Source organism: Alteromonas abrolhosensis (assembly GCF_001953635.1).
GTDB classification, from domain to species: Bacteria; Pseudomonadota; Gammaproteobacteria; order Enterobacterales; family Alteromonadaceae; genus Alteromonas; species Alteromonas abrolhosensis.
Genome location: NZ_MEJH01000007.1, coordinates 173015 through 230685 on the forward strand (window position 1 = coordinate 173015; position 57671 = coordinate 230685).

Sequence of the window (57671 nt, forward strand, 5' to 3'; positions counted from 1 at the left end):
CAAAACGATGTGCTGTATCACGCGTGGGCGGATGAGGCCAGCGGAGAACGAGTAGACAATAATTATCTGAAACTTTTTATTGAACTTGAGTCGCTAATCGAAAATGCGCTAAAAGCAGATTTACACGACAAGCATTCGAAAATGCGTGGCTGGACGCCACCACCGAAAGGCTATGCTGAAAACCTCGCGCCCGATGAGAAACCTGATTAGGGTGAATTGCGAACTAGCCGGCGGTATTTCGAGAGGGTAATTGTCTGATAGTGACCGGACACCCACGAATATTTATGGGCGGTAGCATACTATCGCCTTGTAAAAATAAACAAAAAGCTGATCGAAAAGGGAAAAAAACGCTATAACCTGTATGTATATCAAACTTGTCGTATATTGGCTTTTTATCTTTCACGTTCAGAAGTTGACACGCGCCTTGTACAAGATAACCCATTGCCTTAGTGGGAATAAAAAGTGGTCTATTTAAATGGAGAGTTACCATGTTGTCTGAAAAAAGTCGCTTTCACAGCCTAACAATGCGCACTGTGCTTATATTTACTGTGCTCGCTGTATTAAATGCCTGTGATGATGCCCCTACTCCACCAAAAGCCGTATCATCTTCACCTGTAACACTTTATAAAGTGCAGCATTCAGACGAAACCATAGCTAAATTCCCGGGGCAAGTAGAAGCGGCTGAATATTCAAACCTCTCGTTTCGCATTGGCGGCAAATTACAAGAGCTCAAGGTAAAAGCAGGCGAAGAAGTTAAAGAAAACCAGCTTATTGCTCGACTTGACGACAGAGACGCAAAAGCACAGCTAGCCACAGCCCAGTCGCAGTTCGATGTAGCGTCGGCCATGTTTGAACGCATGGAAGCATCGGTGGAAAAAGGGGCAGTAAGTCGCTCTACCTTTGACGAAGCGAAAGCTAATTTTTTAGCGGCAAAAGCGAGCCTTACCAACGCACAGGATCAGTTAAGCTATACCGAGCTCCGCGCCCCCTTCGCTGGACTAATTGCTTCGGTACCCGTTGAGAATTACCAAGTTGTGGTTCCGCAGCAAACCATTGCCGAGCTTCATATGCCAGGGGCAATAGATGTGACATTTCAACTGCCCGAGCAAAAGATGCGTATGATTGACCGTTCTAGGGCCCGTAAAAACCGAACGTCTGAAATGGCGTGGGTGACGTTTTCCGGAATGCCAGAAAAACGCTACGCGGCCATGTATAAGGATCACGAAAGCACCACGCGACAAGGCGAGCTTAGCTATGAGGTAACAATTACTCTGCCAGAACCAGACGACATCAATGTTCTAGCGGGCATGAGCGCCACCGTATTACTTGATATGTCGAAACTCATTGAGTCTAACGCGAAGCTTTGGCTGGTGCCTTTTGGTGCGGTGGTTACCGACAATGCAGATCCAGACAAAGCGATTGTATGGCGTTTTAAGCCTAGTGATAGCGACGCAACGAAGGGCACCGTAGAAGCAGTAGAAGTAATGATTACGCGCGGTATTTCCAACGGTCTGTTAGTTGAAGGCCCGCTAAACGACGATGATAAAATCGTTGCTGCTGGAGCTCATCTTGTAAAAGAAGGCCAAGCTGTTACGGAGTGGACGAAAGAAGGGGGCCTATAAGCCATGGTCGAGTATTTTTTTCGTCAAAAAGTAATTAGCTGGATGGTCGCCATCATCTTGGGTGTTGGCGGCATTGTGACTTTTCTTGGCTTAGGTCAGCTAGAGTTTCCCGAATTCACCATTAGAAATGCTCTGGTTATTACTCAATACCCAGGGGCAACGCCTGAGCAAGTTGAGGAAGAAGTAACGCTGCAGCTTGAAAAGGCGATTCAGCGTATACCCAATGTTAAACGAATCAGCTCAGTAAACATGGTTGGGCTATCGCAGATTACCGTTGAACTTAAAAGTAGCGTTCAGGCCAAGGAGCTAGAGCAATACTGGGACAACTTGCGCCGTAAAGTGGGTGATGCACAGGCTTCACTGCCCCCGGGAACCAGCACATCTATTGTGAATGATGACTTTGGTGACGTATTTGGGTTACTGCTTACCCTTACAAGTAAAGACTACTCCCTTAAGCAAATGGAAGACTTTGCAGATCTAATGCAGCGAGAAATTCAGCTTGTTGACGGGGTAAAAAAGGTGTCGATTGCCGGCACGGTTAACGAGCAAATTATCGTGTCATTAGATCACGATAAAATGAAAGCTTTAAACGTTTCTGCCGACTCAATTGCAGGCCTTCTAACCGCACAAAACGTGGTTGGCAACGCAGGGTCAATTAAGGTTCAGGGGAAACGCCTCTCTATTCAGCCCACCGGTGAGTTTGACAACTTAGAGGCGTTAGGCCAAGTGGTAATTGGTTCTCCCGCAAGCGGCCTTATTCGTTTAACAGATATTGCAACCATTGAACGCAAGCTTAACGACACACCGTCTATTTTGTATCACAGCGCCGGTACACCAGCTCTTTCGATAGGCGTGTCTTTCGCCTCAGGAGTTAATGTTGTTGAAGTGGGCAAACGGCTCGAAAATAGCATTGCGGAGTTAGAACAGCGCATGCCTCTAGGCATGTCCCTTAACACTGTTTACAACCAGCCCACGGTGGTGGACGACTCTGTGACAGGCTTCCTCATTAACCTGGTTGAAGCGGTCGCCATCGTAATCTTTGTACTTCTGCTTTTTATGGGCTGGCGCAGTGGCGTGCTGATGGGGCTTATTCTTGTGCTAACCATTCTTGGCACTTTTATTTTGATGTCTATAAAAGGCATTGAATTGCAAAAAATCTCCTTAGGTGCGCTTATCATTGCCCTTGGTATGTTGGTCGATAACGCTATCGTGGTAACCGAAGGCATGTTAATTGGCGTGAGAAAAGGGCAAACCAAACTGCAGGCAGCCAAAGACGTAGTGTCTCAAAACGGTTTGCCGCTGCTTGGCGCCACAGTTATTGCAATTACCGCTTTTGCGCCCATTGGTCTGTCGCCAGACGCTACCGGTGAATTTGTTGGCTCCCTCTTCTGGGTACTGTGCTTCTCGCTGTTCTTAAGTTGGCTCACCGCGTTAACCATCACCCCCTTCTTTTTCGACTTACTGTTTAAAACTGAAAAAGAGCGAGGCGCTAATGATGAAGATGATGACCCATACAAAGGCATTATTTTCACGGTGTACAAACGTGTACTCACTGCTGCTATCAATCATCGTTACGTCACGATACTACTGGTGCTCGTTGCACTGGTAGGCAGTGTAGCGTCAGGCAAATTTGTAAAAAACGCGTTTTTTCCAGATTCGTCGACACCGCTGTTTTTCGTCGATTTGTGGCTGCCTGAGGGTAGCGACATCTTAACTACCGAGCAGTCTATACGCCGCCTAGAAGATAAAGTGCTAAGCATGGAAAACATTGCGAACGTAACCAGTGTAATTGGTGGTGGTGCACAGCGCTTAACGCTGACCTACGCACCAGAAGACAGATACGCCAGCTATGGCCAGCTTATTGTTGAAACCGATACCGTCGAGGCTCGTGACGCTCGTATGCGAGAAATTATCGAGTTGGTCAGACAAGACTTTCCTAATGTGCAATACAAAGTAAAAGCACTTCAGGTCGGGCCGTCCGCAAAAGCGGCAATTGAAGCAAGGATTTACGGGCCAGAACCAGAAGTTTTGCGGGAGATTAGCAGCGATGTTGAAGCAATATTCCAAGCAGAGAAAACCATGGACAGCGTGCGCTTATCATGGAGCAACAAAGTCCCATTCGTTGAGCCTGTATTTCTTGAAGAGCAAGCCAGGCGTATCGGCGTAACCCGCGATGCTGTGCATACTTCATTTCTACTGAATAACGAAGGTAAAACTGTTGGACTATACCGCGAAGGTAGCGATTTAATTCCCATTGTCATGCGCAACGATCTAAATCAACGCTACGACATTGATAATCTTGCCTCACTCAATGTATGGAGCCAAGAGCAAGGTAAATACATCAGCATGGCAGACGTTATTAGTAATGTGGATGTATCACTCGATAACCCTATTATTAAGCGCCGTAATCGGGTGCGGATGCTGGCGGTTTATGCCGAGCCAATGCCGTTATCTGGTGAAACAGCAGCTAGTGTGCAAGCTAAAGTACGCCCACTTGTCGAGGAACTTGAGCTTCCTGATGGCTATCGTATCGAATGGGGCGGCGAATATGAAACCTCAACCGACGCACAAAGTGCCCTATTCGCAAGCATGCCCATAGGCATTTTAGGTATGTTCATCATTACCGTATTGCTGTTTGGTAAGCTTCGCCAGGCGTTAGCGATATGGGGCGTAATACCGCTTACCACTATCGGCATTATTGGCGGCCTAGTGCTGGTCGGCGCACCGTTTACCTTCATGGCGCTATTGGGCAGTTTAAGCCTTATCGGTATGGTGCTTAAAAACGGTATCGTACTAATGGAAGAAATAAATGTACAAGCAGAAGGCGATAGTGGTGCATTCGATGCTGTAGTAGCTGCGTCAGTTTCCCGTGTGCGCCCAGTCTCAATGGCAGCTATAACTACGATACTCGGCATGATCCCGCTATTTTCAGACGCGTTCTTTGCGTCTATGGCGGTAGTCATTGTATTTGGCCTCACGGTCGCTACCGTTCTTACACTGCTTATTTTACCAGTGCTGCATTGTACGTTTCACGGCATCAAAGCTGAGCGAGATTTACATTAGGCACACTACAGCGATGGATTGTAGACGAAAGATGAGTAGCGCAGAGATAATGCTTGCTTCATTATTCCACACTTTATTAATTCTCGCTTAACACTATGTTTTGCAGTACATTTATTACTCGCTGCAAGGAAACTGCTGGCGGGTATACCAAAAGCCTCAATCAGGGTTAACGCACACAGCCTGTTTGAGGCGAATAATAAATTTCTCAGTTAAAGGAGCTAACTGCTAGTAATGAAGCTGTCTAGTCAAATCAATATGGGCGTGTTTGCCCTTATGCTTTTTGCATTTACCGTTTTGTCCAGTATTGAGTTAAGCGAGATTAAATCTCGTACCTCAGCGTCAATCAAGCAAGAGGCTCAAAAAGCACTGCTAAGCTATGAATCGACAGTAGTAAAAACCTCCTCACTTTCTACTCAATCGAAGCAGTCAATAATTGATGCACTACTTAGTCAAATGGTGTTACAGCCGTTTTTGTCTGCAGCAAAAGCTATTGATGTTGAGGGAAATGTGTTCGCTAAGTACGAACGTGCGCCGAACATTACTATACCAAGTTGGTACCTGCAGTTAGACTCTACACCTGCGTTTGATAGAAAAATTCCCTTAGCGAATAATGAGGGTTATTTACTGGTAACGTCTGACAAATCTTATATTTACTCTGAAATCACCGCGATACTTATCAAAAACGCTGTCATCTTTTGTGGGCTATTCTTCATTCTGTCACTGTATGTATTAGCGGTAACCAAATTCGCTAAGCGCCCTATCGTTAATACCATAAAAAAGCTTAATGAAATTAACAGTCACAATTTTTCGCCTTCACAGGTAAATGCGTTTACTACAGATTACCGCCAACTTACTAACACGGTGAACGATCTCACTACATCATTAGCATCAAAATTTAACGACATTGCTCAGCAATCTGAGCGGTTCAAAGCAGAAGCCAACAAAGACACATTGACAAAATTGCCAAACCGAAGTGCATTCGAGCGCCATTCACGCGCACTATTGTCTGACACATCTACCGGGCATGAAAAAGAACTCATTCTTGTCAGGCTCGCTCAGCTTTCTGCCATTAATACAAAGTTGGGGATGCTTGCCGGTGACAACTATGTGAAATCTATCGCTGACGTTCTCTTGCATGAAGCAAAGCGTAGCTGCAAAAGTGGCTTTGTATTTCGGCTTTCAGGCGGCGATTTCGCCTTGATAAGTGAGGTCATGGGGCGGGATGAACGCGATTTGATGTTAGAAAACATGTCGAAACAGTTTGCCAACGCTACGCCCTTGCGCGACGGGAGCAAAGTAATTTGGATGGGCATCACCCGTTTTACAAGTCAGATGACATTACAGCAGATTATGGAAAGCGCAGACAGTGCGTTAATAGCTGCGATGAAAACGCAAAAGGGCTGGCAGTTTGCTTCTGAGGTGTCACAGGTTCACAGCAACTCAAAATGGCGCGAACGCCTTAATTACATTGTGTCACAACAATATGCTGACATTCTGATTCAGCCCGTGATGAACGTAGAAAGAAATGCACCAGCCTATTACGAAACCTTCGCAAGATTTAAAGACAAAGATACCAATGACATCATCCCCATGGCGCAACTGATCCCTGCGTCAGAGCGTTTAGACCTTATTCCTCAGGTCGACAAGTTGGTAGTGAGTATCGTATTTAAAAAGTTAAAGGTTACGTCACATCAAGTTGCTGTAAACATCAGCAACGCATCAATTGCCAATAGCGAATTCAGAACATGGTTAGTTGAAGAACTAAGGCTAAGAGAAACACTGTGTTCTAGACTCATATTTGAAGTTGAAGACGCCGCACTTATTCATCATAGAGAAGTAGCAGAAGCGTTTTGTCGTCAACTCATACAGTTAGGCTGTCGAGTTACCATCGAACACTTTGGCGATAACTTCGCTTCTCTTTCTGGTTTAAGGGCAATTCAGCCTCAATTTGTGAAGCTCTCGGGAAGGCTAACACAAGGGATCCATACCAATAAAGATAATCAGCTATTTGTTTCTAGCCTTATCAACATTGCCAAAGGCCTTAACATCAATGTAATCGCGGAGATGGTAGAGAATGAGGCAGAGTCTGTGGCGCTAAGCAAATTAGACGTTGAACACCAGCAGGGCTATTACTTTGCGAAGCCTTCGCTATGGACCATGTATTAGCATTGAATAAAGCGATATTCAGGTTTGAGTTTGAGTTTGGGAAGGTGTACTTCACTCTTATACACCTTCTTTGCAATTACTTTTTACTGTTCTTTAATCAGGCGTTCAACGGCATCAGAGGTGATGGGTTTTGAATACAGAAAGCCCTGAACATATTCAACATTGAGCGCTTTGCAGTAATTAGATTGGTTTTGTGTTTCCACCCCTTCAACAACAATATTCAAATCGAGTTTGTGGCCCACATTTACTATCGCTTCCATTAATGCGCTGTCATACGCATTTTCCGGTGCGCCTCTTAAAAACGAGCGATCTATTTTTAAGTGGCTAACGGGAAACTGTTTTAAATAGCTTAGCGACGAATAGCCCGTACCAAAATCATCAATAGATATTTCAACGCCTTGATCGCGCTGTGTTCTTAAATTCTCTAAAATGGTGTTGTCAGACCTAATAAGTACGTTCTCAGTAAGCTCTAACCCAATATCTTTAGGCAGCAAGCCGTATCGCTCTCGACATTCCTTTAATCGTTCAAAGTAATCATTCTGCTCAAGTTCCTTGCCTGACACGTTTATATCAATGCGTATGTCGATACCCTGCGATTTCCACATTTGCGCCTGCTGGCACGCGTTTTCCAACACCCAGTTACCAATATGAACAATCAACTCACTGCGTTCTGCGATGGGAATGAAAATATGTGGCGGAACGGCTCTTCCCTCATCCTTGGGACGCCACCTTAATAGCGCTTCACAGGATGCTGCCTTTCCAGTGATTAAATCAAATTGAGGTTGGTATAAGAGTTCAAACTCATCATTCACCAAAGACTCGTGCAAGTAAGCGGCAATGTTGCGCTGCCGACGTACTTGCTCGCTTAAAGCTTGAGTGAAAAAGTGAAAGCGATTGCGACCCTCAGCCTTAGCTTGATACACAGCGACGTCGGCATTTTTTAGAAGATCGTCTATTTCCCGCCCATCTTTTGGGTAGAGAGAAATGCCAATACTAGAGGTGATATGCACGTTTTCACTACTGAGCGCGAAACTCTCTTTAAAGCAATCAGTAAGCTTTTTAGCAATACCCGCACTTTCTTTTTCAGACATGGCCTGGGTGGCAACAAAAACGAACTCATCTCCACCAAATCGTGCCAGTAGACCTTGTTCGCCAATACAATTCGATAAACGCTTAGAGACTGAACGCAGTAATTCGTCGCCCCAGGTATGCCCTAAGGTGTCATTAACTTCTTTGAACATGTCTAAGTCAATAAAGAACAGAGCAAAGCTAGTTTGTTCTACAGACGCCCGTTCGATAGCGTCGGTTAAAAACTGCGTTAGCAAGCGGCGATTTGGCAATTCAGTGAGCAAATCGGTAGAGGCCATTCGTTCAAGTTCTTGCCGAATAGCATGCTGCTCACTTAAGTCGATATCGACGCAATACATTTCCGGAGAATCAGTGTCTTCTTTCAACATGACGTGTGATGAGAACACGTGAATAGGGTCGCCATTTTTCTTCTTTAACACCAGCTCGTTGGAAGGAATTGACTCACCCTGTTCAATCCATTGCTGGTGCAGTCGAATAACTTCACTTTTCATGTATGAAGGGATGATTAAATCCTCAAGTTTCTGACCTATCGCTTCATATTCATTAAAGCCATACATCTCTTCGCTTGATTGATTCCAATAAATGACATTGCGGTGTTTGTCATATCCTTGCACCGATACTTTCGGTAAGGCACTAATAAGCTGTAGGAAGCGCCTTTCGGCCGAACCATGTTGTTCAAATAACGGGGGCCTTTGATATTTCTGTAAGCTCATCTTACTCCCGCAAGTACCAAGTTGTTGGTTAGCTTAGATATAGAATTGCGACCTTCTTTTTAGTGTAGTCGAAAACACGAATACCACAGACATTAATAAACTAATGGTATGTATATGGCGTTGAATGAAAAAGCTGATGTTAGATAAAGCTAACGAAACTTCGCAAAAAAGCGCTAGTTGGAATCAAAAAGAAGAAATTACGTAGGAAATTGGTGCGTCTACCCTGATTCGAACAGGGGACCTCTACCATGTCAAGGTAGCGCTCTAACCAACTGAGCTATAGACGCATATAGATTTTTGTTGCACCTGAGAGGTGGGCGAATGCCAGACAACGGCGCGTATAATACTTAGCACGAGCGTTGCCTGCAAGAAAAACTTAACAAAAGCCAATTCAAGTGCTTAATTTGACAGCAATTCGCCACTTTCTCGGTCAACAGTACTCCATTAAATCATTTTAAATGGAAGTGGCTTAATAGCGTCTACTAACGTTCCATCATTGACCGCACGCATAAAGTATTCCCCTAACCTATCAGTTTCCTGAAGCACAGTTTGCCAATACTTTATGCGCGTATCAGCATCCAGTACTTCGAAGTCTTTTCGATCGGGAATTTTACTATACGGAAGATTAGCCACAAACGACGCTGATGGAACCAGCATCACAACATTATCGTAGCTTGAGCGATGTGGAACTCTTCCCTTCAAACCTTTATCAAACCAGCCCGGAATGGGCTTGTCATAAAAATGCGGGTATAACACTAATCCGTCATCTGGCCCGAAAGATAGGTCGAAATGATAGTCGATAATACCGCCGTCACGATACATTCCACTTGGTGCACCTTCTATTTGCTGTACACCTTCAATAACCACAGGAATCGAACCAGACGCTAGCAAAGCCGTGTGAATGTTACCCTGGGTTAAGGAATGATACTGGGTAGGCAGTTGATATGGGTCTTTTATTAGAAATTCCGTGTTGGGCGTAGAAAACACATATCGTGTGTATAATCGAGAAAGATGCTTCCTGCTGACTGTATTTGCAGCTGCACTCATGGCCAAGCCAGAAAGCTGCCTAAACTTACTTTCAAAACGGGTGGCGCCTAAGCATTTAGCTACAATCAGGTGGGCTTTAAAACGAGGGTTAGACAACACTTCCTGTTTACCAGCGTCATCCACCATTTCTTTGAGCAAGTCTTCGGCTTTCTCAGTAATTTCTCTAGGCGTAGGTTTGTCGCTGCTATAAGTGGTTGTTGAATAAGAAGAGGCTAAACGGTTTATCGCTGCAAGCGGGTCATTTTGGACTGCACAAATTGTTCGAAACGCACCAGCAGACGAGCCAATTACGTGTATTTGGTGATCTACATTGGCAAACCATTCAGGGAATAACACACGATCCAAGCCTGCCAGTGAAAACCATTTTGGACCGCCAGAAGCGCCCAAAAAATAACTGAACAACTCAGGTGAGAAACCATTTTTCATAATAGTTTCCCGTGCCGTTTTACCTGCATATATATCTAAGGGTGCCACTCAATTTCCTTGCTTAAGTATAGATTTAAGCGCTTGTTCGAAGCGATGGTTCAAAACTTAGGGCTAACAAACGGTGAATAACAAATACGTAAATTGCCCTAATTGACTAACTCGGAGGAATTTAACAGTTAAAGGCGTGAAAGTAACCTTTATGGCACGAACCTCAGCTCTCCTCAGACCAGATTAAACAACGATTTCACCCGAATTTTAAGGCTTCAGCGTGTCTATCACTTTTAGAAATATTTGATACTCATCGTCAGTGATATTTTCTAACCGTTTATTCTGCCAACGGACTATTTTAGGTAAGAGGGTTCTATATATCCGCTCCCCTTCTGAAGACAAGGAAATGAGAGTAGCGCGTTTATCACTATCGCTCACACGCCTATGAACAATATCTTTGTTGACTAAACGCTCAAGTGCTCGTGAAACTTGTACTTTATCAAGACGTGTCGCAACAGCGATGTCTTTTGCGGTTAAAGCTGAATGTGGCGAATTTTCATGTAACGCGCCTAATGTGGCTAATATGCGCCACTGTGGCATGGAGAGTTGATAAGACGCATATTCCTTGGATAGCGACTCGCTTAAATCGCTTGCAAGCATGGCCACTTTGTAGGCAAGCATGTCTTCTAGCTGCACGTTATTTTCCTTTCCTACTTATAACTTCTACTCTTTGTTGCCGTGTGGCAGTCAAAGGCGCGTCGAGCATAAAGAATTGACTTTCGCGATAAAGATAATCCCGCCGCGAGTCACCACTGCTTTAGTGAAAGTTATTAAGCATTGAGATACGAGGTGTAAAGTTAGCGCACCAAAATGCATGTTGCGATAACTTTATCTGCTTAGCCCGAACATTGATTTACATTTCATTTACCTCTAGCCTAAACCACATAGTTTCATTTGTAACTAATTTAATGTCGTTTGGGATTTAAGCCATAACTTCTGGCTGCCTTTCGGAGGGTAAATGGACAACTTATCGTATTTAACAGGCTTTAATAACGAGCACGAAACAGAAGCTTTGCCAGGTGCGCTTCCTAAAGGCCAATTCAGCCCGCAGAAAGTCAATTATAAGCTGTATGCTGAACAATTTAGCAGTACCGCATTTACCGCGCCACGAGCAGAGAACCGCCGTAGCTGGACTTATCGTTTGCGCCCCTCTATCGCCATGGGCGACTTTGAAAAGATTGATAACGGGTGGGTAAGAACTGCTCCAGAAACCGACGTTCACTGCCCACCCAATGTACTAAGATGGGACCCCGTCCCACTACCCGAAAAAGAGATAGATTTTGTAGACTCGCTTGTAACCATTGCCACTAATGGTGACGCTAAAGCGCAAGTGGGCATGGGCATCCACTGCTACAGTGCCAATGCCAATATGCAAAACCGTGTTTTCTACTCATCAGACGGAGAAATGCTTTTTGTTCCCCAGCTTGGCGACATGCTGATTACTACCGAGTTTGGAAAGCTCCATCTATCGGTGGGTGAAATAGCTGTAATTCCTCGCGGAGTGCGCTTCGCTGTAAATCCAATTAATGGTCCAATTCGCGGATATATTTGTGAAAATTACGGCCATCCTTTCGTGCTTCCAGAACGTGGACCTGTTGGCGCAAACGGTTATGCTAATCAGCGTGACTTCTGCTACCCCACAGCTTGGTTTGAAGACAACGACACACCACACACTATGGTGAACAAATTTTGCGGCAATCTTTTTGAAGCGAAACTTGGGCATTCGCCTTTTGATGTAGTGGCTTGGGTAGGTAACTCTGCTCCCTATAAATACGATTTATCACGCTTCAATGTAATGAATACTGTCAGCTTCGACCACCCTGATCCGTCGATATTTACGGTGCTTACCTCTCCGTCTGAATTGGAGGGTACAGCAAACGTCGATTTCGTAATTTTTCCTCCTAGATGGATGGTAGCGGAAAATACATTCCGTCCGCCGTATTACCACAGAAATATTATGAGCGAGTTTATGGGGCTGATTGAGGGGATGTATGACGCTAAGGAACACGGATTCGTGCCGGGAGGTATGAGCCTTCACAACTGTATGACACCTCACGGGCCTGAAGCTGAAGTGTTTGAAAAAGCGTCTAATGCAGAACTTGCGCCGCAGCGTTATGAAAACACGCTGGCATTCATGTTCGAGTCTCGTTATGCCATTGCTCCAACGGAATTTGCTTTGAACAGTGACATTCGTCAACGAGATTATTTGGCTTGCTGGAAAGGTCTTAAAAAGTATTACGATGGTGAAAAGTAAGAGCTCTGATACTTGGGATAACACGGTCACTCATATTGATTTTGACACCTGTACTGATTTGTGAACACTTCAGAGCACCAAGGACTTTGCTTAATAACATTTAATTTCAATTGGTTAGGGTAAATTCCTTACCCTAACTCATCCTTAAAATCTCAAGTGAAAAGTAAACGTTACAGTTTCTCTTTCCATGCTTAAAATCCTTCAGCGGATCACCTATTGCTTGATTTTTCACTGCGCCCTTACAATCAACTAACAATTATAAAATGTGATTTACGTTGAGGATGTATCGCTATGGCTGATTTATTTGAAAACCCTATTGGTTTGGACGGGTTTGAATTTCTAGAGTTCACTGCGCCGAAGAAAGGCATTTTGGAACCCATTTTTGAAGCTATGGGCTTTACTCTTGTTGCTCGCCACAAATCAAAAGACGTAGAGTTATGGCGCCAGGGCGACATCAATCTATTGAGTAACTATGAAAAGAAATGCCACGCGGCGTACTATGCCGAAGAGCATGGTCCTTCAGCGTGTGGTATGGCGTTTCGCGTTAAAGACTCGCAGCATGCCTATAAGGAAGTACTTGCTCGCGGTGCACAGCCTATGGACACGCACACCGGTCCAATGGAACTAAAACTTCCTGCCATTAAAGGTATTGGTGGTGCAATGCTTTATCTTATCGACCGTTATGAAGGCGAAAACACCATATACGACATCGACTTCAACTGGATTGAAGGCGTTGATCGTCACCCTGAAGGATGTGGTTTCCATACGCTCGACCACCTTACTCATAATGTATATCGTGGACGCATGAATTTCTGGGCAGGATTCTACGAAAAATTATTTAACTTCAGAGAAATCCGTTACTTCGATATCAAAGGTGAATATACCGGCCTTCTATCGAAAGCCATGACGGCGCCAGACGGTAAAATTCGTATCCCGTTAAACGAAGAAGCGGTTGGCGGTGGTGGCCAAATCGAAGAATTCTTAATGAAGTATAACGGTGAAGGTATTCAGCACATCGCATTTGCTTGTGACGACTTAGTAGCGTGTTTAGATAAGCTTAAGGCGAAGGGTATGAAGTTTATGACGCCCCCACCAAATACGTATTACGATATGCTTGAAGAGCGTCTTCCGGGACACGGTGAAAATGTAGATGAACTGCAAAAGCGCGGTATTCTATTGGATGGCACTACAGAGAATGGTGAACCTCGTCTATTGCTTCAGATTTTTTCAGAGACAGTTTTCGGCCCTGTATTCTTTGAATTTATTCAACGCAAACAAGATGAAGGATTCGGTGAGGGTAACTTCAAGGCACTATTTGAGTCGATTGAACGCGACCAGGTAAATCGTGGCGTGTTAAACAAGTAATTCGATAGCGAATACGAAACTAAGGCAGCAAGTATTTAATACATGCTGCCTTTTTTTATGGCTAAAACACTTGCTTCTCGGCTTAGCTCTTGCCTTTTTCGTATAGCGCACACGCTGCACCACTGGGATCAATAATTACACAGAAGCTGTCGTTTCCGTGATGGCGTATTTCTCCCGCCTGCTTACCACCTTTCTCTACAACTGCTTTTAACGCAGCCTCTAGGCTATCTACAGTAAAATAGTTTATCCACCCACCCGGATACTGAGCATTGACACCGCGCTTATGACAAATGCCACCTATAGGCGTACCATCGCTTTTCATCACTACGTAATCGTTATAACCGCCCATGTCTATTGCTTCCTTTTTCCAGCCCATTACTGACTGATAAAAGTTGACGAGTTCCTCTGCATTTTCCGTTGTAATGTCGCACCATGAAGAATCTGACATAGTCTTTCCTTTTTTCTTGTAGTATTTAAGGGCTGTTGATCTTCGCCATCAGAGGCTAAGGTTTGTTGATACACGATTGCATTACCGACTGTGCCACCTTAATAAAGCTTTGTTAACTAGTAATTTACTTGTGAAGCAAAAACTCAAAGTTTTCATAGGCAGGATCTTGCGCAATTTAGCTTTTTGTCGATGGCGAATTTCTTTAAAAGGCATCTATTGTCAAGCTAAGAAATTGCAAAATTAGTAAACATTTTTTATTTTAGTTGTAGACATGGCCTGTGGAAAATGCTTGCAAAATAGAGAATGTTATCCACTGAGCATTGTTTGTACAGTTTATTTATTCATTTAATATCAATAAGTTACAACAAAGCCCCAAACTACTCAACAAACTTATCCACAGATTAAGTGGATAACACGTAGCACTTAATCACAGTTAGTGGTTTAATGTGAATATCTTCGACGTTATCTTTTTTTCGGTTTCTCATGCCCAAACAAACACTTTTAGTCAGAGAATCTTTATTTACAATTCACAGCTTGGATCCTGAGAGCGACATCCCTGCACCTGTACTCAATAGCCCCCTCTTTTTCCTAGGTAAAACAGAAGATGAATTATCTATTGTTGTGCCAGATTCGGTAGATGTACCGTCACTGGATAGTGATGAAGGTTGGCGAGCACTTGAGCTGTTAGGTCCATTACATTTGTCCATGGTTGGGATCATGGCGCAAATAGGCCAAGTATTGGCATCAGCAAAAGTTGCAATTTTCGTTGTCTCAACTTTCGATACCGACTTCTTCTTAGTGAAAAATAACAAGTTAAAAGATGCGGTTAATGCACTGAAGAAAGCTGGCTACTCGGTAAGCGAGGACGTTTAAACTGTGAACGCTAAACAACTGCAATACGCACCAGACTCTTTTACTAAGCAATTTGCGACATTAAGTCCATTTTCAGGGCAAGTAATTTCACTCTCAACCATTGATGAGCCCTTTTTTAAAAACGGGCTCATGGGTCCGGGAGCGGCAATTAGCTCTACGTCAAATAGTGTGGTTTCGCCATTTGCTGGTAAGGTATTAAGCGTTTCACCGCTAGACTATTCTATAGACATACAGTCTAGCGCAGGTCTTAAGTGCAAAATTAAATATGGCGGTGATACAAGCCACCTTCATGGCGCCCAATTTATGTGTTCACTTAAACGTGGCGACGCCATAAAAGCTAAACAGGTACTTTTTACCGTAAATGCTGCATGGCTGAAACAGCGCGGGGTTAGCAATACCTGCACACTAACATTGCTTAATGCACAAGCACTTATAGGCGTATTACCCACACACCAAAAGTTCGTAGAAGCTGGCGAAGATACACTGTTAACGCTTTATCTTTAATGCTCTCTTTTTCGGGCTTTGTATGGCGCTTTTCAAAAGGCGTTGCTTTCAAAAATCATCGTAAGTAAGTTTATCAACGTATCAACAGCTTGTATGATGTAACCACATTGAAAAGCGGAAAGTACAGGCGCACTGTTTTTGGGCTATAGCGTTTTTTCTATTTTCGATAGCTCGCCATAATAGCGCCATATAAAGACGTTGGTTTAAACAGCGTCGTTCATTCACAAACAACAAAGTAGTACGGAAGAAATCACCATGAGCACAATCCTTTATGGGATCCCCAACTGTGACACGATAAAAAAAGCAAAGAAGTGGCTAAGCGATAACAATGTCACCTTCACCTTCCACGATTATCGCAAAGACGGGATCGATAACGATTTTCTTGTGCGTGCCGAAGCAGAACTTGGCTGGGAAGCGATGCTAAACAAACGCGGAACAACCTTTCGTCAGCTAGAAGAACAAGAGAAAGCGAATCTAGATAAAGATAAAGCACTGGCCCTACTAGAGCTTCATCCTGCCATGGTTAAACGCCCTATCCTTGTTCATGACAACGCGTTTTATATTGGCTTCAAACCCGCGCAGTATGAGGAAATATTTTGTTAAACGACTCTGTTATTGAAATTGCGAAAGAATTGATAAACCGCCGTTCTGTAACGCCAGAAGACGCAGGTTGCCAAGAAGCCATGGGCGAGTTTTTGGGTGCGCTGGGGTTTGCTAATGAAACCATGGTGTTTGAAGACACGACCAACCTTTGGTCTCGTCGGGGTAAAGAAGGGCCGGTATTTTGTTTTGCAGGCCATACTGATGTAGTACCCAGCGGACCAGAGTCTGCGTGGAAAACACCGCCATTTACCGCCACAGAAGTTGACGGCTATCTGCATGGGCGCGGCGCGGCTGACATGAAAGGCAGTTTAGCCGCTATGCTAGTGGCCACCCGCGAATTTGTGAACAAATACCCTGACCACAAAGGAAGCATTGCCTACCTTATTACCAGCGACGAAGAAGGTCCGTTTATAAACGGTACCACCCGCGTTATTGATACCCTTGAAGCCCGCAATGAAAAAATTGATTGGTGTATTGTTGGCGAGCCCTCTTCAACTGACGAAGTGGGAGATATTGTAAAAAATGGCCGCAGAGGTTCACTAACGGGTGATTTAATCGTAAAAGGTATTCAAGGCCATGTTGCCTACCCTCACTTAGCCAGAAACCCAGTGCATAGCGCGATGGCCGCCCTTGATGAGTTGGCTAAATCTCACTGGGATAACGGTAATGACTTCTTCCCACCCACTAGTTTCCAGATATCGAATATTCACGCGGGTACAGGTGCGGGCAACGTGATCCCGGGTGAATTACACGTTTGCTTTAACTTCCGCTTTTCAACCGAAGTAACCGACCAGATTCTTATTGAACGAGTCACGGCAATTTTAGATGCCCATGAGCTAAAGTATGAGGTTAAATGGACATTTAACGGTCAGCCGTTTTTGACCGATACCGGAGCGTTACTAGAAGCCACGCAAGGCGCCATAGAGGCAGTTAAAGGTACGCCTACGGTTCTCTCTACTGCTGGCGGTACATCAGACGGCCGCTTTATTGCACCTACTGGTGCTCAGGTTATAGAGCTAGGCCCAGTAAACGCCACCATTCACAAAATTGATGAGTGCGTAAAGATGTCTGACCTTGAACAGCTCGCGGAAATGTACTTCGGTATATTAGAACGCTTGCTGGCCAAATAGACTCAACCAAAGGTTATGAATCAAGTGCCAGAACAAGCGTGGCTAGGCCAGCAAAACGACTATCTCGTTGATGCTGGCAACGGCCATAGACTGCATCGCGACGTGATATCGCCGTTTCTTGCTATGCAAGATGCTGCACAAAAAGATGGTGTAGACTTGCAATTAGTCAGTAGCTTTCGAGATTTCGACAGACAAACTGCTATTTTTAACCGCAAATGGGCAGGTCAAGCACAGCTTCTTGATACTAACGGTGATGAACTGCCATTTGAGGCACTAAGCGATAATGAAAAGCTTCATGCTATTTTGACATGGTCAGCACTTCCCGGCGGCAGTCGCCACCACTGGGGCACTGACATCGACGTGTACGACAGAGCTGCCGTGCATAACTGGGGGGGCAAGTTTAATCTTGTCGAACGCGAATATCTGTCTGGCGGACCGTGCCACGCTCTTTCCTGTTGGCTAGCTGACAATATGGAGCAGTTTGGCTTTTATCGCCCGTTTTCATTGAATACTGGTGGTGTGGCAGTTGAGCCTTGGCATTTAAGCTTTAGAAGTACAGCCAGTATCTTTGAAAACGCTAGAAACCTGAATGGTTTTACAACCGCCATTGAACAAAGCCGCATAGAAGGCAAAACTTGTATTTTGCCTCAGCTGCCAAGCTTGTATAATCGGTACGTTTTGAATAAAGGGCGTTAGCCTACGGAAATTACATGAGTACTACCTGGGTCATTATCATTATTGTTTTAGTATTGGGGGTTGTGATTGGAAATATCACCCTTCTTAAATACAGTGCTAGGTTTAAATTTCCGACTCCATCTAAGCCCTATGATGACGGCGAAGAAAACAATGCTGATCAGCCAAGTAGAGGAAAAGACAGCGATAACAGTGATAAACCCGTAAAGTAGCCCTTCTCCCATATAGTGGTGAAGGCTTTGGAATAGTGCGTTTGAGCCAGGCTCTATAATCAAACGCGCACATCCAATATTTATATTCACGTAAGTGCTTTATATCAGGCCTATTAAGTAAACTATCTTCATCCACTTCTCACAGCTATACACACTCTAAGAGGTTCTAGACGTGTCTAAAAAACAATCCTTATTAGGTAATATCGGCGTACAAGTCGTTATTGCAATGATCATTGGTACTACCGTTGGCGCCTTTATGGGCGAAAGTGCTGATATGTTCGCGCCTCTAGGCGCCATTTTTATCAATCTAATAAAAATGCTGGTTATTCCTTTGGTAGCCGTGGCGCTTATTTCTGGCGCAGCAGGGCTTGGCAACAGCACCAATGCGGGTAAGGTGGGGCTATCTACCCTAGCCTATTTTGCTTTCACGTCGGCACTTGCTGTCGCGCTTGCACTCATTATGGGGGAAGTGTTTAAGCCAGGTATTGGTATCGACGTATCATCGGTAGAAGGAATGTTCTCCGGTGAGTACGCATCGAAAGGGGAGCTCCCCTCGTTTTGGGCCACCGTTACGGGCATGATCCCAACCAATGTGTTTGCGTCGTTAACTAACGCTAATATTCTTCAAATTTTGGTGTTTTGTTTGTTCTTCGGCCTCGCCCTTTCTAAACAGCCTAAAAAGAGCCGCGAGCCTATTTTAAATGGTGTGAACACTATCGTTGATGCCATGGTTTGGATGATCAACTGTGTGATGAAAATCGCGCCTATCGGCGTATTTGGTTTAATGGCAGAAGCCGTTGGCACTTTCGGTTTTTCGGCGCTTATGGTGGTATTCAAGCTTTTCTTAGTGTTCACTGCGGCAATATTGGTGTTTGGTTTCGTGGTCTACCCTTTACTAGTCCAGCTATTCACAAAAACTTCGGCGAAATCTTTTTTGGTTGCGATGAAAAAGCCGCAAGCGGTAGCACTGTCAACCGCGTCCTCAATGGCTACGCTACCAGTTACTATGAATACAGTAGAGAACGAGTTAGGTGTTAGAAATGCAACGGCATCGTTTGTACTGCCGTTAGGTGCCACTATTAATATGAGTGGAAATGCCATTTATTATGGCTTGGTGGCGGTGTTTTTTGCGCAGCTTTTCAATATAGATTTATCAATGGGTGCGTATATCGCCATTATCCTAACTTCGACTCTTGGCGCTGTAGGCCAAGCAGGGGTTCCCGGCCCGTCATTCTTAGTCGTTGCGGTGTTGCTTGCTGCCGGCATTCCCATTGAAGGTTTACCCCTGCTATTTGCCTTGGACAGAATTTTCGACATGATCCGCACCGCGCTAAATATTACCGGTGATGCCGCATGCGCAGTAATCGTAGATACGATTGCCATTGATGCTGATGCCGTTGAAGAGCGGCCAATAGAAAATACGGCCAAATAAAGCTGCGCTTTACAGCAAAAGAAAAAGGTGGCCTTTGCCACCTTTTTAGTCTTGTTAGCAACTCGAACAACACGCTACTGTGATTGTGTAGCGCCTTTGTTTTTCACATACTTTTCAAGCCACTGATCTTGTTCCCAAAGCGTGTGCAAAACACTTTCCTTGGCACGATATCCATGACTCTCTTTAGGCAACATAACTAAACGTGTCACCGCGCCTAAGCCTTTAAGCGCGTTAAAATAACGCTCACTTTGCATTGGGTATGTACCGGAATTATTGTCAGCCTCACCATGAATAAGTAAAAGCGGGGTTTTCATTTTTTCAGCATGCATAAATGGCGACATGGTGTAATACACCTCTGGTGCATCCCAGTAATGGCGCTCCTCCGACTGAAAACCAAATGGTGTGAGTGTGCGGTTGTAAGCACCAGAACGTGCAATCCCTGCGGCAAATAAGTCAGAGTGCGACAACAGGTTTGCCACCATAAACGCACCGTAACTATGCCCGCCCACTGCAACACGCGCTGGATCAATAATTCCTTTTTGGTCAAGTGCATCTATCGCCGCTTTTGCGTTGGCAACGAGCTGCGGCCTAAAGGTATCGTTTGGTTCTTCATCACCCTCCCCTACGATAGGGAATGAAGCATCGTCCAATACAACGTAGCCCTTGGTAACCCAATAAATAGGTGAACCGTACCACGGGTAAATAAATCGATTGGGGTTTTGCGTGTTTTGACCTGCGCTTGACTTGTCCTTAAATTCTTCTGGATAAGCCCATAAGATCATAGGATAGCGCTTGCCTTGCTCATAATCTGTTGGCAAATACAAAGTGCCCGTTAAGTCCAATCCATCGTTACGCTTGTACGTAATCACTTCTTTTTTAACGTTTTGAATGCTTTCAAACGGGTTTTCAAAGTGTGTTAATTGCGTCAACGTATTGTTTTTTAAATTGCGGAAATAGTAATTAGGGTAGTCACGCTTAGACTCAATTCTTACCAACAAGCGATCGTTTTTCATATTGAAATCACGCAAGTCCTCAAATTTGTCTGTGTACGCGCTTTTATATACGCGCGATGTTTCAAGGGTTTCTAAATCTAACTTATCCAGGAATGGGAACTGTCCTTCAGGTGTAAACCCATCTCCTAACAAAAACGCATTATTTCCTTCTACTGCTAGCACATCTTTAAAATAGCCATTTTTACGGGTAACAAAGTTGCCAGGGTCGCTGTATTTATCTTGATAGCTTCGATTTGAAATAATTTGCTCAGACTGACTTTGGTCTGGGCTAAACAAGTACGTTTTAATATTGCGTGTATTCCACCAATAATCCATGGCGATGGCAACGCTATCGTTATTCCAAATGAAGCGGTAGAACCTGTCTTCTGTTTTAAGAATTTGCTCTGCTTCACCGTTAAACGGTGCTTCCAGCTGCATAAGTTTATCGCGGTGCGTCACCTCAACTTCTGGGTCGCCCCCATCAAGCGCTTCGGCATACACAATCGTGTTGGGTTTGTCGTTGCGCCATTGAACATCGCGAGGACCCGTTCGAACAGCCATAAAACCTTGTGGTAGGTCTTCAATAAGCGGAACGTCTGCGAGCGTTTTTACTAGCTTGCCTTTTTTATCGTATAAGTTAATGCTGTGCCCAAAGCGCTGATAGGTCACCAAGTAAGAAAAAGGTGCTTTGTATTCCTCGACCATCACATAGTCGCCGGCAGGAGAAACGCTAACATCGCCATACATACCTGATGCAAGCCAAGGCGAAGCCTTGCCTTTCAGTGGAACCTTATAAATTTCAGACCGCGCTAGTTGCTCAAAATTAAACTCGTCGTTTTTGTTTTTAAGTAAGTCTTGGTAGGTGCGGTTTTGTGCTTTTTTGCCGTCACTCACTGAAATCGTTGGGCCGCTTGGCACGGCAACACTGGTATCAATTAACGCTTTTCTGTCTTTCGGTACCACTTTAACCAAAAGAGAGCGACTGTCCGCATTCCAATTCAACGTATCGCTCATATTTGCGTTGATAGGTTTGTCAAAGACCTTTCCGGCAGTTGCTGCTTCAATATCAAGCACCCAAAGTTCAACGCCTTTCTTTGCTGTATGAGTGAATGCCATGTAGCGCTGGTTAGGAGACCAAGTAAAATTGGTTAAACGAGGCGTTTCTGGCATACCTTTAATAGTAAGGCTATCTTTACTACCTACCCGTTGAACCTGAAGATTGTTGTAATACGTTACGCGGCTTCCAATATTGGTAGTGGGGTCAATTCTTAGTCCAGCTAAGCGAAGCTCTTCTTTAGATAAATCCTCTATCGACTTATAGTTGTCGCGAAACAACAGCACCATATTCTGTTGTGCATCATCTACCAGTGTCGCTGGAGCTAGCGTAACGTCAACCAAATCGAGAATTTCTTTAGACGGCTTTTGATATTTCAGTGCGTCCTGCGCAAATAGCTGACAGGAGCATGCGGCGAGTAGGACAAACATCCATTTTCTTAGCATTACATTTCCTTAGTTTGAACTTTTGAGGGTAGATAGAAACGAAAAAGCGAGGTGCTGCCGTAGTTATGAACAACTGGCGAACACCTCGCTTCGATCAAGTAGGTAATTGCATACCTTAAGGTGTGCGAGCTTTTTGATTTTATAAAGGGGTTGTTTTCACTGCTGTACCGCTGATGCTCACCATAAGCATACTGCCCTTATCGCCAATCACCTGGTAATCTAGGTCAATGCCAACCACGGCATTTGCACCCATGCTTCTCGCCTCGTGCTCTAACTCAGTAAACGCTAACTTTCGTGCAGTGGTTAGTTCTTCTTCATACGACCCAGAACGACCACCCACGATGTCGCGAATAGAAGCGAAAAGATCTTTAAATACGTTTGCGCCCATCACGGCCTCGCCTACGACAATGCCGTAGTAAGCTTCTATTTTGTGCCCTTCTAATGTCGGCGTAGTTGAAACAATCATGCGTAACTCCTTTTAAGTGAACTGTCTATTTACCGTTTTTTTTAGGGCATACACCCTTTAAGTGTTGTCGTTAAACCACTGTTTCAGCATCTCGACAAGTGCCTTCGCTTTGTCAGGGTCATACGCAACAGTGGGCTGATTGCCCCACACTGGCTTCGGCCATGCACAGTCGTTGTCAAAACGTGCAACATGATGAACGTGAAGCTGTCTTACCACATTGCCAAGTGCTGCTACATTAAGTTTTAGCGGTGAAAACAAAGCCTGTAACGCTTTTGAAGCCAGCGCAGACTCCTGAAGCAAAGTAACTTGTTCTTGTTCTGACAAGTCGATAATTTCCGCAATGTCGTTTTTCATTGGCACTAAAATGAGCCAAGGAAATTGACTATCGTTCATTAACAGTACACGACACAGCGAGAGATCACAGACAAAAAATGTATCATTGTGTAAACGGCTATCAAGTTTAAACATCTAGTTTTTCCAGCGTGGTAGGGACAACGGTTAACAGAGCGCGCTGCCCAATTGCAACCTTAGCATTTGGGAAAACTATGGCTTCACCGTCTTGCTCAGCTACGTACTCTTTACCCTGTTCTGATGCCAGCACAGTGCCCTTAGGGTAGTCAGTGAAGTTGGGAGTATCGTCATCAAAATGAAGCGTAAACTGCTCTTCATTTCGATTAATGACTTGGTTAACGCGATAGATATCCAACTCATTCATATCGACGGTTGGCGCGTACTCGGCCTGGGTAATGAGCTGAGTAATTGCTTTCCTAGCATCTTCGAAACGGCTCATATCATTTTGCCCAAAAGGACGTACCTTGCCTAGTTCAACGGTAAATGCATGTGCATTGAATTGATACGACGAGAAATAGCTGAACGTGGTTGTCGAGCTTTCTGATAAAAGTATGGTTTTAACTCCACAAGCAGCAAGAAATGCAAGCTGCCCCTTACTGTGCACTCTTTCGTGAAGATAAGGATAGACAGCAAACTTTTCATTCTTTGAGGCACGAATAGCTGTGTGAAGGTCGTAGTGATATCGAGTGCCCTTACCTGCTTCAAAGAAAGACGCTACGGCCTCTTCTAACTGCTTGGCTCGCACGCGCTCAGCGTTAACCAAACCCTTGCCTTTAGAATGGGCACCGCTAAACAAACGGTTCATGTTTTCTTCAACAAAACGCTCTGCGATATCCATGGCGGGTAAGTTGCCAAATAAAAAGAGTACGTCGTGCGCGAGCGTTAGTGCGCCGGTAAGAATGCCCTTTACCAGGTCGTCGCAAATTTCTATGGGTGCGGTCTCGTTACCGTGTACACCACATGACAAAATAATGCGCTTCGTTTGCTGAGAAGTCGCAGGTACAGTAAAGCTAATGATGCCAGGGGCTGAAATATCAACTCGTGTGCCATTAGCTAAAGTAAATTGTTGAGCACGTTCAAATAATGCAGGGTTGCGGCGAGAAAGTGTTAAAAATTGGCCGCTTTCGATAAGTTCTTGCATAGGTGTGAGCTTTTTAAACTTTGTCTAATCTAGAATATTTCCAGTGTACCCAGACAGGCCTTCAAAATCACCTGTTCCCACCTTTTTATTAGTAGAGGCTGTAAGCATAAAGCAACGCAGTACACGGTTTACCGGCAGGTATTAAACAAGCTAAACAGGTACGGCTCACCAATGGCTTTGCTTTCTGATAAGGTAAAAGATGTGCGGGTGTCAGGAGGAAATGTAGTTAGCTTTTCGAACTTACTATGCTTGTGCGCGCCTTGGCGAGTTACCAACAATTATTTCCCGTTGGGTTAGTTGAACGAAGTCGTTAAAAGGAATGGCACGAGAAAATAAATAACCCTGACCTTGAGAAACGCCGACATCACGTAATATGTGCAGTTGCTCTATTGTCTCTATCCCCTCCGCAACTACACAGCAACCCTTAGCATGACCAATAACTTTCGCCGCTTCGATAATGGCGCGATTAACAGGGTGTGCTTCAAGCTCCATGACAAATGATTTATCTATTTTTAGGGCATCAAGATCTAAATCTCGGATGTAAGCAAGGTTAGAATAACCTTTTCCAAAATCATCCACAGAAATAGACACGCCCAAACTACGTAACTCATCTAACTGCTTTTTCACCATGAGTGAATTTGATAAAGCCACATCTTCAGTAAGCTCTAACTCAATGAGTGACAAAGGCATTGCGTAAGACTGGCTCAACATAGTCAGTGTAGGCACTAATTGGTTGTCGTAAAGCTGAGTCGGTGAAATGTTAACAGACAAAACAATGGGAATTCTCAGTACGTCTAATTCAGCCAACGCTTTGAATGCTTGCTCCAGTGTCCAATAGCCCAGCTCACTCATCATATTATACGATTCAGCCGCTTCAATAAGGGGGCCGGGAAATAATACGCCATCAAGAGGGTGATTCCAGCGTAGCAGACACTCTGCACCCACGACCTTTAGCGAAGTTAGATCAACTTTCGGTTGGTAGTAAAGCTCAAGTTCATTTTGTGCTAAAGCGCGCTTTAAATCTGCTTTGAGCGCTAAACTTCTCCCAGTATCGGTTTTGTCCGATTTAGTCAGTGCAAAGTAATTTTCGTATTTGTTCTCTTTCGCCTGTTTCAGTGCTGTCTCTGCTCGAGACACGAAGGAAGTGATATCAAAATCACGCTTAATACTGCATACCACGCCAACGTTAAAGTCTGCAATAAAAGCCGTGCCGTCATAGTGCATAGGCGTTTTGAAATGCTCGACTAAGCGTTCGAACATCTGTCGCATTACAACTTCATTGCTTTCATTAGGAAAAACAATGCCGAAAACATCACCGCTAATACGCCCAATTGATACCGATTGCCCAAAGAGAAGTTGAATGCGGTTGGCTATTTCAAGTAGGAAGCGGTCGCCAATGTGAATGCCTAAGCTAGTAGTCACATCAGAAAAACGCACCACATCAACCAACATTAATGAGATAGAAGCGCTGCGAGACGCTTGCTTTGAGATGCTATCGATAAACGCATAGCGATTGGGGATGGTTGCCAGTGATGTGTGTTGGCTCATGATGTTTTCCTTGAGCTTTACGCTTCGAGGTACTAAAAACAACTAGTGATATAAAACCATGGCGATGCGAAAGGCGCAACGACAGTAGCGTATTATTTTGTATACCGTCTTATACTTTTGTACAACATTGCTTTGATATTGGCCAGAAACATGGCTAAAACAATGATTGGTTAGAGGAAATGAATAAAGCTAAACCTGAATTCCTCCCTTTCATTGCAAACAACAAGCGTTTCGAGCTTAATAAATGAAGGTAATAAAAAACCCGGCAAGTGTAACACTGCCGGGTTCTTTCGTTTAGCTTTCGCGATTAGCTTTCAATCTTACACGGTGAAAGTTTCCAAACGCGCTCTACATAGTCACGAATTGAACGATCTGAGGTAAATTTGCCCATTTTCGCTGTATTGATGATAGCCATCTCCGCCCAGCGCTCTTTGTCGCGATATGCGGCATCAACTGCAATTTGTGCATCAGAATAAGCGCGGAAATCTGCTAGCACCATGTAAGGGTCGCCGTTATCAAGCAAGCTTTGCTTAATTGATACCAATGCACCCGGCTTACCTGGTGTGAAGTAATCCGTTTCTAACCAATCCAACACGGCTTTAATTTCGGGATCTTTGTAGTAGTAGTCATATGGGTTGTAGCCATTCGCTTTCAGCTCATTCACTTCTTCCACGGTAAGACCGAAAATAAAGATGTTGTCATCGCCCACTTCTTCCGCAATCTCTACGTTCGCACCATCAAGTGTACCGATAGTTACCGCACCGTTAAGTGCAAGCTTCATATTACCGGTTCCTGATGCTTCTTTACCTGCCGTACTGATTTGTTCAGATACGTCAGCTGCTGGGATCATTTTCTCAGCCAGTGACACGCGGTAGTTTGGTAAGAAAGCAACTTTAATCTTGTTATTTACACGCGGATCGTTGTTGATTTTATCCGCTACCTTGTTAATCGCGTAAATAATGTCTTTCGCAAGCTTATAGCCAGGCGCTGCTTTTGCACCAAATATAAACACACGCGGGTGCATATCGTAATCAGGGTTTTCAAGAATACGACGATACAACGCCATAATATTCAGAAGCGCTAAGTGTTGACGCTTGTACTCGTGCAAACGCTTAATCTGCACGTCGAAAATAGCGTTAACGTCTACTTCAATATCAAGTGACTTGCGAATTTCATCTGCTAGCAACTCTTTATTCTCAAGCTTCACTTTCATGAATTGCTTCTGGAACGTTTTATTGCTTGCAAATTTAGCCAACCCTTGCAATTTGTCTAAGTCGCGCGGCCAGTCTTCTCCAATCTTTTTATCGATTAGCTTAGACAGCGCTGGGTTACACGCTTTCAACCAGCGGCGTGGTGTAATACCGTTGGTTACGTTAGTTAGCTTACCTGGGTATAGTTCATCGAACTCTGGGAACAGAGACGACTTAACAAGACGAGAGTGCATTTCTGCCACACCGTTAACGGCAAATGAGCCGATTACTGACAGGTGGCCCATACGAACCATCTTCTCGTTACCTTCTTCAATGATTGAAAGCTTAGCTTTCATAGCATTGTCGCCAGGCCACTTCTTATCAACCTCTGCCATAAAGCGGTGGTTAATCTCATAAATGATTTCCAAGTGACGAGGAAGGATCTTTTCAATCATGCGCGCAGGCCACTTCTCAAGTGCCTCTGGCAGCAGGGTATGGTTAGTATAGGCAAATACTTTCGTACAAATGCCCCACGCTTCATCCCAACCAAGCTCTGCGCGGTCTACAAGAATGCGCATTAGCTCAGGAATAGAGATAGCTGGGTGCGTGTCGTTAAGCTGAATAACAACCTGATCTGCAAAGCGGCTCCAATCGTCGCCATGAGCACGCTTGTAACGGCGGATAATGTCTTTAAGCGAGCACGAGCAGAAGAAGTACTGCTGAATAAGACGCAGCTCTTTACCCGCTTCGGTTTCATCGTTTGGATAAAGTACTTTTGAAATGGTCTCGGCCTGAACGTTTTCGCGCTGTGCATCAACGTAACCACCCGCATTGAATACGTCCCAGTTGAAGTAGTCAGACGCTTCTGACTGCCACAACCGCAATACGTTTACGGTTTTACCTTCATAACCTACAACAGGAATATCCCATGGCACACCTTTTACAATTGAACCTGGATGCCACTCTTTAAGAACACGTCCGTTGTCGCCGTATTTAGTCTCTACATAGCCGTAAAGCGATACTTCTTGAATTGATTCTGGGCGGCAAATTTCCCATGGATTACCGTAGTCACGCCAGCTGTCTGGACGCTCGATTTGCGCACCACTCTTAATTTCCTGACGGAACAAGCCGTGCTCGTAGTGAATACCATAACCTATGGCAGGTAATTCCATGGTTGCTAGTGAGTCGATGAAGCAAGCCGCTAGTCGACCAAGACCGCCATTCCCAAGCGCCATATCAGGCTCTTCTTCAAGAATGTCTGAAATCTCAACACCCAACTCTTTTAGCGCCCCACTCGCTACATCGAACAAGCCAAAGTTTTGCAGGTTGTTTGAAAGTAGACGCCCCATTAGGAATTCGGCAGAGAAGTAATGAACGGCACGGGTGTCGTTCAGGTAATGACTTTTTTGGGTTTTGCGCAATCCTTCAAGCACTTGTTCTTGAATTGCTGCACAGGTTGCTTTCCACCACGCGTGATTGTTTGCTTTATTTTCGTCGGTGCCTAGCGTGCAGTGTAAGTGTTTAATAACCGCTGCCTTGAATGCAGCTTTATCGATCACTGGAGAGGGTTGCGTCTTGGTCGCTTTTGCGTTCATTTTGCGTCTCACTCTTAAGTAGAAGTGGTGTATACACACCGAAAACGTAATTTAATTACAGAATAACTTCAGAATATGACAGCAATATAGCAGTGCTTAAACGATTATGTTGTAATAATTTTGTTAAAATAACAAAAAATCGCATGAATTCGTATGCATTCATGCGATTTTTAACAATTATTTTACAAAGACAATTTTAAAGCGGTTTATTTTTGAGCTTATTTAATGATTCTTCCTACTAAAGCTTCAGCTTCAGCGATTAATTCCTGTAAGTGGCTTTCACCGTTAAAGCTTTCCGCATAAATTTTATAAATTTGCTCGGTGCCAGATGGACGCGCTGCGAACCAACCGTTTTCTGTCGAAACCTTAACGCCACCTATAGCTGCATTATTTCCTGGTGCATGGGTTTGAACAGCAGTAATAGGCTCCCCCGCCAACTTATCACTTGTGACGACAGATGCATCCATCGCCGAAAGCTTGTGCTTTTGCTCAAGGGTTGCTGCTACGTCAACACGGTTATAAACCGGCGCCGCAAACTTTTCCGTTAACGCTTTATAGTGCTCGCCAGGATCTTTACCCGTAACGGCTAGAATTTCCGCTGCCAGCAAACAAAGAATAAAGCCGTCTTTGTCTGTCGCCCACGTGCTTCCATTACGTTCAAGGAAGATGCCACCTGCACTTTCTTCACCCGCAAAACCAATAGTGCTGTTTGATAAACCTTCAACAAACCATTTAAAGCCAACTGGCATTTCAGCCAAAGGTTTACCCAGGCTGTTGGCTACGCGGTCAATCATGCTGCTAGACACCAGTGTTTTACCGATCTTTAAATCGCTAGGCCATTCTGGACGGTGGGTATACAGATAGTTAATTGCCACGGCCAAATAATGGTTAGGGTTCATTAAGCCGGCACTTTTGCAAACAATACCGTGACGATCGAAGTCAGGGTCGTTGCCCCAAGCAAGGTCAAAATTATCTTTAAGCTCGATAAGCCCTGCCATTGCGTAAGCCGACGAACAATCCATGCGAAGCTTGCCGTCTTTGTCGCGGCGCATAAAGCCGAACTGTGGGTCAACTGCGTCGTTAACTACTGTAATGTCCAAGCCATACTTTTCAGCAATACGCGACCAATACCCGACACCTGCACCACCGAGTGGGTCTGTACCTAGTTTTAAGTTAGCTTTTGCAATCGCTTCCATGTCGATAACGTTCGCTAGGTCTTCAATATAAGGTTCCATGAAGTCTTCTTCACGAACCAATTTGCGTGCGGTAGCTTGGCGAATATCAATGCGCTTAACGTTTTTATTGCCATCGGCAATTAGTTCATTCGCGCGTTCTTGAATTTGCTTGGTTACGTCGCTATCGGCAGGTCCACCATGAGGCGGATTGTACTTAAATCCACCGTCTGAAGGAGGGTTATGAGAAGGCGTAATGACGATACCATCTGCCTTGTCGGTGTTGCCAGCGCGATTGTAACGAATAATAGTACGCGAAATTACGGGTGTCGGCGTATAGCCCATGCTTTCATTGTCCGCACGCTGCACAACAACATTGACACCGTTTGCACACAAAACTTCGATAGCGGTAATCATGGCAGGCTCAGATAACGCGTGGGTATCTTTACCAACGAATAGCGGGCCGTCGATACCTTCTTGTTTACGATACTCTACCAGTGCTTGGCAAATTGCACTGATATGGGTGTCGGTAAACGTAGCGTTGGAAGCTGTACCTCTGTGACCCGAGGTACCAAAAGAGACCGCTTGACCCGGATCATTGATATCCGGTTTGAAGCTGTAATATTGGCTCACTAACTGCGCTACGTTAATGAGTTGCTCTTTTGCTGCATGCTGTCCAGCCTGCGGATGTAATGCCATGAAAAAAATCCTTATTTAGAAGTTTCGTTGTTCTATACCTTGGCTTGCTATTTACCTTCTGAAGAGAAACGCGCAATCACGGTTTCAATAACATCAGGTTGATAGCCTAAGTTACGCAAAACTTGTTCCAGCATATTCGTTTTCTTGGCAGTATTGTTATTGGTTACCACCCAGAACGGGCTATCAGGGATTGCTTTGGGGTTAGTACTGCTGCCGTTTTCCAACAATGCCGCCTTACTTGTCGCAAAGTACGTACGGTTTTTACCTTTTATACTTTCAACACGAGCAAAGTTTTCTGCATTAAGCTTGTGCGCTGCACTTAAAACAAACAAGAACTGGTCAACGCGTTTGGTAAATGTGCCCAGTGCATCTTTCGATACCGCATCAAGAATGTCTCTTTTCGAGTGAGCTTCTGTTGCTGGCGTTGCTGAAGAGACTTCCGGCGTCTTCTTAGTTGCCCTCGAAGTTGCAGGAGATTTTGCTGCCGTTGCTTTAGCTGGTGCTTTCTTCGCTGCGGCTTTTGGCGCTGCTTTTACTGCTGCACTGGCTGTCGCTTTGGTGGGTGCTTTGGCTGGTGTTTTAGACGCCACTTGCGTTTCAGCTGCTGCTTTTGATTCACTTGCACTTTCTACTGTTTCTACCAATTCCGCACTTTTTGATTCGCTTGTTTTTGCAGAGGTTGATGAAACCACACCAGATTGGACACCATGGGACACGGCACCGTCTTCAGGCAAGAGTAAACGTCTTAAAATTTGTGATGCACTCTCACCAATATGCTTCGTTTGGCTGGCGATGAAGGCATATAAATCGTCATCTATTTCAATGCTTTTCATAACTACTTCCTTTTTAAGAGGCACCATTATAGACAACACAGATAAACTACGCAGCACTTAATAACAGATGTTTTGCCGAATCTATACAGATTGTGCAATAAAGTGTTTTATTCGTACCCACAACCGCGTCACATGCGCGTTAGATAATGACTGCTTAAACCGCTTTCTTCTTGTCAAAATTGACAAAGCTCAAGCACTGAAACTTCCCCTTAAAAAGGCACGAGACTCGCCTGTGAAACGCTGATATACCTGCGTATGAAATTTAACAGGCATTTCAATAGAAAGCCTTTCACTATCGTTGCTATTATTAAAAAGTAGTGATCTTTGAACCCCGCGTTGTCGGTACGCGTTATCGTTCGCTAAACATGTAAACTCGAACATGAATTTAAACATCATTGCGCAACATCCTTAAGGAAGCCTCAATCGCTTTCTTATTGTGTAATGTGACAGAGTAATTTTAAACTTAAGTGACAATTATATGCGCCAAGACATCATTAACGTACAACATGCTCTGAGTCAGAAAATTATTGGTAAAGATCACCAGCTAAAACTCGCGATAGCCTGCCTCCTTGCTAACGGCCACTTATTGATTGAAGACTTACCGGGAATGGGTAAAACCACCCTTTCCCATGCGCTTTCCCAAGTTTTTGGCCTTCAGTATTCCCGCATTCAATTTACTTCTGACTTACTACCCTCGGATATGCTAGGCGTAAACATTTTTCATAGTCATGAACAAGACGAGGCAAAGCGCTTTTCTTTTAGGCACGGCCCTATTTTCAGCCAAGTGGTGTTAGCGGACGAGCTAAACAGAGCCAGCCCCAAAACACAAAGCGCCCTGTTAGAGGCGATGGAAGAGCGACAAGTAAGTATAGATGGTGTAACCCATGCGCTGCCGTCTCCGTTTTTTGTTATTGCTACACAAAACCCAAGCTATCAATCGGGCACTTACCCCTTGCCTGAGTCACAACTTGACCGGTTCTTTATGCGTATCTCCTTAGGCTATCCAGCGTGGGAAGCAGAAAAAGCCATGCTATTGCAACAGGATTCATCAGCACCACTTGCACAAATACTAAATGAGGAGAATTTGCGCGAGATGCAACGAGAGGTAGCCGCTATTCATACCAGCGATGCTATTATTCATTACATACTAAGATTGGTGAGTGAAAGCCGAGAAAGTAATGAGTACCCTAACCCGCTATCGCCACGAGCCAGTAGAGCGATACTCCAAGGTGCCAGAGCCTGGGCGTTTGTTTCCGGAAAATCATATGTTACTCCCGATGATGTACAGGCCGTCTTCGTGGCCATTACCGCTCATAGGCTAACATTGTCTTCACATCAGTTGGCACAAGGGCAGCAAACCCATGCTTTTGACGGTGAAAAACTGAGCCAGAAATTACTTGATAGTATTGACCCGCTGGCAGCCTAGCATTCATGAATTACCGGAGCGCTAAAGGTGCGTAGAATGCTAACTTCACTGTCGAATTACCTTAAGCACAGGCTATTGAAGTGGTTAGACAGGCGAGTTCCGGCTTCTCACGAACATCACCTCAACCTGAACAGTATTTTTATATTGCCCAGCGGATTCGGTTGGTCTTTTATAATTTTATCGCTGTGTTTGTTTTTACTTGGTACTAACTACCAAAACAACTTGATGTTACTGCTTAGCTATTTGTGCTTAAGCATTATGCTATTAACGCTGTTTTATACTCACCACAACTTTGCGCGTTTAGCGCTTAAAGCGGCTCCCCCACGTCCGTTTCACTGTAACTTACAGGGTGAATTGCAACTTCAGGTTATCCCTCACGCGGCAGCATCAACGAAAACGTGCAATGGTGTATTAGCAATAAAGTGGCTAAATACAGTTCGCCCCATGGAAACCGCTGTTCATGCAAGCAATGAAGACACCTCAGTGGATCAGCAGACGTACAGCTTTTCTTTAAACGACAATGAAGCTGCGGATACAAAACAAACGCAAACCTTTAGCGTGCCTCTTCAAATACCAGCACGGGGCCAATTTGCACTGGGCAGACTAACCATTGCATGCGATTTTCCGCTGGGATTATACAAATGCTGGACCCACCTCGATTTTGATCAACAGGTTACTGTCTATGCAAAACCTCAAGAAGGCCCGGTCACTATTAATAAGGTTGCCAGTTCTAATGAGTCAGATAGCGTCAGTCAGGTGAACGATCTTACAAGTAACGAAGACTTCTATGCATTAAACGATTATGAAGTTGGACAGCCGCTTAACCGTGTATCTTGGAAGCATGTGGCGAAAAACGGAAATTGGGTTTCGAAATCCTTTACCTCTTTGCAAAACGACAGTTTTGTACTTTCAGTTCCCTCCAACATAGATGTGGAAACTGCCGTGTCGGCACTTACCTATGCAACATTGTCTTGGGCAGGCGCAGACCGGGTATTTGGAATACAGTACAAAGGGCTTAACATTGCCCCTGCTCATGGGGTAAAACATAGGCACGAATGTCTTAGTGCACTTGCTTGTTTGAATTCGCATTCATCACAAGCTTCTTCAACCTCAAATAAAACGGTATCAATATCTTCCATAAAGAGTGAAAGCGCGAGGTCAATAAAATGAGCTCCGCTATCTTAAGCCGTTTGTCACAATTAACCGTTGTTAAAAGCGTGTTTAGCCAACCAACGTCCGTGGCTGTGCTTATGCTCTGCATAGCATTCTCCTTTATTCTTTTTACTCTTACCGCGCCACTTATGACATGGGTAATTATACTAAGTGGATGTGCTGTGATAGTGCGGATGGCAGGCCTTAGTACGTTAAATAGTTTGCCGACAACACGCACGGTTAATTTACTGGCGATATTGGCAGTGTTCGCATTATCGTGGTTTGGCTTCTCAGTAGGTTTGCTTGATAGCATGATTAACCTATTGACCGTCGCGTGCGCTCTCAAAATCATGCTGGTTGAGAAAAAACGAGATTTTCACTTACTTGTATGTACCTGTTTGTTCTTAATCGGCTGTGGATTTATTTCGTCTCTAAGCGTATTTGCGTGGATTGGCTATACAGGAATACTGGCCCTGCTCCTTTTCGCGACCGCCATATATCATGGCGCAGGAATTCCTAAATCAAAAAGTATTAAATTCGTGACCGTGCTTATTGTCCAGGCCTTCCCTATCGCGCTACTACTGTTTTTACTGCTTCCCCAACTCCCTCCGCTTTGGCAAATGCCCACGTCAAAGTCGACTGAAACCGGGCTTTCTGACACGGTGACACCAGGTGATATTGCTTCACTAGCGAGTTCCTCTGAATTGGCTTTCAGCGCTACATTTGAAAGCGCAGAAGATGTCCCCGATGCGCCATCCAGGTATTGGCGCGCTATGACATTAGAACATTTTGATGGGAAAACCTGGTCTATTAGCGACAAACGTAAACAGGCAGAGCAGCAGCTAGCTTACATGGGCAAGTCATCGCCTTTGTCAGTGTTGGCCGAGGAAAACACGGCTCAAGTAATAAATTATGAATTGATTGTGGAGCCTACACAGCAATCGTGGCTGTTTGCGTTAGCGCCTTCGACACCCAACAACCGCGAGAACAGTATTTTCGTAAGAAGTCTTTTTGATTTTACGTTAAGGGCGAATAGCCCAATATCCAGTAAGAAAGCGTTTTATCTGCGCTACTATCCAACTGCTCAAATCACTAGCGGAATAGGAAATTTTGAATCGCAACTAAACCTTCAGGTTTCCATGAATGGCAACCCACAAACCCGGGCATGGGGACAGACACTTGCCAAACAATATTCAGGCGCACAGCAAGTAGTTAACGCAATAATGCGTGAATTCAATCAAGGGGGCTTCCGCTATACCCTATCGCCGAACGCCATGCCTACCGACCCCATCGACCGCTTTTTATTTGAAGAGCGCTCAGGCTTTTGTGCCCATTACGCAGGCGCCATGGTGTACGTGCTACGCGCCGCAGGGGTACCGGCAAGAATGGTGACGGGCTATCAGGGCGGGAGCGCACTTAATGACAATGTACTTCAAGTAAGGCAGTACGATGCACATGCATGGGTGGAAGCATTTATTGATGGTGTATGGGTACGACACGACCCAACGAGTATGGTGGCACCGTCTCGCTTAACCTTTGGACTTGAACGTGCGCTGGAAGAGCTGGGGGAGTCACGTGAAGCCAGTATTTTGGGCGACCTTAGCAACGCAGCTATTTTTGCAACGTTACAAAGCTGGTTGCAACAGCTCGATTACTCGTGGAGTAAGTGGGTACTCGGTTTTGACAATGCTGCGCAAACCAACATGCTTGAAGATTTACTAGGTTCGCTAACGCCGCAAAAAATGCGTGCTGTATTTCTTTCCGCCATCGGCCTAATAGGGCTTATTTTAGCACTGTATTTTTTACCCAAAACGTATCGCACCACGTTGTCGCCCTCACACAGAGTTTTACTAAACGCAATAAAATGCGTTGAAGCGAAAACAGGAAAAGAAAGAGGAAACAAAACCTTGTCAGCCTATTTGGCTGAGGTTAATCCTTTAATAAATGAAGATGCTGCCAAGGCATTAGCACTACTGTGTGAGCTATTTGAGCACGAAAAATATGCACAGCAGACCCAAGAGGCAAAAGTTTATCCAGCCATGAAGCGTCAGCTAAAAATGTTAAAACAGGCATTAAAGTAGGAAATGGTAAAGCAGGTTGCACCTTAAACACTCACAATCCCCCCTTTTTAGTGCAGGCTAATTAATGGTGCCTTGGCGCAAGCGCCTATCAAAACAACCACAATTTTGTGCAAGTCATTGTTTTTAAGAAAAATAAATAAAACATTTGCGTACATTTTGGTTGTTGGCACTTTTTTAGCTTTGTACAAATGAATTACAAAAGTACGAGGGCGCTTAAACAAGTTTTAGGTGCTAACGGGCTTTAGAGTACAACGGCGTACATATAACTAACGGTTTATTTGTTAGCTACTACAATGCATGAGTTTCGGACAAAGGCGTCCCCAGTTCTTTCTTACGAGAGCGCTGCGGACGCCTTTTTTTGATCTTCTGGAACGCACTGAAACAGTAAACCACAACACATAACTGACAACTTATTAATAACGACAACGTGAGGTGAAACCATGGCTTATCTTCTCCCCGCTGAGTTTGCAACCAAGATGGTAGATGCAGGCGAAGCCAAAATTTATATGTCTACACGAGATACTTTAATCCGCGCTTATATGGCAGGTGCAATCCTGGCTTTGGCTGCTGTTTTTGCCGTTACCATTGCCGTTCAAACCGGCGTGTTTCTTCTTGGCGCAGTGTTGTTCCCAGTGGGTTTCTGTATGCTTTATCTAATGGGGTTTGACCTATTAACCGGCGTGTTCGTACTTACCCCACTTGCTTGGCTTGCACAGCGACCTGGCGTCACGCCAAAACAAATTCTACGGAATTGGGGGTTAGTATTTTTAGGTAACTTTGGTGGCGCATTAACCGTTGCCTTTATGATGTCGTTTATTTTTACCATGGGGTATAACGTGGATGGCGGTGCCATTGCGACTAAGGTAGCCAGCATTGGCGAAGCTCGTACATTGGGCTATGCAGAACACGGCGTTGCTGGATGGTTCACCATTTTCATTCGCGGCATGCTGTGTAACTGGATGGTGTCGCTAGGCGTAGTGGGAGCAATGATTTCAACCCACGTCAGCGGAAAAGTATTAGCCATGTGGATGCCAATCATGCTGTTCTTCTTTATGGGCTTTGAACACTCAGTAGTAAACATGTTCCTTTTCCCATTTGGACTTATTATGGGCGGCGACTTCTCGGTTATGGACTACTTCATTTGGAACGAGATCCCAACTGCACTCGGAAACCTTGTTGGGGGCCTCGCCTTTACTGGACTAACCCTATACACCACCCATGTTAAGACGCTACCAAAACGTACTATCCCTGTTGATAAGGCCGCTGCCTCGCAAACACTACCTATTTAATTAAGGCACTTATATTAAAGCCATCATGCCTTGTCCCTATAAGGCATGATGGCGTTATCCACTCTCCTTGGACGTAACTAATTGGGCTCAAGATTAAATATGCAGGTAAGAAGCAATAAAACATGAATGAGCAAGCCCCGCTTAACGCCCCATTTAATCCGCCAGCTAACACGCTCAGTGTAAGTGCATTTTCTACAGCCGGCGTAAAAGCGATAAACCAGGATGCATACGCTTTCCATGTTTCTGATAACCCAAATCAAAGCAGTGTTTTTGTTATCGCTGACGGTGTGAGTAGCAGTACGGTTAGTCAGATTGCTAGTGACTTTGCGACCAGGCAGTTTATTAGACTGTTTAACATGGCGCCGGAACAATGGTCAGTTAAGTCGCGCGCAGAAACCATTATCAAAGAAATAAACGCGCTACTTTATACTCGTACGCAGAAAAGCCCCTTTTGCTATACACCAGAAAAAGGTTATGTGTGCACGTTTACAGTGGCAGTGGTAACGGGCAATCGCGTGGATGTGTTTCATGTGGGGGATTGCCAAATTCAAGTTCTTTCTAAGAACGCACAATCGCCTATCTTACTCACAAAACCTCATCGTCAAGTATCGGAAAGTGAGCCTTCGCAGAGTTACCTTACTAAGGCTTTAGGTGTTCAAACGAACATAGACATCGATCATACAACGCTCACCCTGAATTCATCGAGTACGCTTTCGATAAGTAGCGATGGGGTTTATGAATTTGTATCATTACCTAGCATTCTAAAGAAAATCAATGAGTCCGAAACGCTTCCTGAAAACCAAGCTGCGTTGGTAGTACATGAGGCATTTACTAGAGGAAGCGATGACAACCTCACCTTACTTCTCGTAAAGGTTCTTGTAGCTAGCGCTGATGGCCTAAACGTTCACAGTCACCCACCGTATGCCGGCGTTTCAAGTTCACCTCATTCATCTGTACTTAACAGGCCGTTGGGCGACCAGCTGATAACCAATTCCGAGGTATCTGATGCTGTGGTTAATTACTCAAATCAGCAGTCTGATTTACAAGTATGCGAAGAACCCGCTACCGCCAATCTTTCAACGGGTGATGAAATTGATGGGTTGAAGTTAGAGCGACAGCTTTATACGTCAGCCCGAAGTCATGTTTTTATCGCCACCCATTCGTTTTGTGAAGCTATAAACACAAACAGCCCTGTGGTTGTAAAAACGCCGGCTACCGACTTTACCCTATCACCGGAAATGCTAAATGGGTTCTTAATAGAAAGCTGGTTTGCGAGACGGATTAATTCGTCACATGTTATTAAAAGCCCAACGTTTATTGATTTGGGTTTACCGTACTCTCCCTCTGCTTTTTACAGCGTTAGTGAGTATGTACAAGGTCAAACGCTAGCTCAATGGGCTGTTGATAATCCTACGCCGCCTTTAGAGCAAGTTAGGAATATAATTGAGCAGGTTGGTAAAGGTTTACAGGCAATGCACCGTCAGGGAATTCTTCACAGGGATATACGCCCCGACAATATTATTATTAGCGAACAAGGGCACTGTACTATTATAGACTTGGGCTCAGCAGCCTTAGCCGATGCCCCAAGCCTTTATAGTGACACACCTATTCCTGGCGCGGCACTTTTTGCCGCACCTGAGTACTTTATAGGAAACGTCGGCTCAGAGCGCTCTGATCTGTTCTCCTTAGCCGTACTCACCTACTATCTTTTGTGCGGTCGCTACCCTTATCGTACAAAGCTCGCTCACTGTCGCACCTTGGCCGAGCAGAAAAAGTTAACATACCAAACCGCACTAGACCCTAAACGACCTATACCCAATTGGGTTGATAGCGCCCTTAAACGCGCTTTACATGTGAACCCTGACAAACGCTTCTCAACACTATCTGAGTTTCTCTTTTCGCTTCGCTACCCAAATCCATCACAACATACGGAGTACGAGCCGTTAGTAAAACGACACCCTCTTTTTGTGTACAAGGTGCTAATACTGGCACTTATTTTCAGCAATCTAGTTACGCTCATTTTGTTTAACTAAACCTTTAAGGAAATGCAAATGATTACATCGAGAACCCAAGTTACCGACATGATCCAGTCAGCCAAGATTTTAAAAGGCATAAAATGGAGCCATATTGCTGAGGTTGTCGGCCAATCGAAAGAATGGAGTACTGCCGCCTGTTTAGGCCAGATGGCCATGACAAAGCAGCAAGCTGAAGCCGTGGGCGAATTACTTGAGCTTACCGACGAAGCGATTGCCTGGCTTCAAATTGTGCCTTACAAAGGCTCGTTACCAACAGAAGTCCCTACTGACCCGCTAATTTATCGCTGGTATGAATTGGTGAATGTGTATGGCACTACCTTAAAGGAATTAATTCATGAAGAGTTTGGCGACGGCATCATGAGCGCCATTGATTTTTCTATGGATTTACAGCGCGAAAACGATCCTAAAGGTGACCGCGTCAGCGTAGTTATGTCAGGGAAGTTTCTGCCGTATAAGATGTACTAAAAGTATTTCAAGACGGGAAATTCGACATAAAAAAAGCCGGTCATGCGACCGGCTTTTTAGTATTTCTTGAAGCGTAAGCTAACCCAAGGTCAGCTTACGTTCGCAAAGGCTAATTACTTAGCAGCTTTACGTGCTTTCGCTTCTTCAATTACTTTGTCAGCTACGTTCTGAGGACATGCTGAGTAGTGGCTGAATTCCATAGAGAACTGACCACGACCAGATGTAATAGTACGTAAGTGACCGATGTAACCAAACATCTCAGATAGAGGTACGTCAGCCTTGATGCGAACGCCAGTAGCGCCAGCTTCTTGGTCTTTGATCATACCACGACGACGGTTAAGGTCACCGATTACGTCACCAACGTTGTCTTCTGGGCTGAACACGTCAACTTTCATGATTGGCTCAAGAATCTGAGGACCAGCTTTTGGCATTGACTGACGGAATGCACCTTTCGCTGCGATTTCGAACGCGATTGCTGATGAGTCAACTGCGTGGAAACCACCGTCGAATAGTTCAACTTCAACGTCTAGTACTGGGTAGCCCGCTAGAGGACCTACTTCCATCATGCCTTTGAAGCCTTTTTCAATGGCTGGGAAGAATTCTTTAGGTACGTTACCACCAACAACGGTAGATACGAACTTAAAGCCAGAGTTAGTTTCGCCCGGACGGATTCGGTAATCAATCTTACCAAACTGACCAGAACCACCAGACTGCTTCTTGTGCGTGTAGCTGTCTTCAACTGCTTGTGTGATAGTTTCACGGTAAGCAACTTGAGGTTGACCTACTTCTAGCTCAACGCCGTAAGTACGCTTCAAGATATCTACTTTGATATCTAGGTGAAGCTCACCCATACCTTTAAGGATGGTTTCGCCTGAATCTTCGTCAGTTTCAACTTGGAAAGATGGATCTTCTGCTACTAGCTTACCGATAGCAAGAGACATCTTTTCGTTAGCGCCTTTATCTTTTGGCTTAACCGCAATCGAGATTACTGGCTCAGGGAAGATCATTGGCTCTAGTGTACAAGGGCTCTTCGGATCACATAGCGTGTGACCAGTTTGAACGTTCTTCATACCTACGATAGCAATGATGTCACCTGCCTGTGCAGATGATAATTCAGTACGGTCGTTAGCGTGCATCTCAACCATACGGCCAACACGCTCAGTCTTACCTGTAGCAGAGTTAAGGATGGTGTCACCCTTGTTTAGCTTACCAGAGTAAATACGTACGAACGTCAAGGCACCAAAACGGTCGTCCATAATTTTGAATGCAAGCGCACGGAACGGCTCGTCAACAGATACTGTTGCAACTTCACCAGTAGGCTCACCAGTTTCTTCGTCAGTTAGATCTTGTGGATCAACTTCTGTTGGAGAAGGTAGGAAGTCGATTACCGCGTCAAGAACTAGCTGAATACCTTTGTTCTTAAATGCAGAACCACAGTATGTTGGGAAGAACGCTAGGTCACGAGTACCTTTACGGATACAACGCTTGATGTCTTCTAGAGACGGCTCTTCACCATCCATGTAAGCCATCATTAGGTCGTCGTCTTGCTCAACAGCAGTTTCGATCATTTGCTCGCGATATTCTTGAGCTTTCTCAACCATGTCTTCAGGGATGTCTACGATTTCGTAGTTTTCAGGAAGGCCTGAATCGTCCCAGATATACGCTTTCATGTCTAGAAGGTTAACAACACCTTTAAACTCGTCTTCGATACCGATTGGAAGCGTCATTACTAGTGGGTTAGCAGCAAGTACTTTCTTAACTTGGCCAACTACACGGTAAAAGTCTGCACCCATACGGTCTAGTTTGTTTACGAAGATTACACGCGCAACTTCTGATTCGTTAGCATAACGCCAGTTAGTTTCTGACTGAGGCTCAACACCGCCAGAACCACAGAATACACCGATACCGCCGTCTAGTACTTTAAGTGAACGATATACTTCAACTGTAAAGTCAACGTGTCCCGGAGTATCGATGATGTTCATGCGATGATCTTTCCAGAAACAGGTTGTTGCCGCTGACTGGATGGTAATACCACGCTCAGCTTCCTGCTCCATGAAGTCAGTTGTTGATTCACCATCGTGAACCTCACCAGTTTTATGGATTTTACCAGTAAGCTTCAAGATACGTTCTGTTGTGGTAGTTTTACCCGCGTCTACGTGGGCGAAAATACCAATGTTTCTGTAATGAGATAAGTCTGACATTAGTTCACTTTCATTGGTTCAGAGTAAAAAAACGGCCGGATTATAAAGGATTTCTATACCAGATTTACACCTTTTTTAGCATAAACCTTAAATTCGTTTGCCAAAATCCGCGCCACCATTAATTCTTTTCTTTAAGTATCAATAACTTATTAATTAATGACACTTTTTTGAAAAATAACAAAATCACACCTCATCTTTTGAAGTGCGAACAATTGTTACTGTAACTTCATCTCTGTCGTGGTAGAGATGCCTCACCTTCACCGCAAATGCATCTTCCAAAGCATTTAATCGGCTTCTTAGCAACGTCATGGCTTCAACTACAGTTTCATAACGTTGTTTCATAGGTAACTTTAAATTGAATATTGCGTGCGTTGCCCAGTGCTTAACTAACCAATCACCCATCAATTTAGCTACCCTATCGGGTTGCTCTATCATATCACATACCAGCAAATCTACACGACCAAATTGTGGTCGATAGGTAAACCCGTCTGCCGCGTGATGTTCAACCAACCCCGTGCTCATTAAACTATCTGCTACAAGTCCATTATCGATAGCTTCAACGTACATTCCGCGCTTAACTAGCTGATAAGTCCAACCGCCTGGGCATGCACCTAGGTCCACGGCACGTCCTCCGCTTCGAAGTACTTTAGTCTGCTGCTTATCACTAAGCATATTCACTAAGGCATCTTCAAGTTTCAGTGTCGAGCGGCTCGGCGCATCACTTGGGAACTTCAATCGACAAATACCCAAGTGATCGCCACTAGCATGACTGGGTAATGTATAGCCAATATGGCAAATCTCAAATGACTCAAAGAAAATATGCAGTTTAGGTTTCCCCAGATTTTCCTTAGACGTAAGCCACCCCGCTTTTCTTAACGCTTGGCGAAGAGGAACCGTAAACTTTCGGCAAAACTTTGCGAGGGTTTTACCTTCTTCTGTATCTGGGTACTCGACGTCTATGGCGCCAAAAATTGAAAATGGTTTTTCAACCTCTTTCAAAGCCTCGAGTACTTGCCCTACTCTGTCCTCTTTCTCTATATCGTCTAGTGTGGCAAAAACTGCCACCAGCTGACGAGGGAAAATACTGTCGTGAACTGCAAACTGAGTAATGGTTTGTTCCAACTGCGAGGGATCGTATAAGTGATAAAGTACAAAGCCACTGTTCTTCTTCGACACTGGGTAGCCATAACATTGGGCTTCACCATATCGAGATGTAAGTTCGTTAGCCGTATCGTTTTCATACCCAGGTCGGCAATACCCTAAAATACTGGTGTTAGACATTATCTGCCCCCGACCTTTCATTAACGCTGTTTTGCCCCTCTAGATGTTGCTTCGTGAACTTATGACCCTTTATCAGCCCAATTACTAACAACACCCAACCGATAATAAAGAACATGCCCCCTAAAGGGGTTATCGGCCCAAACCATTTTATGCCGCTCATTCCTAGCGCGTATAAACTTCCACTAAACAACACCGTACCGGTAACGAAACAAAACGCTACTCTGTTGGCCCACGTTGATGAGACAACCCCTGAAAGGGCTGGCAAAAACAGTAAGGCTAATGCGTGATACATTTGATAACGCACGCCAATTTCAAAAGTGTTGAGCTGCTGTGCAGTTAACACGCTTTTTAATCCATGTGCGCCGAACGCACCTAATATGACCGAAAGGCCAGCTAGCAATGCGCCTGCAATAAGATAAGGTTTAGCAACGGTGGCTAACCCAAGTTTTTCAGTTTTCATTAAATTAGTCGTTCGCTCTGATTTCTAATTCATCATTAATTATTTAAATTGGCTTCTATAAAAGACGCGGTAAGTGTGGCAGCTTTAGCAATATGTTCTTCCTGCGTTTTTCCGCTTGCTTTTCGAGGCTTAAAACTGTGATCGCCGTCCTCTAAATAAGAGCACTCAATCATGGAAGATAACACGCCGTTCTTTTTGTAACTCTCCACTTCGCTCTTCGTACCAAAGGTATCTCGTTCACCCTGAATAATAAGCAAAGGTTTAGACGCCGTTTGCAGATGTTCGGTGCGTGTTTTTTCTGGCTTACTAGGAGGGTGGAACGGATAGCCCAGCGCTATCGCGCCTTTTACATTGCTCACCGCTTCATACACCATAGTCGCCATTCGCCCGCCCATCGACTTTCCACCGATGAACACAGGCAAGTTATGCAAGGCTTTGTTATCTTTACTGCAGGTTTCAATCACCGCAGTAAAGTGTGACATAAGTTTATCGGCTTTATCGGGAGGCCTACGCTTACTGGTAGCTTTTATAGTTTGCATATAAGGAAAGTTAAAAAGCACGGTCGATATGCCTTTTGCAACAAGCTCCGACGCCATCGCTTGCATGAACTCATGTTCCTTGCCCGCACCAGCTCCGTGGCCCAATATTAAGCACGCTATAGGCTTATCGGCTTCATGCAATTCAATGTCAAAACCAGGCTGTTCAGCGGTGGCATTCGATGTAGTCATATTACAGTAAATCCTCTTGTTCAGCTTCAACCAGCGCTAAGATCCAGTCTCTAAATGCAGCAATCTTTCCTAATTCAGCTTGTGATTCCTCACACACTAAATAAAACGCGTCACGACTCTCCACTCGCTCCTCGAACGGCATAACCAGTCTCCCCGCTTCAATTTCTGGCCTTGCAAGTACCGTATTACCCAACGCAATACCTTGCCCTAGCGCCGCTGCCTGTAAAACTAGCATCGAGTGACTGAAAACCGGGCCTTGGTTAACGTTTACGCCAACCACACCTACGTGCTTCAACCAATTCTTCCATGCCGTACGGCTTAAGTCGTGAAGCAGCACGTGATGTCTTAAGTCGGATAAACTGGATAAAGGTTTGGGGCCTTGAAAAAGCATAGGCGAACAGAGCGGCGTCAGGAATTCCCGATGTAGTTGGTCGGCTTGAAGACCAGCCCAACGACCTTTACCGTAATATATTGCAACATCTACATCGTCTTCTAAAAAGCCTTCATCGAAATCAACGGCTTTTATGCGTACGTCGATGTCTGGATGTGCCAAACTAAATTTATGAATACGGGGCACTAACCATTGGCTTGCAAAGCTTGGTGGCATGGCTACCGTAATGGCACCTTTGCTTCCCTTTGCAAGCAATCTTTCTGTCGCGTCTTGTAAGTTCTTAAAGATATCTTTTAATTCGAGGAAATAAGCTTGCCCCTCTTCTGTAAGAAGCAGAGTCCTATTTCTACGTAGAAACAATTTCATGGATAAGAAATCTTCAAGCGCTTTGATTTGATGACTCACCGCTGCTTGAGTAACAAAAAGTTCATCAGCAGCCTTCGTAAAGCTCAAATGGCGCGCAGCCGCTTCAAACGATTTCAAGGCGTTAAGAGGGGGTAAACGTCGGTGCATATATCGTTTTTAATCCAGTGTGACCGAAGCATGACAAATTCATTAGTTTTTCTAATGACAACCCATACTTTTACTCGTTTTATTTTCCACCACCTGTTGACTATAATTTACCCGAAATTAAAAAAGAGCATTTAATTTCAGCATTTTATGATGAACATTTGTTAAACATTTTAACATTCATCAACAATTATTTAATTATTTTTATTAGGTGTGAAAATGAAAAAGTTACTTTTAGCTAGTGTTTCTGTAATGGCTTTTGTGAGCGCTGCTGCAAATGCTAACGCACAACCAGAAAAGATCAATCTACAATCGTTAATCAACACTGCAATGACCAGCGTTAAGATGGCTGAAGTATTGCCAGAAAACGACGCACATATCCTTGTGAAAAAACAATCGAAAGCAATCTTGGCTGAAGAGACGCAAGTTCAGCTTCACAAGAACTTATTAGCAATGGCAAAAGGTGAAGAGCGCGTAAACGTTTCCGAAACGGAATAAGCAACTCACACACCTGATACGCATGCCGGTGCTTGCACCGGCATACGCCATCAATTACTTGCTTAGGTATTGCTTGTATCTAACGCGTCAAAACCTTTCACTAACTCGTCTAATGCTTTCATCTGTTGCAAGTAAGGCTCTAATTTAGCCAATGGCAACGCACAAGGACCGTCACAAAGTGCTTCATCAGGATTAGGATGCGCTTCTATAAATAGTCCTGCCAAACCTAACGCCATCCCACTTCTGGCCAGCTGTGCAGCTTGCGCTCGACGACCGTCTGCAGACGTCGCACGACCGCCCGGCATTTGAAGCGCATGAGTCGCATCAAATATTACTGGCGCATATTCTTTCATTGCGTCCATGCCAAGCATATCCACAACTAGATTATTATAACCAAAGCAGCTACCACGCTCACAAAGAATAACCTTATCGTTACCCGCTTCGCCTAGTTTCCCAATAATGTGACGCATTTCATGTGGTGCTAAAAATTGGGGCTTTTTCACATTGATAACGCTACCAGTCTTTGCCATTGCAACCACAAGGTCGGTTTGGCGCGCTAAGAAAGCGGGCAACTGAATAACATCTACTACTTCGGCAACGGGAGCCGCTTGGTGAGGCTCGTGCACATCAGTGATAAGTGGAACGTTAAAGGTCGACTTAATTTCTTCGAAAATACGCAACCCCTCTTCCATTCCAGGCCCGCGGTACGAGGTAACCGATGAACGGTTCGCTTTGTCAAATGATGCTTTGAAAACGTAAGGAATATTTAGCTTTTGCGTAACTTCAACGTAATGCTCTGCGATACGCATAGCGAGATCGCGAGACTCAAGTACATTCATTCCACCAAACAAAACGAAAGGCAAGTGGTTGGCAACGTCAACGTTACCCACATTAATAATCTGTTGAGATTCAGACATTATCTATTTCCAGTTAAATCTTAAAAAAGAGGTTGTTTAGTGACAGCAACCATCGCCGTTGCCATTAATACAGCAAGTGCTGCTACGAAAAAGCTCCATTTACCCATGGTTGTCTTAGCTTTTTTCAGCGCAAATAACCCAAACACAATATAAAGCACCACACCAACAACCTTAAATGTTAGCCATGCATTCACAAACGGATATTGTGACAGAATAACGCACAGCCAGATAGCGCTTGCTAACAGCACTGTATCAACTATGTGAGGAAGAATTTTAACCCACTTTTTGCTTAAAACAGAGGCATCGAATTGGCTCCATATAAAGCGAAAAACAAACAATAAAATGCTTAAGCCAACGGCGGTCATGTGAAGGTGTTTTGCCATCATGTACATAATGTGTTCCTGTTCTTGTTAGATAGTAAGCCTGCAACTCGTCTCTTTAACACATGGGTTACTTTTCAAGACTACTAGCTCAAAGGCTTGTCAGATTTAAGTTAACCAATCTTAACGAGAAACAAGCTTCAATAGATTAAGCAAACGGTAGCCTAAGTATACGAGTATTGGCTTCAAAAAAAACAGGTGCTTATGAGCACCTGTTTGTCCATTAATTTTTAGCGCCTACCGCGTTATTGTAACGCATAACCTTTCGTAAATAACGGGAAATGAGTTACTTTACGTCAGGGAACTCAGCCTGAATAGCTAGAAAAGCGGGAAGGTCATCTAGCACGCATTGTACTAATTGAGGGTCAAAGTGTTTACCGCTTTCCTCTTTTAGCACCGCTTCGACTTTATCAATTGTCCACGCAGGCTTGTACGGTCTAGCATTTAATAATGCATCAAACACGTCTACCAAGGTCGCTATGCGGCTTTTAATATCAATTTCTTCACCTTTAAGTCCATCCGGGTACCCTTTCCCATCCCAGCGTTCGTGATGCTGTTTCGCAAGCATTGCCGCAAGTTGAATAGTCGGACGGCTGGAGTCTTGCAATATCTGATAGCCAAATTCGGCGTGCTGACGTATTTTGAATACTTCTTCTTCGGTTAACGGCGTTGTTTTTTGCAAAATAGATTTTGGAACGATAGAAGTACCGATATCATGAAGCGGCACAGCAAGGCGCAGCGCGTTAATATCTTGCTCATTTAGTCCGACTTTAGTCGCTAAAAGCTGCGCCATTTCAACCGTTCTTGTCAAGTTGTTAGAGGCATTCGATTCATGCTCTAACGCACGACCTAAGCGCTCAATTATTTCTTTTTGTGTTGCTTCAACATCAACGGTTTTAAGTACATTATCAAAAGCAAGCTGAACACTGTCTGAAAAGCGTTTCACCAGATGACGATCGCTTTCCCCAATTCTTCTAGGCAACCCTGACAGGTACAAAAGTGCGCCATTGTGAGTCTTACTATTGCAATAAGCCACCACGTGATCTTCGGCATAGACTATTTGTTTGTCGCGCATGGCTCTTGCACACAATGCGTATTCCTGAGCACTAATCGCGTCTTTTAAAGGCACCCCTTCCTTACTGGCGTACTCGCCGTTGCCAGCAAAAACATATAATTCGTCGTCACCCAGTTTGTTGTTGCTGGTGTTGATAGTACGCGATGTGGTTGCCACCGCAGTGGTAATGTAGGCAGCATCCTTTGAACAGCCCAAAATAGATGCAAGCTGTTGAATAATACCCTGCATGAACTTTTCGAGGGAACGGGAGGAAAATAAATCTACAGACGCATCTATAATTTTTTCAAGGCCGCGTCTATTTTCTTCGATGACAATAATATCTCGATAAGAGCGGAGGGCTGCAATGATAACAGTAAAAAGTTTTTGCGCGGTGAGTTCGGTTTTCGACTTGTAGTCGTTGATGTCGTAATTAATGATGACATCTTTTTCAGGAGCTTGGCCAGGTTGTCCGGTACGCAAAATAATACGCGTGAAATGATTGTCTAATTCGTTACGAACATACTCCGCCACTTTAAGACCGGCGTCGTCAGTCTCCATAACAACATCAAGTAACACAACGGCGATATCATCATGGGTTTTGAAAATGGCCTTCGCTTCCTCTCCGCTATAGGCACTAACAAACTCAAGGGTTTTGCCATTTAAACTAAAGTCATTTAGCGCCAGCTTGGTAACGGCGTGTACTTCGGGTTCATCATCAACAATGAGTACTTTCCAGCTACCCAGATCATCTACTTCATTTTCATCGTCATCTTCTGCGAAAAGAAAGTCATCATTCATCTGGTACGTCCTGTAGTGTAAGAGATTGTTTATTCTAGCGCTTTTTAGAGTGTGATAGTCGCTTACCAAATACTAATGTAAAACAGAATATTAGCAAGTTTGCAATTAAATTTTGATAACTACAGGAAAGATAATTTCTTTGAAGGTTGAAAACTACTGCCACTGTCCTAGCGTTACGCGGTCATTGTCGCCGTAGTCTTTAATAGTTTTGACGTCTATAAATCCCGCATCTGCAAGCAAAGCGTTAACCGCTGCCCCTTGGTCAAAGCCGTGTTCGAATGCAAGTAAGGCACCTTTATTGAGATATTGCGGCGCGCTATTAATGATGTGTTTGATGTCGTCTAGACCATCACTGCCCGAGGTTAATGCTGTTTTAGGCTCAAAACGCACGTCACCCTCATTAAGGTATGGACTGGATTCTTCTATGTAAGGTGGGTTTGAAACAATAATGTCAAAGGTTTGGCCTGCCAGTGCACTAAACCAGTCACTTTGCACAAAATGCGCATTGGCTATGCTATTAGCTTGGGCATTGCGGGAAGCAAGCTTCACCGCCCCCGCTTGAAAGTCTACGCCAGTAACGGATGCTTCTGGCAGTTCGCTCGCTAATGCCAACGCAATAGCGCCCGTACCGGTTCCCAAATCACAGATTGATAAGGGTGCAGAGGATTGTTGATTTGCCCAATTAAGCACCTGCTCAACCAATACTTCAGTATCCGGTCGTGGAATTAATGTATCTGGCGAGGTAAACAGTGACAGGGTCCAGAAATCACGCTTGCCGATAATATACGCCACGGGCTCACCCCGTTTACGCTTGGCCACATCCGCTTCAAATTGCGCTTTCTGGTCGGCATCCAAGGTTTTATCAGGCCATGTGAATAGATAAGTTTGTGACTTACCTAGAATGTTCGCCAACATGACTTTTGCATCAACAGAGGGTGACTCCCCACCCTCTAGTTGCTCAGCAGCCCATGCTAAGGCGTTGTCTATGCGCATTGTTTTTCTATAAACAGTTTGTGTAACAAGACAGCGTTATTCGTCAGACAGAGAGGCCAGTAGATCGGCCTGATGCTCTTGCAAAATTGGGTCGATAAGCTGCTTAAGGTCACCTTCCACCACTTCGTCTAAACGATAAATAGTCAGGTTGATACGGTGGTCGGTTACACGTCCCTGCGGGAAGTTATAAGTACGAATTCGCTCAGAGCGGTCACCGCTACCGACTAGGCTCTTACGAGTAGAAGCCTCTTCTGCTGCTCGCTTCTCTTCTTCAATCTGATTTAAGCGCGCTTGAAGTACCGACATCGCTTTCGCACGGTTTTTGTGCTGTGAACGCTCGTCCTGACATTCCACTACCAAGCCTGTTGGCAAGTGAGTAATACGAATAGCCGAGTCGGTTTTGTTAACGTGCTGACCACCCGCACCTGATGCACGGAAGGTATCGATGCGAAGCTCTGCAGGATTAATTTCAATTGCCTGCGACTCTGGAATTTCTGGTAATACCGCCACGGTACATGCCGAGGTATGGATACGGCCTTGTGATTCGGTTTCTGGTACACGCTGTACGCGGTGACCGCCCGACTCGAATTTCAATACGCCGTACACGCCATCGCCGCTAACATTCGCAATGACTTCTTTATAACCGCCGTGCTCACCTTCATTGGCGTTAACCAACTCTACGCGCCAGCCACGACTTTCGGCATAACGGCTGTACATGCGGAACAAGTCACCTGCGAATATTGCCGCTTCGTCACCACCCGCACCAGCGCGAATTTCCAAGAAACAGTTGTTATCATCGTTAGGATCTTTAGGCAGAAGTAAAACCTGAAGCTCAGTTTCAAGGCGCTCAATTTCCGCCTTGGCTTCTTTCATCTCTTCCTGTGCCATCTCGCGCATTTCGGCGTCGTCTTCATTCAGCATTTCCTGCGCTGAAGCCAAGTTTTCTTGTGCTTGCTGATAAGCATTAAAGCCTGCCACTACATCTTCTAGCTGACTGAACTCTTTTGACAAGTTGCGAAACTTATCCTGATCGCCGATAACTCCAGGGTCGCCTAACAACGCCTGAACTTCTTCGAAACGCTCGACTAAGTGTTCGAGTTTCCTAACTACCGACTCTTTCATATGCTTTTTATTACCTTATTTATTATCGTCTGACGAAAAGTCAGATAAATCTAATGCCTGTCCCATCCATCGGCTTAACGCCGGGTCATCGTGCATGGCAGCCTCGCGTAACGCTAAGGTAGTTGGGTGCAATAGCGTATTGGTTAATTTATACGCCATTTCTTCTAATACCGTTTCGGCATTTTTACCTTCTGCCAATTGCGCTTTGGCTTTTTCCACAATATCGTCACGCTGTGCCATGCCTTTCTGGCGATACTGTCTAACTAAATCAATCGATTGCTGAGACTGCTTCCACGTCATGTAGTCGCTAGCTTGCTTGTCGATGAGCTTTTCTGCTTCTTTTGCTGCTTGCTCGCGGTTTTCTAAATTCTTCTGAACAATATGCTGCAAATCATCAACGGTATAAAGATAGGCATCGCCTAGCTCGTTAACCTCTGATTCGATATCTCGTGGTACTGCAAGGTCAACCAAAAACATCGGCATGTTTTTGCGCTGTTTAAGGGCTTTCTCAACCATGCCCTTGCCTATTAAAGGCAGTTGGCTTGCGGTAGAGCTTATCACGATATCGAAGTCTTTTAAGTGCTCTGGCACCTGCGATAAGGTAAACACACTCGCATCTAATGTTTCGGCTAAGGCCTCTGCGCGGGCTACGGTTCTATTCGCCACCGCCAAACAGCTCACGCCCTGCTCTTTCAAGTGTTGGGCAACTAGCTCTATGGTCTCGCCAGCTCCCACTAGTAACACTGAACGCTTGGGTAGCTCAGCAAAAATATGTTTTGCCAGCTGCACGGCTGCATAAGCCACGCTTACCGCGTTTGCACCTATATCTGTTTCACTGCGAACTCGTTTCGCCACTGAAAACGTATGTTGAAACAGCTTATCAAATTCGCTGCTCACCATACCTGAGTGTTTTGCATCGCCAAACGCCTGCTTCACCTGACCCAAGATTTGAGGCTCACCTAAAATCAGTGAATCAAGCCCGCTGGCTACACGCATTATATGCTTTACCGCTTCATCTTGCGCGAGCACATAGCTGTTATTGGCAATCTCTTCTACATCTAAATGATGGAAGTCACTTAACCATTGTAGAAGCTTTTGGCCCGTATCGTCTTGAGTATTGACGTATAGCTCAGTGCGGTTACAGGTCGATACGATGACAGACTCTTCTACCCCTTCCAGCTTTTTTAAACTCGCAAGCGCTTCCACCAGAGAATCTGGTGTAAAGGCCACTTTTTCACGAAGTGCTACTGGTGCTGTTTTGTGGTTAATACCGAGGGCGAGTAAAGTCATTAAAATCTGTGCTGGCAACGTCGGAGCGGCATTGTACGAAAAACCCAAAATGATTGAAAGTGTTGGTGAAACTGTGTTCCCATAATGTCATAGCTAAATATGTTTTATTTTTATACAGGTAACACGCCTTAATGATTCGCTTAACTACCCTACTGTTGACCTTTTGCTTTATATTAAGTGCATGTACAACCGCTCCCAAAGGCCCAGAAAACGCGGTAAACCTTACGGCTCAACTTGAAAAGGTTGCTGAAGTTCACCAGTGGCAAATGCGCGGAAAAATTGCATTTCGCCAAGGAAAGGAAGCGGCTAGTCTTAATTTAGTCTGGAAAAACGATTCCGGTGATTTTGATTTCCGATTAACCAATTTTTTAGGGGTAAGTCTGGTTAACCTTAATGTTACCCAGCAACAGTCAGTATTAGAAGCGGATGGCGAAACGTACGTTGATGCCCTACCTGAACCACTTATTTACCAGATTACGGGAATGGTAATTCCGGTGGAATCACTGTTGTCTTGGGTAAAAGGACTACCGCTGGACGGTGATAAATTCACCCTAACTGAAAAAGGGTTGGTTGATACCCTTGAAAGCTATTGCCAAGGATGTCGAAATTGGCAAGTTGCTTATGGTAACTACGGCAGTGTTGAGCTAGATGATGGCACATCTGTATGGCTGCCTCACAGCATAACGCTTACTCAAAACGAAACGCCGGATATGCCTCAAACTCAGCTTAAAATTAAAATTTATCAGTGGACCCTGTAGTGAACTCATCTGTTTCTAAACAAAAAGATTGGTGGCCTTCCCCCGCTAAACTGAATCTTTTCTTACATATTCTTGGCCGCTACGACAACGGCTATCACCAGCTCCAAAGCCTGTTTCAAATGCTGGATTACGGCGATGCACTCGCCTTTGACATAAGCACAGACGACACAACCATACGCATGGAAACCCCACTGGAAGGGGTACCAGACGATGACAATTTAATTGTAAAAGCAGCGCGACTACTGGCAACAAAAACAAAATGTAATAAAGGTGCCGTTATTTCGTTAGACAAACGCCTTCCTATGGGGGGCGGCATCGGCGGCGGGTCATCGAACGCAGCAACCACGTTAGTGGCGCTTAATCACCTATGGAACACAGAGCTAAGTGAAGATGAACTGGCTGAGCTCGGGCTAGCTTTAGGCGCTGACGTACCTATTTTTGTGCGAGGTCTAACAGCGTTTGCAGGAGGCGTTGGAGAAGACATAACCCCAGCACCTCAGCAAGAACAGTATTTTCTTGTGGCGAACCCAAATGTTCACGTAAGTACAGCTGAGGTATTTACTTCGCCGGATTTGCCCAGAAATACACCAGCGATTCGTTGGGAAGACTACAAATTTGAAAAAACTTGGAATGATTGTCAGCAATTAGTCGCGAATCGCTATCCTGAAGTTGCAAAATTATTACAGTGGTTGGTACACTACGCACCGTCGCGAATGACGGGCACAGGTGCATGCGTGTTTGCCACTTTTTCTGACTACACTTTAGCCGAGCAAGTTAGGGCTCAAATGCCTGAATCTTGGCAGAGTTTTGTCGCAAAAGGTGTGAATCGCTCACCACTATTAGACAAATTAGAACAACAAAAATAGCGTGTACGCCACATCGGACAAGAACTTAAAAATTGGGGTATAGCCAAGTTGGTAAGGCAGCGGGTTTTGATCCCGCCATTCGTAGGTTCGAGTCCTGCTACCCCAGCCAAACCTCTTTTATCAACGCACTGAGGAACCACTTGTGCCAGATATGAAGCTCTTTGCAGGTAATGCCGTACCAGAACTTGCCCAGAAAGTTGCCGATCGCCTCTACACCAAACTTGGAAATGCCAAAGTTGGCCGTTTCAGTGACGGTGAAATCAGCGTAGAAATTCATGAAAACGTCCGTGGCTCGGACGTTTTTATTATCCAGTCTACGTGTGCGCCTACTAACGATAACCTTATGGAACTTATTGTGATGATCGACGCACTACGTCGCGCATCAGCTGGTCGTATTACAGCAGTAATTCCTTACTTTGGTTATGCACGTCAAGACCGTCGTGTTCGTTCAGCTAGGGTGCCAATTACTGCGAAAGTAGTTGCTGACTTCCTGTCTAACGTTGGTGTTGACCGCGTACTTACTATCGACCTACATGCCGAACAGATTCAAGGTTTCTTTGATGTTCCAGTGGATAACGCATTCGGTACTCCTATCCTTCTTGCTGACATGGTAAGACGTGACTTTGCCGACCCTGTAGTCGTTTCTCCTGATATTGGCGGTGTTGTACGTGCTCGTGCTACTGCGAAACTACTTAACGACACCGACCTTGCCATTATCGATAAGCGTCGCCCTAAAGCGAACGTGGCTCAAGTAATGAACATCATTGGTGACGTAAAAGACAGAGACTGCATCATTGTCGATGACATGATTGATACAGGCGGCACACTTGCAAAAGCAGCCGAAGCCCTTAAAGCACATGGCGCGCGCCGTGTTTATGCTTACGCGACTCACGCTATCTTCTCAGGTAACGCTGCAAATAATCTTAAAGAGTCTGTTATTGACGAAATTATCGTTACCGACTCTATCCCATTAAGTGCAGAGATGAAGCAAATTGGAAAAGTAAAACAGCTTACTTTATCTGAGATGCTTGCTGAAACTATTCGTCGCATCAGCAACGAAGAGTCTATTTCAGCAATGTTTGAGTACTAACTCGCACTAAAAAGCGAGTGAGACAATGTCTTTCAATAGCATTGTTTCACTCGCTTCTTTTATAAGAAATATTGATTAATTATCAATTTCGTCTTCTTCATCGTCTTCGGGCATGTCTACGTCTACAACAGGCACTTCAACTTCTTTAGTCTCTGTTCTCACATCAACATCTACCGTATCCACGTCATACTCAGGCAACTCACCGCCCTCAACGTCAATATCTGGCATTTTGCCGTCATCGGTTTTCTTTACTTCATATTCAGGTAGTTCGCCAGACTCCACGTCGACATCAGGCATTTCACCATCATCGGTCTTATTTACGTCACATGCACTTGCCGCTAGTGCTAGGCTCGATACTGCAAGAATTTTAGTTAAATGCTTCATTTTCTCTCCTTAAAAACGTTGCTTTGGATAACCCTAGTTAAAGGTATATTTGATATGTACGACATCAACTTCGGATTAATCGTAGGTAACCCTATCGGTGTCATTACATAAACCATCGTGAATGTAGCAGGGTCTATGCCAATCTCTTTCCCGAATTCAACTACCGCAAAATACTAAAAATGTTATACCGCCTCGCTCAGTGTAATTAATTGAGAAAATGTGCAAAATAATGCCGCGAACAATAAGTTCAAAAAGCATCTAAATTTCAGCCACTTATTAAAGGTATAGTTAAACGTATTTTTAGAATCAGTTAGTAGAGCGCCTTTTTATAGCGGTAAATACATGCGGCTTTATTCAAGCGTATCCTTGTCTCGTTAAGAGAATTCGTAAACTTTACTTCTATCTTTTATAAGCGCGATTTTCTGCTGTAGTGTAAAAAAAATGTATACGATTCTGTGTTTTTTGTAGAAATTACTTAAACGGCATGGAAGACTGTTTTTTGGGAAAAGAGTTAATGGGCAGTAACACTGTTTAAATTGTGATTTACTGTTTTTTCAGCGCTAATGTTATGACCCTATACTCATTTGATAGAGGAATAAAAGAATGAAAAACAATCGACTAAAACTAGCACTTATATTCACTTCTGCACTTACACTTATCGCTTGCTCTTCAGAAGAAGAGAATAAGGACGTCACAATGGTAGATAAAGAAAAGCAAATACAGTCTGAGACAGAGTCTATGCCAAAAGAACTGGTCGCTGAGCCTGTTACTCAAGCCGAAGCAGTAGAAGATAATGCAAAAGGCGAAGTGACCATGAAGGGCAGTATTATTTATAAAGACCTCGAAGGCGGTTTTTACGCTTTTATTGCTGAAAACGGCGACCGCTATACGCTACATGGCCTAGACGAAACCTATCAAAAGAACGGACTCATCGTTGAAGTAAAAGGCACCCCTAAGCCTGACATGATGACGTTCACTCAGTTCGGCACAGTGCTTCAGGTGACAAGCGTTAAGGTGCTTGATACCAGTAAGGTGATTGATAATTTACAAACACAATGATCAAGATTTTAGTGTGGAATGTAGCAATTAAAACATTTTGCTTTCGTGCTACTAGTGCAATTAAGCACTAAAAAGGAGGATTATTGATGATAAATGCATATGCCGCTAAAGAGCCGGGTGGAAAACTGGAAAAGTTTCAATACGACCCCGGAGAGCTCGGTTCTCACGATGTTGAAATAGATGTTGAAAGCTGCGGCATCTGCCACAGCGACCTTAGTATGCTCGATAATGAATGGGGCATGACAGAATACCCTTTTGTCCCAGGCCATGAGGTTGTAGGCACAATTAGCCAAGTAGGGGAACATGTAACATCTTTGAAAGTTGGTCAGCGTGTAGGATTGGGCTGGCATTCAGGCTATTGCAATAGCTGTAGAACCTGCGAAGAAGGCGATCATAATCTGTGTGCCGATGCTACGATGACCATTGGTGGTCGCCATGGAGGGTTTGCAGATAAAGTGCGCGCCCAAGCACGAGCCGTTATTCCCCTTCCCGATGCTATCGACAGCACAAAAGCAGGCCCTCTGTTTTGCGGCGGTATTACCGTATTCAATCCGCTTGTGCAGTTTGGTATTAGTCCAACCAGTGAAGTGGGTGTGGTTGGCATTGGGGGTCTAGGCCATCTCGCCTTGCAGTTTTTAAATGCGTGGGGATGTAAGGTAGTAGCGTTCACTTCTAGCGAATCTAAAAAGACGGAAGCGCTAGAGCTAGGTGCGTCAGATACGATTAATAGCCGTGATGAAGATGAGATTAAAAAAGCGCGCGGTCGGTTTGACTTAATTATTTCAACTGTAAATGTGAAGCTAGACTGGAATTTGTACCTATCTACATTGGCACCGAAAGGCCGACTTCACTTTGTAGGCGCCACGCTTGAACCTCTAGATATTGGTGCGTTTAACTTAATTGGTGGGCAGAAAAGTGTGTCAGGTTCGCCAGTGGGAAGCCCCGCGACCATTAAAACCATGCTAGATTTCGCTGCACACCACAATATTGAACCTGTGACCGAAACCTTCAAGTTTGATGACGTAAATGAGGCTATTGCGCGATTAAGAGAAGGTAAAGCCCATTACAGAGTGGTGCTGACGAAGTAAACGCTTGTGTAAAGAGTTGCTATGTTCCTAAGGCTTGTTGACCTTATCAAGCCTTGGGAAATAGATAATTAGCGGTCAAGTTAGTCTTCACAAAATGCTTTTTTCTATAAATATGATAGAAGCGCGCCAAGGTGCGCTTCTTTTATTGTGAGTAACGCAAATACTTGCATTTGCTTAGT

The 57671-nt window shown here is 44.5% G+C and carries 49 protein-coding genes and 2 tRNA genes (1 of these 51 cut by a window edge); 26 read left to right on the forward strand and 25 right to left on the reverse strand.

The window, feature by feature from the left end; translation table 11 throughout:
- The 4 genes from BGK61_RS12295 to BGK61_RS12310 form a co-directional block, all read left to right on the forward strand.
- A protein-coding gene (locus tag BGK61_RS12295; protein WP_076012284.1) for a monovalent cation:proton antiporter-2 (CPA2) family protein crosses the window boundary here: on the forward strand, positions 1-210 show its 3' portion. It extends 1716 nt beyond the left edge of the window; 210 of the gene's 1926 nt are visible here — the last part of the coding sequence; its start codon lies off the left edge, out of view; its stop codon occupies positions 208-210.
- Positions 211-488: 278 nt separating this feature from the next.
- Positions 489-1622 carry an efflux RND transporter periplasmic adaptor subunit gene (locus tag BGK61_RS12300; protein WP_014998013.1) on the forward strand — a complete coding sequence of 378 codons (1134 nt, stop codon included), beginning with the start codon at positions 489-491 and terminating at the stop codon, positions 1620-1622.
- Positions 1623-1625: 3 nt separating this feature from the next.
- Entirely contained in the window at positions 1626-4685 is a 3060-nt protein-coding gene (locus tag BGK61_RS12305) for an efflux RND transporter permease subunit (protein WP_076012283.1), read from the forward strand.
- A 231-nt stretch (positions 4686-4916) separates the two neighbouring features.
- On the forward strand, positions 4917-6851 hold the full coding sequence (locus BGK61_RS12310; RefSeq protein ID WP_076012282.1) for an EAL domain-containing protein: 1935 nt from the start codon (positions 4917-4919) through the stop codon (positions 6849-6851).
- Between the two features lie 83 nt (positions 6852-6934).
- On the opposite strand, the gene BGK61_RS12315 is transcribed toward BGK61_RS12310, so the two are convergent.
- The 4 genes from BGK61_RS12315 to BGK61_RS12330 all read right to left on the reverse strand — a co-directional run bounded on the left by BGK61_RS12315 (position 6935) and on the right by BGK61_RS12330 (position 10810).
- On the reverse strand, positions 6935-8653 hold the full coding sequence (locus tag BGK61_RS12315; RefSeq protein ID WP_076012281.1) for a sensor domain-containing protein: 1719 nt from the start codon (positions 8651-8653) through the stop codon (positions 6935-6937).
- Positions 8654-8863: 210 nt separating this feature from the next.
- A tRNA-Val gene (locus BGK61_RS12320) sits at positions 8864-8940 on the reverse strand.
- 157 nt (positions 8941-9097) lie between these two features.
- Complete coding sequence (locus tag BGK61_RS12325) at positions 9098-10174, reverse strand: patatin-like phospholipase domain-containing protein (RefSeq protein WP_014998009.1); 1077 nt, start codon at positions 10172-10174, stop codon at positions 9098-9100.
- A gap of 207 nt (positions 10175-10381) precedes the next feature.
- Positions 10382-10810 carry a MarR family winged helix-turn-helix transcriptional regulator gene (locus BGK61_RS12330; protein ID WP_014998008.1) on the reverse strand — a complete coding sequence of 143 codons (429 nt, stop codon included), beginning with the start codon at positions 10808-10810 and terminating at the stop codon, positions 10382-10384.
- A 322-nt stretch (positions 10811-11132) separates the two neighbouring features.
- On the opposite strand from BGK61_RS12330, the gene hmgA reads away from it, so the two are divergent.
- Positions 11133-12428 carry a homogentisate 1,2-dioxygenase gene (gene hmgA, locus BGK61_RS12335; protein WP_014998007.1) on the forward strand — a complete coding sequence of 432 codons (1296 nt, stop codon included), beginning with the start codon at positions 11133-11135 and terminating at the stop codon, positions 12426-12428.
- A gap of 291 nt (positions 12429-12719) precedes the next feature.
- Positions 12720-13793: a 4-hydroxyphenylpyruvate dioxygenase gene (gene hppD / locus BGK61_RS12340; protein ID WP_014998006.1), complete on the forward strand. Its 1074-nt coding sequence runs from the start codon at positions 12720-12722 to the stop codon at positions 13791-13793.
- Positions 13794-13875: 82 nt separating this feature from the next.
- On the opposite strand, the gene BGK61_RS12345 is transcribed toward hppD, so the two are convergent.
- Positions 13876-14241, reverse strand: a complete 366-nt coding sequence (locus tag BGK61_RS12345) for a VOC family protein (RefSeq protein WP_014998005.1) — start codon at positions 14239-14241, stop codon at positions 13876-13878.
- Positions 14242-14724: 483 nt separating this feature from the next.
- On the opposite strand from BGK61_RS12345, the gene BGK61_RS12350 reads away from it, so the two are divergent.
- The 7 genes from BGK61_RS12350 to BGK61_RS12380 all read left to right on the forward strand — a co-directional run bounded on the left by BGK61_RS12350 (position 14725) and on the right by BGK61_RS12380 (position 19688).
- Positions 14725-15114, forward strand: a complete 390-nt coding sequence (locus BGK61_RS12350) for an ACT domain-containing protein (protein ID WP_076012280.1) — start codon at positions 14725-14727, stop codon at positions 15112-15114.
- A 3-nt stretch (positions 15115-15117) separates the two neighbouring features.
- On the forward strand, positions 15118-15618 hold the full coding sequence (locus tag BGK61_RS12355) for a PTS sugar transporter subunit IIA (RefSeq protein ID WP_076012279.1): 501 nt from the start codon (positions 15118-15120) through the stop codon (positions 15616-15618).
- Positions 15619-15873: 255 nt separating this feature from the next.
- Positions 15874-16221 (forward strand): ArsC family reductase, encoded by a 348-nt coding sequence (locus BGK61_RS12360; protein WP_076012278.1) that lies wholly within the window; start codon positions 15874-15876, stop codon positions 16219-16221.
- Positions 16215-17351, forward strand: a complete 1137-nt coding sequence (gene dapE, locus BGK61_RS12365; protein ID WP_076026084.1) for a succinyl-diaminopimelate desuccinylase — start codon at positions 16215-16217, stop codon at positions 17349-17351. The genes BGK61_RS12360 and dapE overlap by 7 nt, the downstream gene beginning before the upstream one ends.
- A 15-nt stretch (positions 17352-17366) precedes the next feature.
- A complete protein-coding gene (locus BGK61_RS12370; RefSeq protein WP_076012465.1) occupies positions 17367-18047 on the forward strand; it encodes a M15 family metallopeptidase in 681 nt (226 codons plus the stop codon).
- A 14-nt stretch (positions 18048-18061) separates the two neighbouring features.
- Entirely contained in the window at positions 18062-18256 is a 195-nt protein-coding gene (locus BGK61_RS12375) for a DUF2897 family protein (RefSeq protein WP_076012466.1), read from the forward strand.
- 172 nt (positions 18257-18428) lie between these two features.
- Positions 18429-19688, forward strand: coding sequence for a dicarboxylate/amino acid:cation symporter (locus tag BGK61_RS12380; protein ID WP_076012467.1), 1260 nt, complete (start codon positions 18429-18431; stop codon positions 19686-19688).
- A gap of 74 nt (positions 19689-19762) precedes the next feature.
- On the opposite strand, the gene BGK61_RS12385 is transcribed toward BGK61_RS12380, so the two are convergent.
- The 8 genes from BGK61_RS12385 to seqA form a co-directional block, all read right to left on the reverse strand.
- A complete protein-coding gene (locus BGK61_RS12385) occupies positions 19763-22180 on the reverse strand; it encodes an alpha/beta hydrolase family protein (RefSeq protein WP_076012468.1) in 2418 nt (805 codons plus the stop codon).
- Positions 22181-22319: 139 nt separating this feature from the next.
- A complete protein-coding gene (locus tag BGK61_RS12390) occupies positions 22320-22646 on the reverse strand; it encodes a heavy metal-binding domain-containing protein (protein WP_014949040.1) in 327 nt (108 codons plus the stop codon).
- A 57-nt stretch (positions 22647-22703) separates the two neighbouring features.
- Complete coding sequence (locus BGK61_RS12395) at positions 22704-23114, reverse strand: HIT domain-containing protein (protein WP_076012469.1); 411 nt, start codon at positions 23112-23114, stop codon at positions 22704-22706.
- Complete coding sequence (gene astE, locus BGK61_RS12400) at positions 23107-24138, reverse strand: succinylglutamate desuccinylase (RefSeq protein ID WP_076012470.1); 1032 nt, start codon at positions 24136-24138, stop codon at positions 23107-23109. The genes BGK61_RS12395 and astE overlap by 8 nt, the downstream gene beginning before the upstream one ends.
- A 243-nt stretch (positions 24139-24381) precedes the next feature.
- Positions 24382-25686 carry a putative bifunctional diguanylate cyclase/phosphodiesterase gene (locus BGK61_RS12405; protein WP_076012471.1) on the reverse strand — a complete coding sequence of 435 codons (1305 nt, stop codon included), beginning with the start codon at positions 25684-25686 and terminating at the stop codon, positions 24382-24384.
- Between the two features lie 307 nt (positions 25687-25993).
- A complete protein-coding gene (locus BGK61_RS12410) occupies positions 25994-28471 on the reverse strand; it encodes a glycogen/starch/alpha-glucan phosphorylase (protein ID WP_076012472.1) in 2478 nt (825 codons plus the stop codon).
- 218 nt (positions 28472-28689) lie between these two features.
- On the reverse strand, positions 28690-30342 hold the full coding sequence (gene pgm / locus BGK61_RS12415) for a phosphoglucomutase (alpha-D-glucose-1,6-bisphosphate-dependent) (protein ID WP_076012473.1): 1653 nt from the start codon (positions 30340-30342) through the stop codon (positions 28690-28692).
- A gap of 47 nt (positions 30343-30389) precedes the next feature.
- Positions 30390-31175: a replication initiation negative regulator SeqA gene (gene seqA / locus BGK61_RS12420; protein WP_076012474.1), complete on the reverse strand. Its 786-nt coding sequence runs from the start codon at positions 31173-31175 to the stop codon at positions 30390-30392.
- 478 nt (positions 31176-31653) lie between these two features.
- Here seqA and BGK61_RS12430 point away from each other — a divergent pair, with 478 nt between their 5' ends.
- From BGK61_RS12430 to cynS, 6 genes are all read left to right on the forward strand, one after another.
- Complete coding sequence (locus BGK61_RS12430) at positions 31654-32601, forward strand: AAA family ATPase (RefSeq protein WP_076012476.1); 948 nt, start codon at positions 31654-31656, stop codon at positions 32599-32601.
- 36 nt (positions 32602-32637) lie between these two features.
- Positions 32638-33771 (forward strand): DUF58 domain-containing protein, encoded by a 1134-nt coding sequence (locus BGK61_RS12435; RefSeq protein WP_076012477.1) that lies wholly within the window; start codon positions 32638-32640, stop codon positions 33769-33771.
- The gene (locus BGK61_RS12440; protein ID WP_076026085.1) at positions 33768-35834 is read left to right on the forward strand and encodes a transglutaminase TgpA family protein; all 2067 of its coding nucleotides are present in this window, start codon (positions 33768-33770) and stop codon (positions 35832-35834) included. The genes BGK61_RS12435 and BGK61_RS12440 overlap by 4 nt, the downstream gene beginning before the upstream one ends.
- Before the next feature lie 440 nt (positions 35835-36274).
- Positions 36275-37123, forward strand: a complete 849-nt coding sequence (locus tag BGK61_RS12445; RefSeq protein ID WP_014949030.1) for a formate/nitrite transporter family protein — start codon at positions 36275-36277, stop codon at positions 37121-37123.
- Between the two features lie 122 nt (positions 37124-37245).
- Positions 37246-39156, forward strand: coding sequence for a bifunctional protein-serine/threonine kinase/phosphatase (locus BGK61_RS12450; RefSeq protein WP_076012738.1), 1911 nt, complete (start codon positions 37246-37248; stop codon positions 39154-39156).
- 18 nt (positions 39157-39174) lie between these two features.
- The gene (cynS, locus tag BGK61_RS12455) at positions 39175-39624 is read left to right on the forward strand and encodes a cyanase (RefSeq protein ID WP_014997985.1); all 450 of its coding nucleotides are present in this window, start codon (positions 39175-39177) and stop codon (positions 39622-39624) included.
- 113 nt (positions 39625-39737) lie between these two features.
- On the opposite strand, the gene fusA is transcribed toward cynS, so the two are convergent.
- From fusA to BGK61_RS12480, 5 genes are all read right to left on the reverse strand, one after another.
- A complete protein-coding gene (fusA, locus tag BGK61_RS12460; RefSeq protein WP_014997984.1) occupies positions 39738-41825 on the reverse strand; it encodes an elongation factor G in 2088 nt (695 codons plus the stop codon).
- A 183-nt stretch (positions 41826-42008) separates the two neighbouring features.
- Positions 42009-43106 (reverse strand): 23S rRNA (cytidine(2498)-2'-O)-methyltransferase RlmM, encoded by a 1098-nt coding sequence (rlmM, locus tag BGK61_RS12465; protein WP_076012739.1) that lies wholly within the window; start codon positions 43104-43106, stop codon positions 42009-42011.
- Entirely contained in the window at positions 43099-43566 is a 468-nt protein-coding gene (locus BGK61_RS12470; RefSeq protein WP_076012740.1) for a DUF423 domain-containing protein, read from the reverse strand. Before BGK61_RS12470 ends, rlmM begins: the two co-directional genes overlap by 8 nt.
- A 35-nt stretch (positions 43567-43601) precedes the next feature.
- Entirely contained in the window at positions 43602-44294 is a 693-nt protein-coding gene (locus BGK61_RS12475; protein WP_014997981.1) for an alpha/beta family hydrolase, read from the reverse strand.
- 1 nt (position 44295) lies between these two features.
- Positions 44296-45198 carry a transcriptional regulator GcvA gene (locus BGK61_RS12480; RefSeq protein ID WP_014949024.1) on the reverse strand — a complete coding sequence of 301 codons (903 nt, stop codon included), beginning with the start codon at positions 45196-45198 and terminating at the stop codon, positions 44296-44298.
- A 216-nt stretch (positions 45199-45414) separates the two neighbouring features.
- On the opposite strand from BGK61_RS12480, the gene BGK61_RS12485 reads away from it, so the two are divergent.
- Entirely contained in the window at positions 45415-45693 is a 279-nt protein-coding gene (locus tag BGK61_RS12485) for a hypothetical protein (protein WP_014997980.1), read from the forward strand.
- Between the two features lie 62 nt (positions 45694-45755).
- Here BGK61_RS12485 and kdsA read toward each other — a convergent pair whose 3' ends face one another.
- The 6 genes from kdsA to hemA form a co-directional block, all read right to left on the reverse strand.
- Entirely contained in the window at positions 45756-46610 is an 855-nt protein-coding gene (gene kdsA / locus BGK61_RS12490; protein ID WP_014949022.1) for a 3-deoxy-8-phosphooctulonate synthase, read from the reverse strand.
- 20 nt (positions 46611-46630) lie between these two features.
- A complete protein-coding gene (locus BGK61_RS12495; RefSeq protein ID WP_014997979.1) occupies positions 46631-47002 on the reverse strand; it encodes a SirB2 family protein in 372 nt (123 codons plus the stop codon).
- Between the two features lie 274 nt (positions 47003-47276).
- Entirely contained in the window at positions 47277-48842 is a 1566-nt protein-coding gene (locus tag BGK61_RS12500; RefSeq protein WP_014997978.1) for a response regulator, read from the reverse strand.
- A gap of 153 nt (positions 48843-48995) precedes the next feature.
- Positions 48996-49835 (reverse strand): peptide chain release factor N(5)-glutamine methyltransferase, encoded by an 840-nt coding sequence (gene prmC, locus BGK61_RS12505; RefSeq protein ID WP_076011863.1) that lies wholly within the window; start codon positions 49833-49835, stop codon positions 48996-48998.
- Between the two features lie 36 nt (positions 49836-49871).
- Positions 49872-50957 (reverse strand): peptide chain release factor 1, encoded by a 1086-nt coding sequence (prfA, locus tag BGK61_RS12510; protein ID WP_014997976.1) that lies wholly within the window; start codon positions 50955-50957, stop codon positions 49872-49874.
- 15 nt (positions 50958-50972) lie between these two features.
- Positions 50973-52247: a glutamyl-tRNA reductase gene (hemA, locus tag BGK61_RS12515; protein ID WP_014997975.1), complete on the reverse strand. Its 1275-nt coding sequence runs from the start codon at positions 52245-52247 to the stop codon at positions 50973-50975.
- A gap of 131 nt (positions 52248-52378) precedes the next feature.
- On the opposite strand from hemA, the gene lolB reads away from it, so the two are divergent.
- The 4 genes from lolB to BGK61_RS12535 all read left to right on the forward strand — a co-directional run bounded on the left by lolB (position 52379) and on the right by BGK61_RS12535 (position 54961).
- Positions 52379-53005 carry a lipoprotein insertase outer membrane protein LolB gene (gene lolB / locus BGK61_RS12520; protein WP_014997974.1) on the forward strand — a complete coding sequence of 209 codons (627 nt, stop codon included), beginning with the start codon at positions 52379-52381 and terminating at the stop codon, positions 53003-53005.
- Complete coding sequence (gene ispE / locus BGK61_RS12525; protein WP_076011864.1) at positions 53005-53871, forward strand: 4-(cytidine 5'-diphospho)-2-C-methyl-D-erythritol kinase; 867 nt, start codon at positions 53005-53007, stop codon at positions 53869-53871. Before lolB ends, ispE begins: the two co-directional genes overlap by 1 nt.
- 33 nt (positions 53872-53904) lie before the next feature.
- Positions 53905-53980 (forward strand) — tRNA-Gln (locus tag BGK61_RS12530).
- Between the two features lie 33 nt (positions 53981-54013).
- Entirely contained in the window at positions 54014-54961 is a 948-nt protein-coding gene (locus tag BGK61_RS12535) for a ribose-phosphate pyrophosphokinase (RefSeq protein ID WP_014949014.1), read from the forward strand.
- Between the two features lie 75 nt (positions 54962-55036).
- Here BGK61_RS12535 and BGK61_RS12540 read toward each other — a convergent pair whose 3' ends face one another.
- A complete protein-coding gene (locus BGK61_RS12540) occupies positions 55037-55345 on the reverse strand; it encodes a hypothetical protein (RefSeq protein ID WP_076011865.1) in 309 nt (102 codons plus the stop codon).
- Positions 55346-55948: 603 nt separating this feature from the next.
- Here BGK61_RS12540 and BGK61_RS12545 point away from each other — a divergent pair.
- Positions 55949-56404, forward strand: coding sequence for a ribose-phosphate pyrophosphokinase (locus BGK61_RS12545; RefSeq protein ID WP_076011866.1), 456 nt, complete (start codon positions 55949-55951; stop codon positions 56402-56404).
- A gap of 86 nt (positions 56405-56490) precedes the next feature.
- A complete protein-coding gene (ahr, locus tag BGK61_RS12550) occupies positions 56491-57492 on the forward strand; it encodes an NADPH-dependent aldehyde reductase Ahr (protein WP_076011867.1) in 1002 nt (333 codons plus the stop codon).
- The last annotated feature ends 179 nt before the right edge of the window (positions 57493-57671 follow it).

Coding starts and splice junctions, on each gene's coding strand:
- BGK61_RS12300 (WP_014998013.1), top strand. CDS start 489: ATGTTGTCTGAAAAAAGTCGCTTTCACAGCCTAACAATGCGCACTGTG.
- BGK61_RS12305 (WP_076012283.1), top strand. CDS start 1,626: ATGGTCGAGTATTTTTTTCGTCAAAAAGTAATTAGCTGGATGGTCGCC.
- BGK61_RS12310 (WP_076012282.1), top strand. CDS start 4,917: ATGAAGCTGTCTAGTCAAATCAATATGGGCGTGTTTGCCCTTATGCTT.
- BGK61_RS12315 (WP_076012281.1), bottom strand. CDS start 8,653: ATGAGCTTACAGAAATATCAAAGGCCCCCGTTATTTGAACAACATGGT.
- hmgA (WP_014998007.1), top strand. CDS start 11,133: ATGGACAACTTATCGTATTTAACAGGCTTTAATAACGAGCACGAAACA.
- hppD (WP_014998006.1), top strand. CDS start 12,720: ATGGCTGATTTATTTGAAAACCCTATTGGTTTGGACGGGTTTGAATTT.
- BGK61_RS12345 (WP_014998005.1), bottom strand. CDS start 14,241: ATGTCAGATTCTTCATGGTGCGACATTACAACGGAAAATGCAGAGGAA.
- BGK61_RS12350 (WP_076012280.1), top strand. CDS start 14,725: ATGCCCAAACAAACACTTTTAGTCAGAGAATCTTTATTTACAATTCAC.
- BGK61_RS12360 (WP_076012278.1), top strand. CDS start 15,874: ATGAGCACAATCCTTTATGGGATCCCCAACTGTGACACGATAAAAAAA.
- BGK61_RS12370 (WP_076012465.1), top strand. CDS start 17,367: ATGAATCAAGTGCCAGAACAAGCGTGGCTAGGCCAGCAAAACGACTAT.
- BGK61_RS12375 (WP_076012466.1), top strand. CDS start 18,062: ATGAGTACTACCTGGGTCATTATCATTATTGTTTTAGTATTGGGGGTT.
- BGK61_RS12385 (WP_076012468.1), bottom strand. CDS start 22,180: ATGCTAAGAAAATGGATGTTTGTCCTACTCGCCGCATGCTCCTGTCAG.
- BGK61_RS12390 (WP_014949040.1), bottom strand. CDS start 22,646: ATGATTGTTTCAACTACGCCGACATTAGAAGGGCACAAAATAGAAGCT.
- BGK61_RS12395 (WP_076012469.1), bottom strand. CDS start 23,114: ATGTTTAAACTTGATAGCCGTTTACACAATGATACATTTTTTGTCTGT.
- astE (WP_076012470.1), bottom strand. CDS start 24,138: ATGCAAGAACTTATCGAAAGCGGCCAATTTTTAACACTTTCTCGCCGC.
- BGK61_RS12405 (WP_076012471.1), bottom strand. CDS start 25,686: ATGAGCCAACACACATCACTGGCAACCATCCCCAATCGCTATGCGTTT.
- BGK61_RS12410 (WP_076012472.1), bottom strand. CDS start 28,471: ATGAACGCAAAAGCGACCAAGACGCAACCCTCTCCAGTGATCGATAAA.
- pgm (WP_076012473.1), bottom strand. CDS start 30,342: ATGGCATTACATCCGCAGGCTGGACAGCATGCAGCAAAAGAGCAACTC.
- seqA (WP_076012474.1), bottom strand. CDS start 31,175: ATGAAAAGCATTGAAATAGATGACGATTTATATGCCTTCATCGCCAGC.
- BGK61_RS12430 (WP_076012476.1), top strand. CDS start 31,654: ATGCGCCAAGACATCATTAACGTACAACATGCTCTGAGTCAGAAAATT.
- BGK61_RS12435 (WP_076012477.1), top strand. CDS start 32,638: ATGCTAACTTCACTGTCGAATTACCTTAAGCACAGGCTATTGAAGTGG.
- BGK61_RS12440 (WP_076026085.1), top strand. CDS start 33,768: ATGAGCTCCGCTATCTTAAGCCGTTTGTCACAATTAACCGTTGTTAAA.
- BGK61_RS12445 (WP_014949030.1), top strand. CDS start 36,275: ATGGCTTATCTTCTCCCCGCTGAGTTTGCAACCAAGATGGTAGATGCA.
- BGK61_RS12450 (WP_076012738.1), top strand. CDS start 37,246: ATGAATGAGCAAGCCCCGCTTAACGCCCCATTTAATCCGCCAGCTAAC.
- cynS (WP_014997985.1), top strand. CDS start 39,175: ATGATTACATCGAGAACCCAAGTTACCGACATGATCCAGTCAGCCAAG.
- fusA (WP_014997984.1), bottom strand. CDS start 41,825: ATGTCAGACTTATCTCATTACAGAAACATTGGTATTTTCGCCCACGTA.
- rlmM (WP_076012739.1), bottom strand. CDS start 43,106: ATGTCTAACACCAGTATTTTAGGGTATTGCCGACCTGGGTATGAAAAC.
- BGK61_RS12470 (WP_076012740.1), bottom strand. CDS start 43,566: ATGAAAACTGAAAAACTTGGGTTAGCCACCGTTGCTAAACCTTATCTT.
- BGK61_RS12475 (WP_014997981.1), bottom strand. CDS start 44,294: ATGACTACATCGAATGCCACCGCTGAACAGCCTGGTTTTGACATTGAA.
- BGK61_RS12480 (WP_014949024.1), bottom strand. CDS start 45,198: ATGCACCGACGTTTACCCCCTCTTAACGCCTTGAAATCGTTTGAAGCG.
- BGK61_RS12485 (WP_014997980.1), top strand. CDS start 45,415: ATGAAAAAGTTACTTTTAGCTAGTGTTTCTGTAATGGCTTTTGTGAGC.
- kdsA (WP_014949022.1), bottom strand. CDS start 46,610: ATGTCTGAATCTCAACAGATTATTAATGTGGGTAACGTTGACGTTGCC.
- BGK61_RS12495 (WP_014997979.1), bottom strand. CDS start 47,002: ATGTACATGATGGCAAAACACCTTCACATGACCGCCGTTGGCTTAAGC.
- BGK61_RS12500 (WP_014997978.1), bottom strand. CDS start 48,842: ATGAATGATGACTTTCTTTTCGCAGAAGATGACGATGAAAATGAAGTA.
- prmC (WP_076011863.1), bottom strand. CDS start 49,835: ATGCGCATAGACAACGCCTTAGCATGGGCTGCTGAGCAACTAGAGGGT.
- prfA (WP_014997976.1), bottom strand. CDS start 50,957: ATGAAAGAGTCGGTAGTTAGGAAACTCGAACACTTAGTCGAGCGTTTC.
- hemA (WP_014997975.1), bottom strand. CDS start 52,247: ATGACTTTACTCGCCCTCGGTATTAACCACAAAACAGCACCAGTAGCA.
- lolB (WP_014997974.1), top strand. CDS start 52,379: ATGATTCGCTTAACTACCCTACTGTTGACCTTTTGCTTTATATTAAGT.
- BGK61_RS12540 (WP_076011865.1), bottom strand. CDS start 55,345: ATGAAGCATTTAACTAAAATTCTTGCAGTATCGAGCCTAGCACTAGCG.
- BGK61_RS12545 (WP_076011866.1), top strand. CDS start 55,949: ATGAAAAACAATCGACTAAAACTAGCACTTATATTCACTTCTGCACTT.
- ahr (WP_076011867.1), top strand. CDS start 56,491: ATGATAAATGCATATGCCGCTAAAGAGCCGGGTGGAAAACTGGAAAAG.